The sequence below is a fragment of the Streptomyces hainanensis genome, assembly GCF_004348415.1.
GTDB classification, from domain to species: Bacteria; Actinomycetota; Actinomycetes; order Streptomycetales; family Streptomycetaceae; genus Streptomyces; species Streptomyces hainanensis.
The window spans coordinates 1-55,703 of sequence record NZ_SMKI01000002.1 but is presented as its reverse complement, the minus strand read 5'-3'; the positions used below and the strand labels follow the sequence as shown (position 1 = coordinate 55,703).

54 protein-coding genes and 1 pseudogene (1 of these 55 running past the window's edge) are annotated in these 55,703 nt (G+C 72.9%); 25 read left to right on the top strand and 30 right to left on the bottom strand.

Translation table 11 applies throughout. The features are described 5' to 3' along the window. The 5 genes from E1283_RS00500 to glgB form a co-directional block, all read left to right on the top strand. On the top strand, positions 1-901 hold the 3' portion of the coding sequence (locus tag E1283_RS00500) for an ABC transporter substrate-binding protein (protein ID WP_243744511.1). The gene continues 104 nt to the left of window position 1, outside the view; only the last 901 of its 1,005 coding nucleotides appear in the window; its start codon lies beyond the left edge, outside the window; the stop codon is at positions 899-901. Between the two features lie 108 nt (positions 902-1,009). After that, complete coding sequence (locus E1283_RS00495) at positions 1,010-3,055, top strand: alpha-1,4-glucan--maltose-1-phosphate maltosyltransferase (RefSeq protein WP_132815338.1); 2,046 nt, start codon at positions 1,010-1,012, stop codon at positions 3,053-3,055. Beyond that, entirely contained in the window at positions 3,042-4,769 is a 1,728-nt protein-coding gene (gene treS, locus E1283_RS00490; protein WP_132815336.1) for a maltose alpha-D-glucosyltransferase, read from the top strand. The genes E1283_RS00495 and treS overlap by 14 nt, the downstream gene beginning before the upstream one ends. A gap of 196 nt (positions 4,770-4,965) precedes the next feature. Then, positions 4,966-6,429 (top strand): maltokinase N-terminal cap-like domain-containing protein, encoded by a 1,464-nt coding sequence (locus tag E1283_RS00485; RefSeq protein ID WP_132815334.1) that lies wholly within the window; start codon positions 4,966-4,968, stop codon positions 6,427-6,429. Between the two features lie 15 nt (positions 6,430-6,444). Continuing rightward, positions 6,445-8,301 carry a 1,4-alpha-glucan branching protein GlgB gene (gene glgB, locus E1283_RS00480; protein WP_132815332.1) on the top strand — a complete coding sequence of 619 codons (1,857 nt, stop codon included), beginning with the start codon at positions 6,445-6,447 and terminating at the stop codon, positions 8,299-8,301. Positions 8,302-8,305: 4 nt separating this feature from the next. On the opposite strand, the gene E1283_RS00475 is transcribed toward glgB, so the two are convergent. The 3 genes from E1283_RS00475 to E1283_RS00465 all read right to left on the bottom strand — a co-directional run bounded on the left by E1283_RS00475 (position 8,306) and on the right by E1283_RS00465 (position 11,904). Further along, a complete protein-coding gene (locus E1283_RS00475) occupies positions 8,306-9,853 on the bottom strand; it encodes an FAD-dependent monooxygenase (protein ID WP_132815330.1) in 1,548 nt (515 codons plus the stop codon). Between the two features lie 115 nt (positions 9,854-9,968). Then, positions 9,969-10,610, bottom strand: coding sequence for a TetR/AcrR family transcriptional regulator (locus tag E1283_RS00470; protein ID WP_132815328.1), 642 nt, complete (start codon positions 10,608-10,610; stop codon positions 9,969-9,971). A gap of 76 nt (positions 10,611-10,686) precedes the next feature. After that, complete coding sequence (locus E1283_RS00465) at positions 10,687-11,904, bottom strand: amidohydrolase (protein ID WP_132815326.1); 1,218 nt, start codon at positions 11,902-11,904, stop codon at positions 10,687-10,689. A 120-nt stretch (positions 11,905-12,024) separates the two neighbouring features. On the opposite strand from E1283_RS00465, the gene E1283_RS00460 reads away from it, so the two are divergent. After that, positions 12,025-12,969 (top strand): serine/threonine dehydratase, encoded by a 945-nt coding sequence (locus E1283_RS00460; protein WP_132815348.1) that lies wholly within the window; start codon positions 12,025-12,027, stop codon positions 12,967-12,969. On the opposite strand, the gene E1283_RS00455 is transcribed toward E1283_RS00460, so the two are convergent. Together E1283_RS00455 and E1283_RS00450 are read right to left on the bottom strand one after the other, a co-directional pair. After that, positions 12,935-13,120: a DUF6191 domain-containing protein gene (locus tag E1283_RS00455; protein ID WP_132815324.1), complete on the bottom strand. Its 186-nt coding sequence runs from the start codon at positions 13,118-13,120 to the stop codon at positions 12,935-12,937. The two genes, E1283_RS00460 and E1283_RS00455, sit on opposite strands and share 35 nt — an antisense overlap. Positions 13,121-13,209: 89 nt before the next feature. Beyond that, positions 13,210-13,395, bottom strand: coding sequence for a hypothetical protein (locus tag E1283_RS00450; RefSeq protein WP_132815322.1), 186 nt, complete (start codon positions 13,393-13,395; stop codon positions 13,210-13,212). A gap of 82 nt (positions 13,396-13,477) precedes the next feature. Here E1283_RS00450 and E1283_RS00445 point away from each other — a divergent pair, with 82 nt between their 5' ends. Beyond that, positions 13,478-14,074 carry a TetR/AcrR family transcriptional regulator gene (locus E1283_RS00445; RefSeq protein WP_132815320.1) on the top strand — a complete coding sequence of 199 codons (597 nt, stop codon included), beginning with the start codon at positions 13,478-13,480 and terminating at the stop codon, positions 14,072-14,074. A gap of 61 nt (positions 14,075-14,135) precedes the next feature. Here the strand turns inward: E1283_RS00445 and E1283_RS00440 are convergent, their stop codons facing one another. Continuing rightward, positions 14,136-15,338, bottom strand: a complete 1,203-nt coding sequence (locus tag E1283_RS00440; RefSeq protein WP_132815318.1) for a Cmx/CmrA family chloramphenicol efflux MFS transporter — start codon at positions 15,336-15,338, stop codon at positions 14,136-14,138. 244 nt (positions 15,339-15,582) lie between these two features. Between E1283_RS00440 and E1283_RS00435 the strand changes: the two genes are divergently transcribed. Next, positions 15,583-18,915, top strand: coding sequence for an AfsR/SARP family transcriptional regulator (locus E1283_RS00435; RefSeq protein ID WP_132815316.1), 3,333 nt, complete (start codon positions 15,583-15,585; stop codon positions 18,913-18,915). On the opposite strand, the gene E1283_RS00430 is transcribed toward E1283_RS00435, so the two are convergent. The 4 genes from E1283_RS00430 to E1283_RS00415 form a co-directional block, all read right to left on the bottom strand. Further along, positions 18,811-19,572, bottom strand: coding sequence for an ABC transporter permease (locus tag E1283_RS00430; RefSeq protein WP_132815314.1), 762 nt, complete (start codon positions 19,570-19,572; stop codon positions 18,811-18,813). The two genes, E1283_RS00435 and E1283_RS00430, sit on opposite strands and share 105 nt — an antisense overlap. Beyond that, entirely contained in the window at positions 19,569-20,549 is a 981-nt protein-coding gene (locus tag E1283_RS00425) for an ATP-binding cassette domain-containing protein (RefSeq protein ID WP_132815312.1), read from the bottom strand. Before E1283_RS00425 ends, E1283_RS00430 begins: the two co-directional genes overlap by 4 nt. Positions 20,550-20,667: 118 nt before the next feature. After that, on the bottom strand, positions 20,668-22,248 hold the full coding sequence (locus E1283_RS00420) for an alpha/beta hydrolase (RefSeq protein ID WP_132815310.1): 1,581 nt from the start codon (positions 22,246-22,248) through the stop codon (positions 20,668-20,670). 1,079 nt (positions 22,249-23,327) lie between these two features. Continuing rightward, positions 23,328-24,353, bottom strand: coding sequence for an ATP-dependent 6-phosphofructokinase (locus E1283_RS00415; protein ID WP_132815308.1), 1,026 nt, complete (start codon positions 24,351-24,353; stop codon positions 23,328-23,330). A gap of 250 nt (positions 24,354-24,603) precedes the next feature. Between E1283_RS00415 and pta the strand changes: the two genes are divergently transcribed. The 3 genes from pta to pyk are packed head-to-tail and all read left to right on the top strand — an operon-like array spanning position 24,604 to position 29,470. Next, a complete protein-coding gene (gene pta / locus E1283_RS00410) occupies positions 24,604-26,790 on the top strand; it encodes a phosphate acetyltransferase (protein ID WP_132815307.1) in 2,187 nt (728 codons plus the stop codon). Further along, on the top strand, positions 26,787-27,992 hold the full coding sequence (locus E1283_RS00405) for an acetate kinase (RefSeq protein WP_132815306.1): 1,206 nt from the start codon (positions 26,787-26,789) through the stop codon (positions 27,990-27,992). Before pta ends, E1283_RS00405 begins: the two co-directional genes overlap by 4 nt. Before the next feature lie 47 nt (positions 27,993-28,039). Continuing rightward, complete coding sequence (pyk, locus tag E1283_RS00400; RefSeq protein ID WP_132815305.1) at positions 28,040-29,470, top strand: pyruvate kinase; 1,431 nt, start codon at positions 28,040-28,042, stop codon at positions 29,468-29,470. 98 nt (positions 29,471-29,568) lie between these two features. Here the strand turns inward: pyk and E1283_RS00395 are convergent, their stop codons facing one another. From E1283_RS00395 to E1283_RS00365, 7 genes are all read right to left on the bottom strand, one after another. Further along, a complete protein-coding gene (locus tag E1283_RS00395; protein ID WP_132815303.1) occupies positions 29,569-30,882 on the bottom strand; it encodes an eL24 family ribosomal protein in 1,314 nt (437 codons plus the stop codon). Between the two features lie 40 nt (positions 30,883-30,922). Further along, positions 30,923-31,447 (bottom strand): DUF6114 domain-containing protein, encoded by a 525-nt coding sequence (locus E1283_RS00390; protein ID WP_132815346.1) that lies wholly within the window; start codon positions 31,445-31,447, stop codon positions 30,923-30,925. Between the two features lie 132 nt (positions 31,448-31,579). Beyond that, entirely contained in the window at positions 31,580-32,194 is a 615-nt protein-coding gene (locus tag E1283_RS00385) for a DUF6230 family protein (RefSeq protein ID WP_132815301.1), read from the bottom strand. 478 nt (positions 32,195-32,672) lie between these two features. Further along, a complete protein-coding gene (locus tag E1283_RS00380) occupies positions 32,673-33,650 on the bottom strand; it encodes a tetratricopeptide repeat protein (RefSeq protein WP_132815299.1) in 978 nt (325 codons plus the stop codon). Positions 33,651-33,731: 81 nt separating this feature from the next. Beyond that, positions 33,732-34,133 carry a hypothetical protein gene (locus E1283_RS00375; RefSeq protein WP_132815297.1) on the bottom strand — a complete coding sequence of 134 codons (402 nt, stop codon included), beginning with the start codon at positions 34,131-34,133 and terminating at the stop codon, positions 33,732-33,734. Positions 34,134-34,519: 386 nt separating this feature from the next. Further along, positions 34,520-34,789 (bottom strand): DUF7848 domain-containing protein, encoded by a 270-nt coding sequence (locus E1283_RS00370; RefSeq protein ID WP_132815295.1) that lies wholly within the window; start codon positions 34,787-34,789, stop codon positions 34,520-34,522. Then, positions 34,786-35,007 (bottom strand): hypothetical protein, encoded by a 222-nt coding sequence (locus tag E1283_RS00365; protein ID WP_132815293.1) that lies wholly within the window; start codon positions 35,005-35,007, stop codon positions 34,786-34,788. The genes E1283_RS00370 and E1283_RS00365 overlap by 4 nt, the downstream gene beginning before the upstream one ends. Positions 35,008-35,267: 260 nt before the next feature. Here E1283_RS00365 and E1283_RS40115 point away from each other — a divergent pair. Next, positions 35,268-36,338: pseudogene (locus tag E1283_RS40115) on the top strand (helix-turn-helix domain-containing protein); the annotation flags it as partial. On the opposite strand, the gene E1283_RS36930 reads toward E1283_RS40115, so the two are convergent. Then, positions 36,299-36,475, bottom strand: a complete 177-nt coding sequence (locus E1283_RS36930) for a hypothetical protein (RefSeq protein ID WP_165955959.1) — start codon at positions 36,473-36,475, stop codon at positions 36,299-36,301. The pseudogene E1283_RS40115 and the gene E1283_RS36930 overlap by 40 nt on opposite strands. A 17-nt stretch (positions 36,476-36,492) precedes the next feature. Between E1283_RS36930 and E1283_RS00355 the strand changes: the two genes are divergently transcribed. The 3 genes from E1283_RS00355 (at position 36,493) to E1283_RS00345 (ending at position 38,011) form a co-directional block, all read left to right on the top strand. Further along, positions 36,493-37,008, top strand: a complete 516-nt coding sequence (locus E1283_RS00355) for an NUDIX domain-containing protein (protein ID WP_132815291.1) — start codon at positions 36,493-36,495, stop codon at positions 37,006-37,008. Between the two features lie 112 nt (positions 37,009-37,120). Continuing rightward, positions 37,121-37,249 (top strand): hypothetical protein, encoded by a 129-nt coding sequence (locus tag E1283_RS39385; protein ID WP_279571230.1) that lies wholly within the window; start codon positions 37,121-37,123, stop codon positions 37,247-37,249. 63 nt (positions 37,250-37,312) lie between these two features. Next, positions 37,313-38,011 carry a class I SAM-dependent methyltransferase gene (locus E1283_RS00345; protein ID WP_341829895.1) on the top strand — a complete coding sequence of 233 codons (699 nt, stop codon included), beginning with the start codon at positions 37,313-37,315 and terminating at the stop codon, positions 38,009-38,011. Between the two features lie 51 nt (positions 38,012-38,062). Here the strand turns inward: E1283_RS00345 and E1283_RS00340 are convergent, their stop codons facing one another. From E1283_RS00340 to E1283_RS00310, 7 genes are all read right to left on the bottom strand, one after another. Beyond that, positions 38,063-38,410 carry a helix-turn-helix domain-containing protein gene (locus E1283_RS00340; protein WP_132815289.1) on the bottom strand — a complete coding sequence of 116 codons (348 nt, stop codon included), beginning with the start codon at positions 38,408-38,410 and terminating at the stop codon, positions 38,063-38,065. Next, a complete protein-coding gene (locus tag E1283_RS00335; RefSeq protein WP_243744509.1) occupies positions 38,407-38,757 on the bottom strand; it encodes a type II toxin-antitoxin system RelE/ParE family toxin in 351 nt (116 codons plus the stop codon). The genes E1283_RS00340 and E1283_RS00335 overlap by 4 nt, the downstream gene beginning before the upstream one ends. A 170-nt stretch (positions 38,758-38,927) precedes the next feature. Further along, a complete protein-coding gene (locus E1283_RS00330) occupies positions 38,928-39,659 on the bottom strand; it encodes an SGNH/GDSL hydrolase family protein (protein ID WP_132815285.1) in 732 nt (243 codons plus the stop codon). 131 nt (positions 39,660-39,790) lie between these two features. After that, complete coding sequence (gene icmA, locus E1283_RS00325; protein ID WP_132815283.1) at positions 39,791-41,491, bottom strand: coenzyme B12-dependent isobutyryl-CoA mutase large subunit; 1,701 nt, start codon at positions 41,489-41,491, stop codon at positions 39,791-39,793. 101 nt (positions 41,492-41,592) lie between these two features. Then, positions 41,593-41,925, bottom strand: coding sequence for a DUF3817 domain-containing protein (locus E1283_RS00320; RefSeq protein ID WP_132815281.1), 333 nt, complete (start codon positions 41,923-41,925; stop codon positions 41,593-41,595). Between the two features lie 19 nt (positions 41,926-41,944). Continuing rightward, positions 41,945-42,526, bottom strand: coding sequence for a MarR family winged helix-turn-helix transcriptional regulator (locus E1283_RS00315; protein WP_243744508.1), 582 nt, complete (start codon positions 42,524-42,526; stop codon positions 41,945-41,947). 42 nt (positions 42,527-42,568) lie between these two features. Next, positions 42,569-42,913, bottom strand: coding sequence for a DUF3817 domain-containing protein (locus tag E1283_RS00310; protein WP_132815279.1), 345 nt, complete (start codon positions 42,911-42,913; stop codon positions 42,569-42,571). A 69-nt stretch (positions 42,914-42,982) separates the two neighbouring features. Between E1283_RS00310 and E1283_RS00305 the strand changes: the two genes are divergently transcribed. After that, on the top strand, positions 42,983-43,474 hold the full coding sequence (locus E1283_RS00305) for a MarR family winged helix-turn-helix transcriptional regulator (RefSeq protein WP_132815277.1): 492 nt from the start codon (positions 42,983-42,985) through the stop codon (positions 43,472-43,474). Positions 43,475-43,567: 93 nt separating this feature from the next. Here E1283_RS00305 and E1283_RS00300 read toward each other — a convergent pair whose 3' ends face one another. The 4 genes from E1283_RS00300 to E1283_RS00285 form a co-directional block, all read right to left on the bottom strand. Next, positions 43,568-43,825, bottom strand: coding sequence for a Txe/YoeB family addiction module toxin (locus E1283_RS00300; protein ID WP_132815275.1), 258 nt, complete (start codon positions 43,823-43,825; stop codon positions 43,568-43,570). Further along, positions 43,822-44,097 carry a type II toxin-antitoxin system Phd/YefM family antitoxin gene (locus E1283_RS00295; protein WP_132815273.1) on the bottom strand — a complete coding sequence of 92 codons (276 nt, stop codon included), beginning with the start codon at positions 44,095-44,097 and terminating at the stop codon, positions 43,822-43,824. The genes E1283_RS00300 and E1283_RS00295 overlap by 4 nt, the downstream gene beginning before the upstream one ends. Positions 44,098-44,172: 75 nt before the next feature. After that, positions 44,173-45,612, bottom strand: a complete 1,440-nt coding sequence (locus E1283_RS00290) for a sensor histidine kinase (RefSeq protein WP_132815271.1) — start codon at positions 45,610-45,612, stop codon at positions 44,173-44,175. After that, the gene (locus E1283_RS00285; RefSeq protein WP_132815269.1) at positions 45,605-46,273 is read right to left on the bottom strand and encodes a response regulator transcription factor; all 669 of its coding nucleotides are present in this window, start codon (positions 46,271-46,273) and stop codon (positions 45,605-45,607) included. The genes E1283_RS00290 and E1283_RS00285 overlap by 8 nt, the downstream gene beginning before the upstream one ends. 119 nt (positions 46,274-46,392) lie before the next feature. Here E1283_RS00285 and E1283_RS00280 point away from each other — a divergent pair, with 119 nt between their 5' ends. The 3 genes from E1283_RS00280 (at position 46,393) to pknB (ending at position 49,774) form a co-directional block, all read left to right on the top strand. Further along, complete coding sequence (locus E1283_RS00280; RefSeq protein WP_132815267.1) at positions 46,393-47,151, top strand: PepSY domain-containing protein; 759 nt, start codon at positions 46,393-46,395, stop codon at positions 47,149-47,151. A gap of 86 nt (positions 47,152-47,237) precedes the next feature. Next, complete coding sequence (locus E1283_RS00275; protein ID WP_165955961.1) at positions 47,238-47,678, top strand: GNAT family N-acetyltransferase; 441 nt, start codon at positions 47,238-47,240, stop codon at positions 47,676-47,678. Positions 47,679-47,794: 116 nt separating this feature from the next. After that, complete coding sequence (gene pknB / locus E1283_RS00270; protein ID WP_132815263.1) at positions 47,795-49,774, top strand: Stk1 family PASTA domain-containing Ser/Thr kinase; 1,980 nt, start codon at positions 47,795-47,797, stop codon at positions 49,772-49,774. Positions 49,775-49,803: 29 nt separating this feature from the next. Here pknB and E1283_RS00265 read toward each other — a convergent pair whose 3' ends face one another. Next, positions 49,804-51,231 carry an ATP-binding protein gene (locus tag E1283_RS00265; RefSeq protein WP_132815261.1) on the bottom strand — a complete coding sequence of 476 codons (1,428 nt, stop codon included), beginning with the start codon at positions 51,229-51,231 and terminating at the stop codon, positions 49,804-49,806. Positions 51,232-51,396: 165 nt separating this feature from the next. Between E1283_RS00265 and E1283_RS00260 the strand changes: the two genes are divergently transcribed. From E1283_RS00260 to E1283_RS00235, 6 genes are all read left to right on the top strand, one after another. Continuing rightward, positions 51,397-51,858, top strand: a complete 462-nt coding sequence (locus E1283_RS00260) for a GNAT family N-acetyltransferase (RefSeq protein WP_207930241.1) — start codon at positions 51,397-51,399, stop codon at positions 51,856-51,858. A 10-nt stretch (positions 51,859-51,868) separates the two neighbouring features. Then, positions 51,869-52,453, top strand: a complete 585-nt coding sequence (locus E1283_RS00255; RefSeq protein WP_132815259.1) for a hypothetical protein — start codon at positions 51,869-51,871, stop codon at positions 52,451-52,453. Next, on the top strand, positions 52,450-53,796 hold the full coding sequence (locus tag E1283_RS36925) for a nucleotidyl transferase AbiEii/AbiGii toxin family protein (RefSeq protein WP_243744507.1): 1,347 nt from the start codon (positions 52,450-52,452) through the stop codon (positions 53,794-53,796). Before E1283_RS00255 ends, E1283_RS36925 begins: the two co-directional genes overlap by 4 nt. A 20-nt stretch (positions 53,797-53,816) precedes the next feature. Further along, positions 53,817-54,995: an RNA 2'-phosphotransferase family protein gene (locus E1283_RS00245; protein WP_132815257.1), complete on the top strand. Its 1,179-nt coding sequence runs from the start codon at positions 53,817-53,819 to the stop codon at positions 54,993-54,995. A 112-nt stretch (positions 54,996-55,107) separates the two neighbouring features. Next, complete coding sequence (locus E1283_RS00240) at positions 55,108-55,389, top strand: type II toxin-antitoxin system Phd/YefM family antitoxin (RefSeq protein WP_243744506.1); 282 nt, start codon at positions 55,108-55,110, stop codon at positions 55,387-55,389. A gap of 5 nt (positions 55,390-55,394) precedes the next feature. Then, positions 55,395-55,676, top strand: coding sequence for a type II toxin-antitoxin system RelE family toxin (locus E1283_RS00235; protein ID WP_132815255.1), 282 nt, complete (start codon positions 55,395-55,397; stop codon positions 55,674-55,676). Positions 55,677-55,703: the final 27 nt, after the last annotated feature.

Genomic DNA, 55,703 nt, shown 5'->3' with positions numbered 1-55,703 from the left:
CACCGACACGTCACAGGACGCGGCGCCCTCGGGCGGCTCGTCCGACGGCGCGTACCCGCGCACCGTCACGCACGACCAGGGCGAGACCGTCCTGGAGGCCAAGCCCCAGCGGATCGTCGCCCTGGACAACAGCCTGGTCGAGGCCGTGGTCGCGCTGGACGGCAACCTGGTCGGCGGCATCTCCTCCTACCGCGACCTCGGCGGCTTCCCCGAGTACCTGGGCGACGCCGTGGCCGAGACGGAGGAGGTCGGCCCGCTGGAGAGCCCGAACCTGGAGCTGATCGCCACCCTCGACCCGGACCTGATCATCTCGGCGACCGTCCGCCACGAGGACCTCTACGACCAGCTCTCGGCGATCGCGCCCACCGTCTTCGTCGCGACCACCGGGCCGACCTGGAAGGACAACATCGGCCTGATCGCCGAGGCGCTGGACGAGGAGGACGCCGCCGCCGAGCAGCTGGCCGCCTACGAGGCCAGGGCGACCGCCATCGGCACCGCGGTCAACGAGCAGTTGGGCGACCCGACGGTCTCCGTCGTCCGGTTCCTCGACGGCCCCACCCGCATCTACCTGCCCGCGACCTTCAGCGGGATCATCCTCACCGACATGGGCCTGGCGCGGCCGGAGAACCAGCGGGATCCGGAGGAGTTCAACATCGAGATCAGCGAGGAGCAGATCGAACAGGCCGACGCGGACGTCCTGTTCTACACCTCCTACTCGGGCGGCGAGGAGCGGCGGGAGAGATTCCTCGCCAATCCCCTCTGGGAACGCCTTACCGCCGTCCAGAACGGGCACGCGTACGACGTCCGGGACGAGATCTGGATGACCTCCGTGTCGCTCCAGGGCGCCAACCAGGTGCTGGACGACATGGCGGAGATCTTCGGCGTGGACGACGCGCGGTAGCCCGCGCGCACGCGCCACGCGAATCCGCCCACTCACCGACACTCAGGGACGAAACCGATACAAAGGACGAAGCCCATCAATCTCCCAGCCGGTTCAGGTGATTCTCAGATGATCGGTCGCATCCCCGTCCTCGACGTCCAGCCCCGCATCGACTGCGGACGACGCCCGGTGAAGGCCGTGCCGGGCGAGACGTTCCAGGTGACCGCCACCGTCTTCCGGGAGGGGGCGGACGCGGTGGGCGCCAACGTGGTGCTCCGCGACCCCAACGGCCGCGGCGGTCCCTGGACTCCGATGCGCGAGCTGGCCCCCGGCACCGACCGCTGGGGCGCCGAGGTGACGCCCAACAGCGAGGGCCGCTGGACCTACGCCGTGGAGGCGTGGGGCGACCCGGTGACCAGCTGGCGGGAGCGGGCGCTGATCAAGGTCCCGGCCGGCGCCGACGTCGAACTCACCTTCGCCGAGGGCGCCGAGGTGCTGCGCCAGGCGGCCGCCGGAATCCCCAGGAACGGCGGCCGGGACGCCCTGCTGGCCGCCGTCGCGGCGCTGCTCGACACCGGCAGCCCGGACGACGAGCGGCTGGCCGCCGCCACGGACTCGGCGGTGCTGGAGCCCCTGACCCGCCACCCGCTGCGCGAACTGCTCACCACCTCGCGCCCGATGCCACTGGTGGTGGAGCGGGAGCGCGCGTTGTTCGGCTCCTGGTACGAGCTGTTCCCGCGCTCCGAGGGCGCGGTGGTGCGCAGGGGCGCGCCCCCGATCTCCGGCACGCTCCGCACCGCCGCCGAACGGCTGCCGGCCGTCGCCGCGATGGGCTTCGACGTCGTCTACCTGCCGCCGGTGCACCCCGTCGGCACGTCCTTCAGAAAGGGCCGGGGCGGCGCGCTGACGGCCGACGCGGACGACGTCGGCTCGCCCTGGGCCATCGGCTCGCCGGCCGGCGGCCACGACGCCGTCCACCCGGACCTGGGCACCATCGAGGACTTCGACCACTTCGTCGCCTCGGCGTCCGGCGCCGGCCTCGAGGTGGCGCTCGACCTGGCCCTCCAGTGCAGCCCCGACCACCCCTGGCTCAAGGAACATCCCGAGTGGTTCAGGAGACGCGCCGACGGCACCGTCGCGCACGCCGAGAACCCGCCGAAGAAGTACCAGGACATCGTGCCGATCTCGTTCGACCAGGACTTCCGGGGGCTGGTGAACGAGACCCTGCGGCTGCTGCGCTTCTGGATGGCCCGCGGGGTGCGGATCTTCCGGGTCGACAACCCGCACACCAAGCCGGTGGTGTTCTGGGAGAAGGTGATCGCCGAGATCAACCGCACCGACCCGGACGTCATCTTCCTGGCCGAGGCGTTCACCAGACCGGCGATGATGCACACGCTGGCCCGGATCGGCTTCCAGCAGTCCTACACCTACTTCACCTGGCGCAACACCAAGCAGGAGCTCACCGAGTACCTCACCGAGCTCAGCGGCCCCGCCAGCGCCTACATGCGCCCCAACTTCTTCGTCAACACACCCGACATCCTGCACGCCTACCTCCAGCGCGGAGGGCGCGCGGCCTTCGAGACCCGCGCCGTGCTCGCCGCCACGCTCTCCCCCAGCTGGGGCATGTATGCCGGTTACGAGCTGTGCGAGGCCACCCCCGCGGGGCCGAACAGCGAGGAGTACGCCGACTCCGAGAAATACCAGCTCCGCCCCAGGGACTGGGACAAGGCGGACGCCCAGGGCCGTTCCCTCACCCCCCTGATCACCGCCCTCAACACCCTGCGCCGTCGTCACCCGGCGCTGCGCCGCCTACGCGACCTGCACTTTCACCGAACCAACAACGAGCACATCCTGGCCTACTCCAAGCGCACCCGGACACCGCACGCCGACTGCGTACTGATCGTGGTCAACCTCGATCCCCACCACACCCACGAAGCGACGATCTCGTTGGACCTTGCGCAACTCGAAGGGTGCGGTCTCACGCCCGCGCAAGAGGGTGGTGCCGAACCCTTCCCGGTGTGCGACGAGCTCACCGGAGCGACCTACCACTGGGGCAGGGACAACTATGTGCGGCTTGAGCCGGGCCGTGCGGATGCGTACGCCTCGTCGGCCCACATTCTGGCCCTGCGACCGTCCTCACAGACCGGAGGGTCACCCAACCATGAGCGTCAATGAGCCGGTCCTCGACATGTTCGAGGACACGCCAGCCCGCGAGCGCGACCCGGAGTGGTTCAAGCGAGCGGTCTTCTACGAGGTCCTCGTCCGCTCCTTCCAGGACAGCAACGGTGACGGTGTCGGTGATCTGAAGGGAATCACCGCCAGACTCGACTACCTCCAGTGGCTCGGCGTCGACTGCCTCTGGCTGCCGCCGTTCTTCAAGTCGCCGCTGCGCGACGGAGGCTACGACGTCGCGGACTACAACGACGTGCTCCCGCAGTTCGGCGACCTCGCCGACTTCGTCGAGTTCGTGGACGCCGCGCACCAGCGCGGCATGCGGGTCATCATCGACTTCGTCATGAACCACACGAGCGACCAGCACCGGTGGTTCCAGGAGTCCCGCCGCGACCCGGAGGGGCCCTACGGCGACTACTACATGTGGGCCGACGACGACAAGCAGTACGGGGACGCCCGGATCATCTTCGTCGACACCGAGTCGTCCAACTGGGCGTTCGACCCGGTCCGCAAGCAGTACTACTTCCACCGCTTCTTCTCCCACCAGCCGGACCTCAACTACGAGAACCCGGCGGTCCAGGAGGAGATCCTCTCCGCCCTCCGCTTCTGGCTCGACCTCGGCATCGACGGCTTCCGCCTCGACGCGGTCCCCTACCTGTTCGCGCAGGAGGGCACCAACTGCGAAAACCTTCCTGCCACCCACGACCTGCTCAAACGGGTGCGCGCCGAGATCGACGAGCACTACCCCGACACCGTGCTGCTGGCCGAGGCCAACCAGTGGCCGGAGGACGTCGTCGACTACTTCGGCGACTACGACAAGGGCGGGGACGAGTGCCACATGGCGTTCCACTTCCCCGTGATGCCGCGGATCTTCATGGCGGTCCGGCGCGAGTCCCGCTACCCGGTCTCCGAGATCCTGGCCAAGACCCCGCAGATCCCGTCCCACTGCCAGTGGGGGATCTTCCTGCGCAACCACGACGAGCTGACCCTGGAGATGGTCACCGACGAGGAGCGCGACTACATGTACTCCGAGTACGCCAAGGACCCGAGGATGCGGGCCAACATCGGCATCCGCCGCCGGCTCGCCCCCCTGCTCGACAACGACCGCAACCAGATCGAGCTCTTCACCGCGCTGCTGCTGTCGCTGCCCGGCTCGCCGATCCTCTACTACGGGGACGAGATCGGCATGGGCGACAACATCTGGCTCGGCGACCGGGACGCGGTGCGCACCCCGATGCAGTGGACGCCGGACCGCAACGCGGGCTTCTCCTCCTGCGACCCGGGCCGGCTCTCCCTGCCGACCATCATGGACCCGATCTACGGCTACCAGGTCACCAACGTCGAGGCGGCGATGAGCTCGCCGGCCTCGCTGCTGCACTGGACCCGCCGGATGATCGAGATCCGCAAGCAGAACCCGGCGTTCGGGCTCGGCTCCTACTGTGAGCTGCCGTCGTCCAACCCGTCCGTGCTCGCCTTCCTCCGCGAGCACGGGGACGACCTGGTGATGTGCGTGCACAACTTCTCGCGCTTCTCCCAGCCCACCGAACTCGACCTGCGCTCCTGGTCGGGCCGTGTCCCGGTGGAGCTGATCGGCGGCGTCCGCTTTCCGCCCATCGGCGAACTCCCCTACCTCCTGACGCTGGCCGGCCACGGCTTCTACTGGTTCCGGCTCCGCCAGGCACCCGAGGTGGGCCCCACGCCCACCGCCGTCCCCTGAGCGCACCAACGACCGTGGGCCGCAGCCACCCAGGCCGCGGCCCCGGGCCCCGTTCCACCGCGTCCCACCGCCATCCGGGCGCCTTTCGCCTCACCCGCACGGCCGTTCCTTCACGACACGTCCCGCACCGCCGGGCAACACCGGCCCCCATCCGGGACACTTCGGGACATATTTTGCCGCCCGGGGAAAGGACGCCATGCCGGAGAGTTCCTCGCCCCGAACGGTGCACGCCCGTCTCCCCCAGCTCTCCGCGCCGCACGGCAGCGCCCTGTTGCGCTCGCTGACCGGCCCGCTCGCCCGCTGGCTGCCCAGGCAGCGCTGGTTCGCCGGCAAGGGCCGCCCCCTCAGCTCGCTCTCCCTGGTGGCCGCCACCGAGTTGCTGTCCTGCTCCGGCTCGGGGCCCGGTCCCGGGCTGCTGCACCTGCTGGTCCGCGCCCGCCACGGCGGCGCCCGCGACACCACCCCGGACGACTGCTACCAACTGCTGCTCGGCGTCCGCCCGGTGCTGCCGCCCGCCCTCTCCCCCGCGCTCGTCGGCCGCCCCACCGAGGGGCCGCTGCGCGGCCGGGCCGTCTACGAGGCGCTGCACGACAACCGGCTCGCCACCCTGATGCTGGAGCGGCTGCGCGCCCCCGGGCGGCACGGCACCCTGAGCTTCGGCCGCGCGCCCGGCACCGCCATCCCCTCCGGGCTCTCCGCCCGGATGCTCACCGGCGAGCAGTCCAACTCCTCGGTGGTCTACGGCGAGGAACACATCCTCAAGCTGTTCCGCCGGGTCAGCCCGGGCGTCAACCCCGACCTGGAACTCCCGCTCGCGCTGGCCGAGGCCGGCTGCGCCCGGGTGCCGGCGCCCGCCGCCTGGTTCGAGGCGTCCTTCCCGGGCGCCGCGGCCCCCGAGCCGGACGCCGAGCCGCTGACCCTGGGCGTCCTCGTCCCCTACCTGGCCGGCTCGGCCGACGGCTGGCAGCTGGCGCTCGCCTCGCTCACCCAGCGCACCGACTTCTCCGGCGCCGCCCGCTCCCTCGGCCGCGCCACCGCCGAGGTGCACACCGCGCTGGCCACCGCCCTGCCCACCGACCGGCTCGGCCGGCCGGAGTTGGAGGAGGCGGCGGCCGCGATGACCGAGCGGCTGACCGACGCGGCCGCCGCGGTGCCGGCGCTGCGCCCCTACCAGTCGGGGCTGCGCCGCACCTACCGGGCCCTGGCCGACTACGCGGCGCGCGGCGGCGAGTGCCCGGTGCAGCGGCTCCACGGCGACCTGCACCTCGGCCAGGTGCTGCGCACCGCGGAGGGCGAGGGCTGGTCGCTGATCGACTTCGAGGGGGAACCGGCCCGCCCGCTCACCGACCGCCGCCGCCCGGGGCCGCCGGTGCGCGACATCGCCGGGATGCTGCGGTCGTTCGACTACGCGGCCTGCCAGCACGGCACCGGCGGCTCCTGGGCCGAGTCCTGGTCGCGCGCCAACCGCGCCGCCTACTGCCGGGGTTACGCCGAGACCTCGGGCCGGGACCCGCTCGACCAACTGGAGCTGCTGCGCGCCTACGAGACCGACAAGGCGGTCTACGAGGTGCTGTACGAGGCCAGACACCGCCCGCACTGGCTGCACGTCCCGATGACGGCGATCCGCCGCCTCGCGGCCGCCACCGTCACCGCCGACTGACCTGGAGACTCCGCCGTGCCCCTGACCCCGTCGGACCTCCGGCTCTTCGCCCGGGGCCGCCACCCCCGGCTCTGGGACGTCCTCGGCGCCCACCCCACCCGCCACCGCGGGGTGCGCGGCACCCACTTCGCCGTCTGGGCGCCGAACGCGCTCAGCGTCGGCCTCGCCGCCGAGCGCAACGGCTGGGACGGCGCCGGCACCCCGCTCGACCGGCTCGGCGACTCAGGCGTCTGGGAGGCGTTCGTGCCGGGAGTGGGCGCCGGCACGCGCTACAAGTTCGACGTGGTGGGCGCCGACGGCGGGCGCTCGCTGCGCGCCGACCCCATGGCCCGCCGCGCCGAACGGGCGCCGGGCACCGCCTCGGTCGTGCACGTCTCCCAGCACCGCTGGCGCGACGCGGCCTGGCTGGCCCGCCGCGCCGAGCGCGCCCCGCACGCCGGGCCGCTCTCCGTCTACGAGGTGCACGCCGGCTCGTGGCGGCCCGGCCTCGGCTACCGCGAACTCGCCGCCGAACTCCCGCCCTACCTGCGGGACCTGGGCTTCACCCACGTCGAGCTGATGCCGATCGCCGAGCACCCCTACGGCGGCTCCTGGGGCTACCAGGTCACCGGCTACTACGCGCCGACCGCCCGCCTCGGCTCCCCCGACGACCTGAAGTTCCTGGTCGACGCGCTGCACCGGGCCGGCATCGGCGTCATCGTGGACTGGGTCCCGGCGCACTTCCCCAAGGACGACTGGGCGCTGGCCGGCTTCGACGGCACCCCCTGCTACGAGCACCCGGACCCGCGGCGGGCCGAGCACCCCGACTGGGGCACCCTGGAGTTCGACTACGGGCGCCCCGAGGTGCGCAACTTCCTGATCTCCAACGCCGTCCACTGGTGCGAGGAGTACCACCTGGACGGCCTGCGGGTGGACGCCGTCGCCTCGATGCTCTACCTCGACTACTCGCGCGGCGAGGGCGAGTGGACCCCGAACGCGGACGGCGGCCGGGAGAACCCGGACGCCGTGTCGTTCCTCCGCGACCTCAACGCCACCCTGCGCGCCCGCTGTCCCGGGGTGCTCACGATGGCCGAGGAGTCGACCGCCTGGGAGGGCGTCACCCGGCCGGTGACGGCCGGCGGCCTCGGCTTCGACCTCAAGTGGAACATGGGCTGGATGCACGACTCGCTCGGCTACCTGTCCCGCGACCCGGTGCACCGCCGCTTCCACCACGGCGAGATCACCCGCTCCCTCTCCTACGCCTGGTCGGAGCGGTACGTCCTGCCCGTCTCGCACGACGAGGTGGTGCACGGCAAGCGCCCGCTGGCGGCGAAGCCACCGGGCGACTGGTGGCAGCGCCGCGCCACCCACCGCGCGTACCTGGCCTTCATGTGGGCCCACCCGGGCAAGCAACTGCTGTTCATGGGCCAGGAGTTCGCCCAGGGCACCGAGTGGTCGGACGTCACGGGCCCGCAGTGGTGGGTGCTGGACGACGAGTGGCCGGCCGCCGAGGACCACCGGGGTGTCCGGCGCCTGGTCGGCGACCTCAACCACCACTACCGCGCCACCCCGGCGCTCTGGGAGCTGGACCACACCCCGGCCGGCTTCTCCTGGTTGGCCGCCGACCGCGCGGACGACAACGTGCTCGCCTTCCTCCGCCACCCGGCCGCCGGCCCACCGCTGCTGGCCATCAGCAACTTCTGCCCCGTCGTCCGTGAGGACTACCCGATCCCGGCGCCGCCGGCCATCCCGGCCTGGGCCGAACTCCTCACCACGGACGCGGAGCGCTACGGCGGCGGCGGCCTCACCAACCCCGAGCCGATCAAGCACCACGACGACGGCATCACCCTGACCCTTCCGCCGCTCGCCACGGTGTGGCTGCTGCCCGCCTGACGGGCTACGGCGCGCCGAGCCAGCGGCGGGCGGTCTCGCGGAGCGACGCCAGCTCGGCGGGGTCCGGGTGGGGGGCGTCCGTCGCCCAGGCCACGTAGCAGTCCGGGCGCAGCAGCAGGGCCGTGAACGCGGGGGCGGGCGTGCCGGGTCGGGCGGTGACGAGGTCGACCCGGTCCTTCCACTCCGCCAACGCCGCCGCGACGGCGCCGTTCCCGGTCAGGTCGAGGAGCAGCGGGCGTGCGCCGCGGGTGAGTTCGGCGAGGCGCACGGTGCCGGTCGGGGTGTCGAGCTCCGCCTCTGGCGCGAACCGGCCGACCGCCGGGTGCGGTTCCGCCACGCCCATGTCGTAGCGGACGTCCGCGCCCGCGAGGAGCTCGGCGAGGTGGTGGACGACGTCCCGCTGACCGAGCAGTTCGGTGAACAGTTCGCGCAGCGCGGTGACGTCGCCGCCGGGGGCGGAGAGCGCGGACTGCGCCCGCGCGTTGGTGACCATCCGGTCGGCGGCCTGCCGGCGCTCGGTCTCGTAGCTGTCGAGGAGCCCGGCCGGCGCGTCGCCGCGGAGTGTCGCGGCGAGCTTCCAGCCGAGGTTGACCGCGTCCTGCAGCCCGAGGTTGAGGCCGGGGCCGCCGCCCTCGGCGTAGACGTGGGCGGCGTCGCCGACGAGGAAGACCCGGCCGTCCCGGAAGCGGTCGGCGACCCGGGTGTGGCCGCTGGTCAGCCGGCGCAGCACGGGGTGTTCCTCGCCGACGGGCGGGTCGAGCGGCAGGTCGGCGCCGAGCACGCGGCGTACGGAGGCCCGGAGTTCGTCGAGGCTCATGGGCCCGTCGGTCTCGGGCTGGTCCCACTCGGTGGTGCTGATCAGCGGCGGGTGGCCGGGGAACGGGGCGTAGGAGAAGCCGCCGTGGTCGGTGCGCAGCGGCAGGAAGGGCGGGACGGGGTCGCGTCCTGGCACGGTGAGGGCGCCGGTCGTGGGGTCCACCAGGTCCGCCGGGATCGTGACGTGCGCGGTCCTGTTGGTCCTGCGGTCGTAGCTGACGCCGGGGAAGCCGATCCCGGCGAGTTTGCGCGTGGCGCTGTGCGCGCCGTCGGCGCCGACGAGAGCGCGGGCCCCGAGCCGGTAGTCGCCGTCCGGCGCCGTGACGTCGACGGTGACGGCGTCGTCGTCCTGGGTCAGGCCGACGAGTCGGTGTCCGCGCCGGATCTCGACGCCGAGTTCGGCGGCGCGTTCCTCCAGGACCCGCACGACCTGCCGCTGCGGCACCGCCAGGCCGTACAGCGGGCTGGCGGGCAGCAGGCCGAGGTTCAGGCCCATGGCGGCGAACATGAAGTACCGGGTGTTGGGCAGCGGTGGCGCCTGGCCGCCGAGCCGCTCGTGCAGCCCGCGGTGGTCGACCATCCGCACCACCTGCCCGAGCAGGCCGTTGGCCTTGGGCTCCTCGCCGGGCTCCGGCAGGCGCTCCAGCACGACGGGGCGGACGCCGGCCAGGCTGAGTTCGCAGGCGAGCATCAGCCCGTTCGGGCCGCCGCCGGCTATGACGACATCGGTGATCATGGTTCGCACTCCTCGGGGGGATGTGTCCGATCGGAAAACGGCAGGGGGGACCGCCCGGGGAACAGCCGGGTGACTTCGGTCCTGACAGGGGGGCGTTCGAGGGGCGCGTTCGCGCCTACGGCGCGCGGAGGCCCATGGCCAGCCGCTCCAACACCTCGGCCAGGAGCGGGCCGACGGCGGTCGGGGGTTCGGCCGTCAGGCTGTGCTCGACGGCCACCGAGCTGGCGGCGCTGACGACGGCGGCCAGCAGTTTCGGATAGACGTCGTGGGCCGCGTCGCCGTCGGTGCGCTCGGCGACGGCCCTGGCCAACTCGCCCTGGGCGGCGGCGTTCGCCTTGACGATCTCGCCCTGCAGGGCCGGTTCGGCGAGCATCAGCCGGACGCCGTCGCGCCAGCGTCGGGCGTGGGGCGATTCGGCGACGGCCTGGTCGGCCTGGTCGCCCGGCGCGCCGAACTCGGCGAGGACGGCGGCGGTGACCGCGTCCCACAGCGGCTCGGCCGCCGGCCGGGCGCGCAGTTCGTCGGCGATCCGCAGCATGCGCTCCACGTGGCTGGCGGCGACCGCCTCGGCCTTGCCGGCGAAGTAGTTGCGGAAGGTGCGCACCGAGACGTTCGCGGCGGCGGCGATGTCCTCCACCGTCACGTTCTCCCAGCCGCGCTCGACGCACAGCCGGATGGTGGCGCGGCTCAGCGCGACGCGGGTCTCTCGCTTCTTGCGCTCCCGCAGGCCGAGGGGAGCGTCGCCGTCCGGTGTCATGCGGACCACCGTAGCTAATCTTGCCGTGGCGGCAAAGTTTCCGCCACGGCAAGATTTTGGCCGGGTGGGCCGAGGATCAGACGGTCTCGCGGAAGTAGGGGTCGAGCACCTGGCCGACCCGCTTCTCCTCGTCGTAGGTGTAGACCTCGCGCCCCTCGACGAAGACCCGCAGCGCGCGGCTCATCACGTCGAGCGGGTCGCCCGACCAGATCACCACGTCGCCGTCGAGGCCCGGCTTCAGCGAGCCGACGCGGTCGTCGAGGCCCATGATCTCGGCGGGGTTGGCGGTGATGGTGCGGATCGCCTCACCGCGGTCCAGGCCCTCCTTGACGCTCAGCGTGACCTGGTGCACCAGGAAGTTGATCGGCACCACGGGGTGGTCGGTGGTGATGGCCACCTTCACGCCGGCCCGGGCCAGGATGCCCGGGTTGGCCAGGGTGCGCTCCCGCAGCTCCACCTTGCTGCGGGTGGTGAAGAGCGGGCCGCTGATCACCGGGATCTCCCGGCGGGCGATCTCGTCGGCCATCAGGTGCGCCTCGGTGGCGTGGTTGATGATGACCCGGTAGCCGAACTCGTCGGCCAGCCGCAGCGCGGTGGCGATGTCGTCGGCGCGGTGGGTGTGCTGGCACCAGGGCAGTTCGCCGGCGAGCACCTTGACCAGCACCTCGAGGCTGGGGTCGCGCTCGAACGGCTTGCCCTCGGTGGCCGCGTACTCCCGCTTGGCCTGGTAGTCCTGGGCCCTGGTGAAGGCGTCCCTGATCACGGCGGCCACGCCCTGCCGGGTGGACGGCAGTTGCTTCTTCTCGCCGTAGACCCGCTTGGGGTTCTCGCCGAGCGCGCTCTTCACGCTGACCGGCTGCCGGACCAGCATGTCGTCGACGGTGCGGCCCCAGCACTTCACGGCGACGGTCTGACCGCCTATCGGGTTCCCGGAGCCCGGCTTGATCACGGCGCTGGTGACGCCGCCGGCGAGGGCGTCGGCGAAGCCGGTGTCGGCCGGGTTGATGGCGTCGAGCGCCCGCATCCGGGCGCCGTTGGGGTCGGTCATCTCGTTGGTGTCCTGGCCGGCCCAGCCCTCGGCCTCCTCGTGGACGCCGATGTGCCCGTGCGCCTCGACGAACCCGGGCAGCACCCACTTCCCGGCCGCGTCGACCGTGGGCACCCCCTCCGGCACGGTGACCTCGGCGTCCGGCCCCACGGCGGCGATCCTGCCGCCGAGGACGAGCACGGTCCCACCCTCGATGGGCTCGCCGTCCACCGGCACGACATGACCTGATCTGATCGCGATGTCCATGGCTGATGAACCTATCCCAGGGCCCGGTTGGTCCTGTCTTCACCCCGCCTGACCTGGCAGGACCGATTCCGGTGGCCGTTGTCCGCCTCTCCGCGGGTTCGGCGGCGCGCCCGAACTAGGCTGAGGAGCGTGATCAGCTATGACGACGTGAAGGCGGCGGGCGGTCGGATCGCGGGGCGGGTGCGGCCGGTGGTGGTGGCCCCGGTGGGCGCCGGGCGGTCGTTCGCGCTCGAACACCTCCAGCACACCGGCACGTTCAAGGCGCGCGGCGCGCTGAACTTCACCACCGCCCAGCTGGAGCGCGGCGAGATGCCGGCGGCCGGCATCACCATCGCCTCGGGCGGGAACGCGGGGTTGGCCTGCGCCTGGGCGGCCGGGCAGCGCGGGATCCGGGCCACGGTCTTCGTGCCGGAGACGGTGCCCGCGGTGAAGCTGGCCAGGCTGCGGGAGTTGGGCGCCGAGGTGCGGCGGGTGGGGCGGGAGTACGCCGAGGCGGCGGCCGCCTGCGCCGAGTTCGCGGCCGAAAGCGGGGCGTTGGCCTCGCACGCCTACGACCATCCGCTGATCGCCGCCGGCGCCGGCACGCTGCTGGACGAGATCGCCGCGGCCCGGCCCGCGGTCTCCACGGTGGTGGTCGCGGTGGGCGGTGGCGGCCTGTTCTCCGGGGTGGCGGCGGCCGCCGCCGCGCACGGGATCCGGGTGGTCGCCGTCGAACCCGAGAACTGCCGGTGCCTGAACGCGGCGCTGGCGGCCGGGGAGCCGGTGGACGTGCCCGTCGACTCGGTCGCGGCCGACTCGCTCGGCGCCCGCCGGGTCTCGGCGGAGGCGCTGCGCTGGGCCGGGGAACCGCACGTCGACTCGGTGCTGGTGTCGGACGCGGCCGTCGTGGAGACCCGACGGCGGCTGTGGCGGGACCACCGGCTCGCCGTCGAACACGCCGCCGCGGCGGCCGTGGCCGGGGCGCCGGAGCCGGCGCCCGGCGAGGAGGTGTGCGTGGTGCTGTGCGGCGCCAACACCGACCTGGGTTCGCTCAGCGGTGCGGCGGAGGCGCCGCGGGAAGGGTGATGAGGACGCGGCCGGAGTCGAGGTCTATCGGGCCGCGCCCCTGGTCGGCGTCGCCCTCCTCGTCCCGGGTGAGCTCCTGTCGCCGCCGCTCGTCGTGGGTGTGGCGGCTGCCCGGCAGGAACAGCGCCTCGATGACGTTCAGGACATACATGCCGCCTCCCACCGCGGCGACCTGTCCGGCCGCCGCCCCCGCTCACGATAACCGCGCCGGCCCGCGCCCGGCCCGCGCCCGGCGCGCACTCAGCCGCCGAGCAGCCGCCGGTTCCGCGGCGCCGGCGGCGACACCCGCGCGGCGGCCGGCGGCCGCGCGGTGGCGTCCCGGGTGGTCGGACCCAGGGGCCGGCCGTGCCGGATGGCGTTCCCCGCGTGGATTCCGAAGCCGACATCACGCACGAATCGGGCCAGTGGCCGCAGCATCCGCTCCATCGAAGCCTCCCGACTATACTGATCTGTGAAGTTCCGATCCCGACCTTAGGTATACCGACCTGTGAAGTCAAGGGGGAATCCGATGTCTCGGGCCACGAGTGGCGCCGCCCGCGCCGACCGACTGACCCCGGGCGCCCGGCGCATCCTGGCCGTCGCCTCCGAGCTGTTCTACCGGCGCGGGATCCACGCCGTCGGGGTCGACACCATCGCGGCCGAGTCCGGCGTCACCAAGCGCACCCTCTACGACCGGTTCGGCTCCAAGGACGGCCTGCTGGTCGCCTACCTGGAGACCCGCGACCAGCGCTGGCGCGACCTCCTCGGCGAGCACCTGGCGGCCGTCGGCGACGACCCGGCTCGCCGGGTCCTGGTGCCGTTCGAGGTGCTGCCCGAGTGGCTGGGCGAGTCCGACCGGGGATGCAGCTTCATCAACGCCTTCGCCGAGCTGCCGGAGCCCGAGCACCCGGGGCGGCAGGTGATCGTCGCCGAGAAGAAGTGGCTGCGGGACCTGTTCCACCGCGAGCTCACGGCGGCCGGCGCCGCCGACCCCGACCAGCTGGCCGTCCAGCTGCTCAGCCTGCACGAGGGCGCGGTCGTCAGCTTCGCCATCGCCGACGAGTCCCACGCCGCCGAGGCCGCCCACGCGGCGGCCGAGGCCCTCCTCACGGCGGCCATGCCCTGAGGCCGGGCCGGCCTGGGCGGCGCGGCTCCCCGTGCCGGTGGCACGAGGAGCCGCGGACGCCCTACTCCGCGGGCGCGGCGGCCCGTGCGGGCCGCGTCGCGGCCCGTGTCGACAGCCAGGCGGCCGCCGCCGTCGCGAGCGCCACGGCGGCGAGAGCCGCGCTCACCCAGGGCGCGGAGCGGTAGCCGTGGCCGGTGTCGATGGCCAGGCCGCCGGCCCAGGGGCCGAGGGCCGCGCCGACGTTGAGCGCGGCGGTGGCGAAGCCGCCGCCGAGGCGTGGCGCGTCGACCGCCTCGTAGAGGGCCCGCGCGATCAGCGTGGAGCCCACCGCGAACGACAGCGTGCCCTGGACCAGGACCAGCGGCACCACCGCCGCCGGCACGCCGGCCGTCAGGCCGAGCACCACCCAGCCGGCGAACAGCGCCACGCCGCCGCCCGCGAGCAGCGGCAGCGGCCGGCTGTCGGCGAACCGGCCGCCCAGCGTGACGCCCAGGAACGAGCCGATGCCGAAGAGCGCCAGCAGCGCCGGCACCCAGCCGTCGGCCAGACCGGTCACGTCGGTGGCCAGCGGCGCGAGATAGGTGAAGGTGCAGAACGTCGCGCCGTTCACCAGCGCGCCGAGCAGCAGCACGACCAGCAGCCGGGGCCGCCGCAGCGCCCGCAGCTCACCGCGAGCGCCGCCCGCTCCGCCCGCGCCACCGACGGCGGCGGCGGCGGGCACGTCGCCGGGCACGGACCGCACGATGGCCACCACCGCCGGCACCGAGATCAGCGCCACGGCCCAGAACGCCGAGCGCCAACCCCAGAGTTGGCCGAGCAGCGCGCCGCCCGGCACGCCGGCGACGCAGGCCAGCGTGACGCCGCCGAGCAGCACCGAGGTGGCCCGGCCCTTGGCGTCCGGCGCCACCAGCGCGGCGGCCGTGGCCAGGGCGACCGCCAGGAAGCCGGCGTTGGCCAGCGCCGCCACCACCCGGGTGGCGAGCAGCAGCGGATAACTGGTGGTCACCGCGCCGACGACGTGCACGGCGAGGAAGGTGACCAGGAAGGCCAGCAGCGCCCGGCGGCGCGGCCACCGCATCGACACCACCGCCATCAGCGGCGCGCCGACGATCATCCCGACCGCGAAGGCCGAGGTCAGCGCCCCGGCGGCCGGCACCGAGACACCGAGGTCGGCGGCGATGTCCGGCACCAGGCCGGCCAGCATGAACTCACTCGTTCCCTGGGCGAGGACCGCCAGGGAAAGGACATAAAGGAAGAACGGCACAGCGAACCCCACAACCACGAAGCGGCTGGAATCGACAGGAGACGGCTACGCCGGCCATCCGGTGACGGCAGAGGTGATCAGCGGACGGATCACGGCCCGGGACGCCCCGCGGCGGGGGCGGTGATGAGAACGCGGGCGGCCACCGGACAACCGGTGGCTAGCGTCTGTCGGCTTCGGGGGTGAACACGATCGCCGACCCTACGAACCCGGGCGCGGCCTGTCCAATCGTTTACCTTCCGGAGTCGTGGCCGGTGAGAGACTGACCGGTGTGCAGGTCGGCATCCTCGGGCCACTCCAGGTCACCTCGTCCCAGGGCGACGCCGTCGTCCTCGGCGGGGCGCGGCTGCGGGCGCTGCTGATCCGCCTCGCCCTGGACGCCGGTTCGCCGGTGCGCGGCGAGGCCCTGGCCGAGGCGCTGTGGGCGGACGGGGGCGCGGCGCCCGGCGACCGGGCCAACGCGCTCCAGTCCCTCGTCTCCCGGCTGCGCCGGGCCCTGCCGGAGCCCGGCCTGATCGTCTCCGAGCCCGGCGGCTACCGGCTGGCCGTGGCGCCGGACGCGGTGGACGCGGCCAGGTTCGAGCGGCTGGCCGCCGAGGGCCGGCGGGCGCTCGGTCGGGGCGAGCCCGGCGCGGCCGCCGGGCCGCTGCGCGCGGCGCTGGCGCTGTGGCGCGGCCCCGCGCTGGCCGACGCGGGAGACGCGCCGTACGCCGCGGCGCCCGTCGCCCGGCTCGACGAGCTGCGGCGGGCGGCGGTCGAGGACCTGGCCGAGGCCGAGTTGGCCGCCGGGCGGCCGGCGGCCGCGCTGGCCGTGGTGCTGGCCGATCTCGAGTCGCTGGTCGCCGAGCACCCGCTGCGCGAGCGGCCGCGCGGGCTGCTGATGCGCGCCCGCTACGCGGCCGGCCGGCAGGCCGAGGCGCTGGCCGGCTACGAGGAGTACCGGGCGCTGCTGGCCGACGAGTTGGGCACCGACCCGGCGCCCGAGCTGCGCGAGCTGCACCTGTCGGTGCTGCGCGCCGACCCGGCGCTGGCCCCGCTCGCGCCGGGTCACGCGCCGGGTCACGCGCCGGCGGGGAACCTGCGGGCGGCGCTGACCAGCTTCGTCGGCCGGGACGAGGAGCTGCGGCTGATCGGCAAGCGGCTCACGGAGGCGCGGCTCGTCACGCTGGTCGGCCCGGGCGGCGCCGGCAAGACCCGGCTCGCCACCACGGCCGCCGCCGAGCACGCCGACGGCTTCGCGGGTGGCACCTGGCTGGTGGAGCTGGCCTCGGTGACCGACCCGGAGGACGTGGCCCGCGCCGTGCTTGACACGCTGGGCGGCGGGCCGGCCGCCCTCCTCGAACCGCGCCGCGCGACCACCACCCCCAGGGGCACGCTCGACCTGCTGGTCGACTCGCTGTCCCGCGGCCCGACGCTGCTGCTGTTGGACAACTGCGAGCACCTGGTGGACGCGGCGGCCCGGCTCGCCGACCAACTCCTGGGCCGCTGCCCCCGGTTGCGGGTGCTGGCGACCAGTCGCGAACCGTTGGGCATCTTCGGCGAGGTGCTGTCGCCCGTGGAGCCGCTGCGGCTGCCGGCGCCCGCGGCGGGCGCCGAGGAGGCGGCCGCCAGCCCGGCCGTGCGGCTCCTCGCCGACCGGGCGGCCGCGGTCCGGCCCGGCTTCGCGGTGCACGAGGGGAACGTCGGCGCGGTGCGCGAGATCTGCCACCGGCTCGACGGGCTGCCGCTCGCCATCGAGTTGGCCGCGGCGCGGCTGCGCACCCTCGACCCCGACCATCTGGCGTCCCGGCTGGACGACCGGTTCCGGCTGCTGTCCGCGGGCAGCCGCACCGCCCTGCCCCGGCACCAGACGCTGCGCGCGGTGGTCGACTGGAGCTGGGAGCTGCTGACCGACGACGAGCGGCGGCTCGCCGAGCGGCTGGCGGTGTTCGCCGGCGGCGTCACCCCGGCGAGCGCCGAGGGGGTGTGCGGGGTGGCGGCCGGCGAGGCCCTGGAGGCGCTGACCTCGCTCGCCGACCGCTCGCTGCTCCAGCTCGCCGACGGCGGCGACCCGTCGGGACCACGGTTCCGGATGCTGGAGACGTTGCGCGAGTACGGCGCGGAGCGGCTGGCGGCGGCCGGGTTGACGCGCCGGGTGCGGGACGCGCACGCCGCGCACTTCCTGCGGCTCGCGGAGACGGCGGAGCCGCATCTGCGCGGCCACGACCAACTGGCGTGGCTGGCCACGCTGAACGCGGAGCGCGACAACCTGCTGGCCGCCCTGCACCACGCCGCGGCGGTGGGGGACGCGGACACCGCGGTCCGCCTCGTCGCGGCCCTCGGCCTGTACTGGACGATGCGCGGCAGCCACGCGGAGGCCGCCCACTGGCTGCGGTTCGCGCTCGACGTGCCGGGCGAGTCGCCGTGGGCGGCCAGGACGGTGGCCAGGGCCCTGTACGTGCTCAGCACCGCCTCGGCCGGCCGCCCGGCCGAGGCGTGGGCGGAGGCCGAGGGGCTGAGAACCGAACTGGTGGAGCCCGGCGGGGAGTCCCCGCACCCGGCGGTGCTCGCGCTGCTCCATCCGGCCCTCGCGATGTTCATGGACCGGACCGGGGAGGGGCTGCGGTCCTCCGACCTGGCGCTCGACCACCCGGACCCGTGGACCCGCGCGATGCTGCGGCTGATGCGGGCCACGATCCGGGAGAACGACGGCGATCCCGACGGGGTCTGGGAGGAACTGAAGCCGGCCCTGGCCGGGTTCCGGGAGGCCGGGGACCGCTGGGGGCTCGGCATGGCGTTGACCACGCTCGGCGTGCTGCACCGGCAGCGCGGCGAACTCGCCGCCGCCCGCGAGTCGTTGTCGGAGGCGCTGCGGCTGGCGGGTGAGCTGCGCGCCGAGACCGACCTGGACCAGCTGCGCGCCCTGCTCGCCCTCGTCCGGGCCGAGCAGGGCGAACACCTCGGAGTGCGTGAGGAGTTGGCAGACCTGGCCGAGGCCGCCGACCAGCGCGGCGCCGGCTACCAGGTGGCGCACGTGCGGCTCGCCCTCGGTGATCTGGCCCGTGAGGCCGGCGAGATGGCCGAGGCCAGGGCGCAGTACGAGAGCGCGCTACGGCACGTCGAGCGCCGCACCTTCGTCCAGCCCCAGCTGAGTTCACTGCTGCGGGCCGGCCTCGCCATGGTGGTGCTGTCCGAGGGCGACGCCGGCGCGGCCGGCGCCCTCCTCGGCCCGGCGCTCGAAGAGGTGAACGACGTCTGGGACATGCCGGTCCTGTCCAAGGTCGGCGTCGCCCTGGCCGAACTGTGCGAGCGGCGGGGCGAGCCGGCCCTGGCGGCCGAGGCGTTGGGCGCGGCGGAGCGGCTCCGTGGCATGCCCGACCTGAGCGGCCGGGACGCCGGCGTGCTCGCCGCCCGCCTCCGCGACACGCTCGCGGCGGACTACGCCGCCGCGTTCGAGCGCGGTGCCCGGCTCGACCGGGCCGCGGCCGTCGACCTGCTACGCGCTGCGGCGGTAGGCCCGGACGGCCAGGGGGAAGAACACCGCGAACAGGCCGGCCGACCACAGCAGCGTGCTGATGACCGGCCCGGCGACGGGGCCTGAGGTCAGCAGGCCGCGGGCCGCCGCCATCACGTCCGTCACCGGGTTGACCTCGACCCACCACTGGAGCCAGCCGGGCATGGTCCCGGTGGGCGAGATCATGTTGGTGCCGAAGGTGAGCGGGAACATCGCGAGGAACATGATCCCCTGCACGCTGCCCGGCTCCCTGGCCGTCAGCCCGAGCAGCACCGAGACCCAGATCAGCGAGAACGCGAACAGCATCATCAACAGGCAGGCCGCGAACGCGGACAGCGGGTCGGTGCCGATCCGGAAGCCGAGCGCGTAGCCGAAGCCGAGCAGCACGACGACGCAGACCACGAACCTGACCATGTCGCCGAGCACCGCGCCGAGCAGCGGCGCCGAGCGGGCGATCGGAAGGCTGCGGAAGCGGTCGAAGACGCCCTTCCTGATGTCGGTGTTGAGGTTGACCCCGGTGGGGACCGTGGCGAAGACCACCGTCTGCACCATGATCGCCGGCAGGAGGAACGTCAGGTACTCGCTGGTCGATCCGGAGATGGCGCCGCCGAGGAGGTACACGAACATCACCACGAAGATCACCGGCTGCATCGTCACGTCGACCAGCTGCTCCGGGGTGCGGACCATCTTGACCAGGCTGCGCCAGGCCAGCGTCGCGCTGTGCGCGAGAACGCGGGTGCTCATGCGGCCGCCCCCTCCCGGTCCTGCTCGGCCACCGGCTCGCCCGTGCGCGACCGGCCGCCGGTGAGGGTGTGGAAGACCTCGTCCAGGCTGGGCAGCCGGAGCGACAACTCGGTGACCGCGATGCCCCGTTCGGCGAGCGCGGCCACCACCGGGGCCAGCGCCGCGTCGCCGTCCACCGGGACGCCCAGCATCCCGCGTCCCGGCGAGTCGGGGCGCTGACCGGCGATCCGCTCCAGCAGGGTCGCCACCTCGGGCAGCCTGGCCGGGTCGAGCGGCCGCACCCGGAGGGTCTGTCCGCCGACCACGCCCTTCAGCTCGTGCGGGGTGCCGTGGGCGATGACGGCGCCGCGGTCGATGACGGCGATGTCGTCGGCGAGGGCGTCGGCCTCCTCCAGGTACTGGGTGGTCAGCAGCACCGTGACGCCCTGCGACACCTGCTGCCGGACCAGCGCCCAGACGTCGTCCCGCTTGGCGGGGTCGAGGCCGGTGGTGGGCTCGTCGAGGTAGACGACCTCGGGCCTGGCGACGAGGCTGGCCGCCAGGTCGAGCCGGCGGCGCATACCGCCGGAGTAGGTGCGGGCCCGCCGCCCGGCGGCCTCGGTGAGGTCGAACCGCTCCAGCAGTTCGGCCGCCCTGGCCCTGGCCTCGGCGCGGGGCAGGTCGAGCAGCCGGCCGATCATCACCAGGTTCTCGGTGCCGGTCAGGTCCTCGTCCACCGAGGCGTACTGACCGGTGAGCCCGATCCGCCGACGCACCTCCTCGGCCTGCCGCACCACGTCGTGGCCCGCCACCTCGGCCCGCCCCCCGTCGGGCCGAAGCAGCGTCGCGAGTATCCGCACCGCCGTCGTCTTGCCGGCGCCGTTCGGCCCCAGCACCCCGAGCACCGTGCCCGGCCGGGCGGCCAGATCGACCCCCGCCAGCGCCGTGGTCGCGCCGAAGCGCTTGACCAACCCCTCGGTCCGAAAGGCGTAAGTCACGACGCCTCCCTCCTGTTCGTCCTTCGATGACACGACCGAGGCTGCCGGGCGGCGCTGTCAGACCCCGCACACCGGGCTGTCAGCGCCGCACGGCGGACGACAGGTCCTCGCTACGCCCCTATGGCAGGCAGGTCACGTCGGCGGCCGGCAGCCGCCCGCTGGCCAGGTAGGCGTTGACCCGCTCGTCCACGCAGGCGCTGCCGTACTCGCCGTAGACGCCGTGGTGGGCGGCGCCGTCCAGGGTGACGAGCCGGGAGGACGGCCACAGCTCGCGCACCGCCTCGGTCCCCGAGTACGTCGTGCGGGGGTCACCGGTGGCGGCCACCAGCAGCGCCGGCACGTCGCCGCCCACCACCGTCGGCGCCTCGGCCGGGCGGCTCCAGAACTCGCAGGCGTTGACGTTGGAGACGACGGGCGCGGCGAACGGGTTCGTGCTCCTGCCGGCCTCGATGTCCCGCCAGTAGGTGCCGAGGCCGCGCCGCTCGGCGACGTCCCCGCAGAGGATCGCCAGCTGCGCGCTCGCGTACCGCGAGCCGACCTCGGTGGTCAGGAACGCCAGTTGCTCCGCCTGCGCCGGGGTGGGCTCGGCCGCCTCCCCCTCGACGACGCGCGCCAGCAGCGCCACGGTCTCGGCGAGCGAGGCCCGCGGCCCGTCCAGGTCGCTGCCGAGACCGCTGATCAGGATGATCGGCAGCAGGTGCGCGTCGAGCCGGTACTCCCCCACCCGCACCGGCGCCTCGGCCGCGGCGGCGTCGATCCGGTCCACGGTGGCCAGCACCGCCTCCCGGCTGCCGCCCAGGCCGTAGATGTCGTCCCGCTCGGCCGCCCACGCCGCCCAGCCGCGCAGCGCGCGCTCGTTGGCGACCTCCGAGTCCTGGAGCAGCGTCTGCCGGTAGCGCGCCGGGTCTATCACGCCGTCCAGCACCATCCGGTCGGTCCGGCCGGGGAAGAGCGTGGTGTAGACCTCGCCGAGGTAGGAGCCGTAGGAGTAGCCGAGGTAGGAGATCCGGTCCTCGCCCAGGGCGCCGCGCAGCACGTCCATGTCGCGGGCGGTGTTGCGGGTGGTGACGTACGGCAGCACGTCGCCGTTGGTCCGCCGGCACCGCCCGGCCAGGTCGTGGGCGCGGGCGGCGGCCCGGGCGAACGAGGCCCGGTCGGGGCCCGCGGAGTAGAGGCCGGTGCCGATGTCCCAGCCGCAGTCGAGCGGCGTGGAACGGCCGACGAACCGCGGGTCCATGCCGATCAGGTCGAAGCGCTCGGCGACGTCCCCCAGGTCGGCGGCGATGCGGAGCGGCATGTCGAGGCCCGCCCCGCCGGGACCCCCGTCGTTGAGGAACAGCGCGCCGACGCGGTGCTCGCGGTCGGTGGCGGGGAGCCGGGACAGCGCGACGGTGATGGTCCTGCCGCGCGGCGCGGCGTAGTCGAGCGGCACGGTGAGCTCCGCGCAACCGGCCCCCGCGTCGTCGAGCTCCCGCCCGGTCACGTCGTCGGGCCCGAGCGCGCAGCCGTGCCAGTCGAGGTCCTGCCCGTAGTACTGCCGGAGCGGGTCGCCGCGGTCGGCGCGGTCGGCGCCCACCGCCGGCGCCGCGGGCGCCGCGGGCGCCGCGGGCGCCGCGGGCGCCGCGGGCGCCGCCACGAGACACGCACCCAACACGGCGGCCGAGACGGCGGCACGTCGTAACCAACTGTGAGTTGCCATGCGGGCCACGTTATGCGGCCCGCGCCACCGGCCTCACTGGCGCCTGCCTCCCGCTTCCCACTGGTGCCAACCCCACCCTCCGGGGGTTTCCCGGATCGCGCGTCGGGGTCCCAACGGCCCTCGAACGCGCCCCCGGCGTGGCCGTCTCCCGGGCGCCCGGGAGACGGGCCTGCGGCCGCGCCACCCGGCCCAGCCGGGGGCTCGCGCCCGACCGGACGGCCCACTCGGCCCGGGCCTCCGGCCCGGGTCCCGCCGAACCCCGCCCCGAGGGCCGTCGCCGCCCAGCCGGCACGTAGGAAGGACCGGCGCCGTACCCAGGTCCGGGCCTACGGCCCGGGACCCACCAAACCCCGCCCCGGAGGGCCATCGACCACCAGACGGCCGGCACCACCCAGCCCACACGGACAAAGGACCCGCGCCGTACCCAGGTCCGGGCCTCCGGCCCAGGGAACCCACCACACCTCGACCCGAGGGCCTTAGGCCACCTAACGGCGGCGCCACCCGGCCCGTACGTACGGGAGCCCCGGCGCCCGACGAGCCCTGCCGGCCGCGTCACTCCGCCGGGCCGGGCCCGTAGCCCGTCGACCCACCCGGCTCTGCCCCGGCGACGATCACCCGCCGGATGGCCGACGCCTCGCCGAACGGCCCGGCTTCGGCCGCCCAGGGGGCCGGCCCGTGGCCCATTGGCCCACCCGGCTCCGGCCCAAGGACCATCGGCCCGCCGGTTGGCCGACGCCGCGCCGACGGATGCGGACCGCCGCGCCGAAAGGGCGGCCTCGACCCGGGGCAACGGCCCACTGAACTACCGCATCCATCCACGCCGGACCGGGCCCATGGCCCGAAGGCAGGCCGGCGCGCGGGGCAGCCCATGCTCGGAGCCGCTGGCCACCTTTCGGCTCGCCACGGCCCGAAGGGCCGTCGGCGACGGGCCGAGCAGCCGATGCCGGAAACCACACCGGCCCGGCCCGAAGGGCCACCGCACCGGGTGGGGCCCGCCGAGCCGCCAGGCTCGGGGCCGGGCGCCCGGCCCGGCAGGGCGAGTCGCGTCGGGCAAGGCCGTTCGCCAAGAACGCGGCGGCCTAGAACACGGCCTCGGTCTCGTCCATCCGGTACTGCGGCACCCGCTTCAGTTCCATCGTCGCGTTGGCCAGCGGCGTCATCACGATCTCCGTGCCGCGCAGCGCCGTCATCATGCCGAACTCGCCGCGGTGCGCGGCCTCCACCGCGTGCCAGCCGAAGCGGGTGGCCAGGACGCGGTCGTAGGCGGTGGGGGTGCCGCCGCGCTGGATGTGGCCCAGGATGACGGGCCTGGCCTCCTTGCCGAGCCGGTTCTCCAGCTCGGCGGCCAGCCGGTTGCCGATGCCGGCGAACCGCTCGTGGCCGTAGGGGTCGATCTCGCCGCGCTCGTACGGCATGGAGCCCTCGGCCGGGCGGGCGCCCTCGGCGACGCAGATCACCGCGAACTTCTTGCCGCGGTCGAACCGCTCCTCGACCATCTTGCAGAGGTCGTCCACCTGGAAGGGCCGCTCCGGGATGCAGATGCCGTGCGCGCCGCCGGCCATGCCGGCCTCCAGCGCGATCCAGCCCGCGTGCCGGCCCATGACCTCGACGACCATGACGCGCTGGTGCGACTCGGCGGTGGTCTTGAGCCGGTCGATGGCCTCGGTGGCGACGCCGACGGCGGTGTCGAAGCCGAAGGTGCGGTCGGTGGCGGAGATGTCGTTGTCGATGGTCTTGGGGACGCCGACCACCGGGATGCCCGCGTCCGCGAGCATCCGGGCCGCGGTCAGGGTGCCCTCGCCGCCGATGGGGATCAGCGCGTCCAGGCTGAGCTTGTGGCGGAAGGCCTCGGCGTTGTCGCACGCCTCCCGCAGCCGGGCCCGCTCCAGGCGGCTCGACCCGAGGATGGTGCCGCCGCGGGCCAGAATGCCGCTGACGGAGTCGATGTCGAGTTCGCGGTAGCGGCCGTCGAGCAGGCCCTTGAAGCCGTCCTCGAAGCCGATCACCGAGTCGCCGCGGTCCACCACCGCGCGATGCACGACCGACCTGATCACGGCGTTGAGGCCGGGGCAGTCACCGCCCGCGGTCAGTACTCCGATACGCATGATGGGGCGTTCTCCTGCTCGGTTGGACGTTGGTGCGTTTGCCCGATGGCACCGGGACGACTCGGGCGCGACACGGACGATTGGAATTGTTTCACGGGCCCGGAGCACCTCGGCAAGGCGCTCGGGCCCCACCGCGCGCCCCCTCCCGGCCCCCGGGTACGGTCGGGAGAAAGGCCCACGCGGGCATGCTGCCCGCACCTTGAGCTACGGCGCCAGAGGGGGACCATACAAAGCGACAGGGACGGCTGCTGTGACGCGCAGTGTGTACGTGACCGGTATCGGTCGGGGAGATGGCCGGCAGGTGATCGAGCTGGGCGTCATGGAGATGCTGACCCGGCAGGTGGACCGGGTCGGCCTCTTCCGGCCGCTGGACCACGACGCGCCCGACCCCGTCTTCGGGCTGCTGAAGGGCCGCTACCGGCTCTCCCAGCGGGCCGACGAGGCGCGCGGCATGAGCTATCGGGAGGCCGCCGCGCTCCAGGCCGAGCGCGGCACCGACGAGCTGGTCACCCGCCTGGTCGACCGCTTCCACGCGGTGGCCCGCGCCTACGAGGTGGTGCTGGTCCTCGGCAGCGACTACGCCGACACCCAGTTGCCGGCCGAGCTGGCGCTCAACGCCCGGCTGGCCAACGAGTTCGGCGCCGCCCTGCTGCCGGTGGTCGCCGGCACCGGGCAGAGCGCCGAGTCGATCACCGCCGAGGTCCGCAACGCGCACCACGCCTTCGCCTCGCTCGGCTGCGACGTGCTCGCCATGGTCGCCAACCGGGTGCGGGACGACGAGGCGGTGCGGGCGGCCCGCGACCTCGGCGCCGGCGGCCTGCCGGTGCCCGTCTACGTGCTGCCCGAGGACCCGGCGCTCTCCGCGCCCACGGTGAACCAGGTGGCGGCCGCGCTGGGCGCCGAGCCGCTGCTCGGCGACCCGACGGGGCTCGCCAGGGACGTGCGCGGCTTCGTCTTCGGCGGCGCGATGCTGCCGACGTTCCTGGCCGCGCTCACCGAGGGCTGCCTGGTGATCATGCCGGGGGACCGCGAGGACCTGGTGGTGGGCGCGCTGGCCGCGCACTCGGCCGGGGCGCCCCGCATCGCCGGCCTCCTGCTGACCCTGGGCGAACGCCCCGGCGCGCGCACCATGGCGCTCGCCGAGCGGCTCGCGCCGGGCATCCCGGTGCTCTCCGTGCCGGGCGACTCGTTCTCCACGGCGACCTCGCTCTCCGGTCTTGAGGGCAAGCTGACCGCGGCCACCCCCCGCAAGGCGGAGATCGCGCTCGGCCTGTTCGAGGCGCACGTGGACACCTCGGCCCTCACCCGGCACCTCTCGGTCGGCAGGAGCGACCGGGTGACCCCGATGATGTTCGAGCACGAGCTGATCGAGCGGTCCCGGGTGGACCGGCGGCACGTGGTGCTGCCCGAGGGCACCGAGGAGCGGGTGCTGCGCGCCGCCGAGGTGCTGCTGCGCCGCAACGTGTGCGACCTCACGCTGCTCGGCCCGGTGGCCGCGGTGCGCAAGCGGGTCGCCGACCTCGGCCTCGACGTGCGGCTGCTCGATCCGGACGAGCCGGCGGACGCCGCGGGACCGGTGCCGAGCGCCCGGGTGGTCGACCCGGAGACGTCGCCGCTGCGCGAGCGGTTCGCCGAGCGCTACGCCAGGCTCCGCGCCCACCGCGGCGTCTCCTACGAGCTGGCGCACGACGTGGTGGCGGACGTCTCCTACTTCGGCACGCTGATGGTCGAGGAGGGGCTGGCCGACGGCATGGTGTCCGGCGCCGCGCACTCCACGGCGGCGACGATCCGCCCGGCGTTCGAGGTGATCAAGACCAAGCCGGACGCGTCCATCGTCTCCTCGGTGTTCTTCATGTGCCTGGCCGACCGGGTGCTGGTCTACGGCGACTGCGCGGTCAACCCGGACCCGGACGCGACCCAACTGGCCGACATAGCCATCCAGTCGGCGGCCACCGCGGCCGGGTTCGGGGTGACGCCGCGGATCGCGATGCTGTCGTACTCGACGGGCACCTCGGGGTCCGGCGCGGACGTGGACAAGGTGCGGGAGGCCACCGGGCTGGTGCGGCGGCTGCGGCCCGACCTGCTGGTGGAGGGCCCGATCCAGTACGACGCGGCGGTCGAGCCCATCGTGGCGGCGGCCAAGCTGCCGGGCTCGCCGGTGGCCGGCCAGGCCACCGTGCTCGTCTTCCCGGATCTCAACACCGGCAACAACACCTACAAGGCGGTGCAGCGTTCGGCGGGCGCGGTGGCGGTCGGCCCGGTGCTCCAGGGGCTGCGCAAGCCGGTGAACGACCTGTCGCGCGGCGCGCTGGTGCAGGACATCGTCAACACGGTGGCGATCACCGCGATCCAGGCCCAACAGGCCCAAGGAGCCCAACAAGCCCAACCGGCCCAAGGGGCCCAACCGGCCCGAGACGGCAAGGAGTCCGCGGCATGACCGGGGCGACACGGGTGCTGGTGCTCAACTCCGGCTCCTCGTCGGTGAAGTACCAGCTGCTCGACATGCGGGACGAGGCCCGGCTGGCCGTCGGCCTGGTGGAGCGGATCGGCGAGCGCACCGCCCGGCTCACGCACACCCCGGCCGACGGCCGGCGCCGGGAGCGCGAGCTGCCGGTGCCCGACCACGGCGCCGCGCTCCGCCTCGCCGCCGAGGAACTGGCCGCGGACGGGCGGGGGTTGGACTCCCCGGAACTGGCCGTGGTGGGCCACCGGGTGGTGCACGGCGGGCAGTCCTTCACCGAGCCCACGCTGGTGGACGACGCGGTGCTCGCCGAGATCGAACGTCTTGTGCCGCTGGCCCCGCTGCACAACCCGGCCAACCTGGCCGGCATCCGCACGGCCCGGGCGCTCAACCCCGACGTGCCGCAGGTCGCCGTCTTCGACACCGCGTTCCACACCACCATGCCGGAGCACGCGGCCCGTTACGCGATCGACGTGGCGACCGCGGACCGGCACCGGATCCGCCGCTACGGCTTCCACGGCACCTCGCACGCCTATGTGTCGCGCCGCGCCGCCGCGTTGCTGGGCCGCGACCCGTCCGAGGTCAACGTGATCGTGCTGCACCTCGGCAACGGCGCCTCCGCCTCGGCGGTGGCGGGCGGCCGGTGCGTGGACACCTCGATGGGCCTGACGCCGCTGGAGGGCCTGGTGATGGGCACCCGCTCCGGCGACCTCGACCCGGCGGTGGTCTTCCACCTGGCGCGGGTGGCCGGCATGCCGGTCGACGAGATCGACGCGCTGCTCAACAAGCGCTCGGGGCTCCTCGGCCTGTGCGGGGACAACGACATGCGGGAGATCGCGCGCCGGATGGCGGCGGGCGACCCGGCGGCCCGGCTGGCGTTCGACGTCTACGCGTACCGACTGCGGAAGTACCTGGGCGCCTACGTGGCGGTGCTCGGCCGGGTGGACGCGGTGGCGTTCACGGCCGGCGTCGGGGAGAACTCGACCGAGGTGCGAGCGGCGGCCGTCGCGGGGCTTTCGGGACTGGGAATCGAGATCGACGAACGGTTGAACTCGGCGGCGGCGAAGGGGCCCCGGCTCATCTCCCCGGAGTACGCTCGGGTGGCGGTCGCCGTGGTGCCCACGGACGAGGAACTGGAGATCGCCACCCAGGCTTTCGCCCTGGCCCGGCCCCGGTAAGACACCACATTATTCCGGCACGGAACAAAACGAGTAGGATCGCCAGCATGCGCCGTTCCAAAATCGTCTGCACCCTGGGCCCAGCCGTCGACTCCTTCGAGAAGCTGAAGGCGCTGATCGAGGCAGGCATGAACGTGGCCCGGTTCAACTTCAGCCACGGCTCGCACGAGGAGCACGAGGAGCGGTACCACCGGGTCCGCAAGGCGAGCGAGGAGACCGGCGTCGCCGTGGGCGTGCTGGCCGACCTCCAGGGCCCCAAGATCCGCCTTGAGACCTTCGCCAACGGCCCCGTGGAGCTCCAGCGGGGCGACGAGTTCACCATCACCACCGAGGACGTGCCGGGCGACCGGTCCATCTGCGGCACCACCTACAAGGGGCTGCCGGGTGACGTCGCCAAGGGCGAGGCCATCCTGATCAACGACGGCAACGTCTCGCTCCAGGTCACCGAGGTGGACGGCCCTCGGGTGAAGACCATCGTGATCGAGGGCGGCGTGATCTCCGACCACAAGGGGATCAACCTGCCGGGCGTCGCGGTGAACGTGCCGGCGCTCTCCGAGAAGGACGTCGAGGACCTGGAGTTCGCGCTGCGGCTCGGCGCCGACATGGTGGCCCTCTCCTTCGTGCGCAACGCGGAGGACGTGCGGGACGTGCACCGGGTGATGGACCGGGTCGGCCGCCGGGTGCCGGTGATCGCCAAGGTCGAGAAGCCGCAGGCGGTCGACAACATGGAGGAGGTCGTCCTGGCCTTCGACGGTGTGATGGTGGCCCGCGGCGACCTGGCGGTGGAGTACCCGCTGGAGAAGGTCCCGATGGTGCAGAAGCGGCTCATCGAGCTGTGCCGCCGGAACGCCAAGCCGGTGATCGTGGCGACCCAGATGATGGAGTCGATGATCACCAACTCCCGCCCCACCCGCGCCGAGGCGTCCGACGTGGCCAACGCCATCCTGGACGGCGCGGACGCGGTGATGCTCTCCGCCGAGTCGTCGGTCGGCCGCTACCCGGTCGAGACGGTCAAGACCATGTCCAAGATCGTGGTGGCCGCCGAGGGCGAGCTGCTCTCCCGCGGCCTCCAACCGCTGGTGCCGGGCAAGAAGCCGCGCACCCAGGGCGGTTCCGTGGCCCGCGCCGCCTGCGAGATCGCCGACTTCCTGGATGCCAGGGCGCTGGTGGCCTTCACCAAGTCCGGTGACACGGCCCGCCGGCTCTCCCGCTACCGCGCGATCCAGCCGATCCTGGCCTTCACCTCGGAGCCGGCCACCCGCAACCAGCTCACGCTGAGCTGGGGCGTGGAGACCACGGTCGTCCCGCACGTCAACCACACGGACGAGATGGTGGAGCTCTGCGACGCCGAGCTGTCCCGCCTCAACCGCTACGAGGCGGGCGACACCATGATCATCACCGCCGGCTCGCCTCCCGGCGTGGCCGGCACCACCAACATGGTCCGCGTTCACCACATCGGCGGCCAGCAGGGCGTCTGAGGGTCCCCTGGCGCTCCCGGCGCTCTCCCGGCGGGGCGGCACCGCGCCGCCCCGCCTTCGCGCGCCCCGCGTTCGCGCCCGCCTTCTCGCAATGCGGATCAACCCACCGTGGTCGGCCCGTCGTTGGTGGTGTAGCTCGTCATCCCCCGCATGGTGAGCGTGCCGCCCATCTGGCCGGCCTGGGTGATGAGGACGTCGGTGAAGTTCGCGATGGGAAGGTCGAGCGGCGGCTCGTGCTCGGGGTCGAAGACCACCGGGATGATGCCGAAGAGATTGCCCTCCAAGCGCTCGGTGTACATCGTCACCGTGCCGTTCCTGAAGGTGGAGTTGGAGCCCGGGTCCGTGCCCACGTGGTACCGGACCCCGCCTGGCGCGTCCACGATCTGGTGCAGGTCGCCGATGTCGATCAGGTCAGCGGTGAACTTCAGCACCTGCTTCACGCCGCCGTTGGCGGTGGTGACGTTGACGACGCCGTGGTAGTCGAGGCCGCGCAGCGTCAGGTAGCTGGCTTCCAGATACCAGGGCTGGTCAGGCAGGACGAGCGGCGTCTGTTCGTCGATGCCGGGCACGCGGCGCTCCTCGGGACAGGGGAACGGCAGCCGGCCCAACTCGTCGCGGGCGAACGGGTCGACGGTCTCCACCTCGACCTCGTCCTGCTCCTCGGCGTCGGCCTCGTCCCGCTCGTCGGCCTCCGCCTCGGCCTCGTCCGTCTGCTCCGCGTCCGGCTCCCCGGCGGCGTCCTCGTCCGCTGACGCCTCGTCGGTCCCCGTCTCGGTCCGGTCCGACTCGTCCTGCTCCGCGGGCGGCGTCGTCGGCTCCGGCTCCGGCTCGTCCTCCGGCTCCTCCGCCGGTTCCTCAGGCTCTGCGGGCGGCTCCTCGTCGCGGCCGGGGTTGAGGACGTCGCCGATGGCGTTGCCGAGCTCCTCGAGGCCGCGCCCGACGCCCAGCGGGTCCCAGGGGTTCGGCTCCTCGGCCGTGGGCTCCTCGGCCTCCTCGGTGGGCTCCTGGGCCGCGTCCTGGCCCTCCGCACGCTCCTGCTCGGTGGCCGCGGCGTCTTCCGCCGGCTCGGACTCTGTCTCGGACTCCGTCGGCTGCGCGTCCGGCTCCGCTTCCTCGTCGGGCTCCGGTTCTGGCTCGGGTTCCGGTTCTGGCTCGGGTTCCGGCTCGGGCTCCGGCGTCTCCTCGGCCGTCGGTTCCTCGGTCGGCTCCTCAGCCGTGTCCTCGGCCTCCGCCTCGTCCGGCATCTCGACGCACGGCGCGTCCTGGAAGGGGTTCTCCGGCTGGCTCGGGTCCGCCTTGGCCAGCGGAGAGGTGAAGCCCATGCCCATCAGCGCGGCGGACGGCATGGCCGCGAGCGCGATCGCCTTCCCCACCGGCATGTGGAGGCGGCGCAGCAGTGGCCTGCGCGGCACCGCGTGCCGTGACCCATCGCCGTCCGCGGTGGTTATCTCTTCACTCGGCACCTTGGTTTCCCTTCCCCGGATCTTTCCCCCGCTCCGGTGCGGCTCCTTGGAAGGCCTCCAGCGCGCTGCCTGTCCCGGGGACCGGGACCGACGGCTCGCCATCCGCCGCGGCGTCCCTTGCCGCGGTCGGCCGCGCTTCGCCCGGCATCCAGGCGATGCTCATGGCCCCGCCGACCATGCCGAACAGGAAACCCAGCAGGAAGCCACCAACGTTGGAGACCACCAGGGAGACCAGTGCCAACATGATCGCGGCGACGCCCGCGAATATCCGCACATGCGGCTGGAACCATATGGTCAGGCCGAGAACGATCAGCAGGACGCCGATGACAAGCGACCCGGCGCCGGCCGTGGTGGCCATGCGAACGGTGAGCTGACCGAACGTCATGTTGGCATACGGGAAGTAGGCGATGGGCAGTCCTCCTATGAGGACAAAGAGGCCCGCCCAGAACGGCCGCCGCCACCTGAAGTGCCGGAAGGCGACGCGCGCCCGGGTGAACAGCGAGATTCTGGGCATTTCCTCAGTCTTGGTGCTCACGGCACGTACTCCCCTGGTGGCGCGTTTCAGTGGCGGGATGCACGATACGGCGGTGCGCCCTGGGGCAGAGAGGCGCGTCTCCGCTCCCTGCCCCAGGCGTGGATCAGCCGATCAGAAACACTCGTTGCTACCCCTGTGCAACCTCAGGCTGAGATCGTTCAGGGTGAACGTGCCGGCCTGGGTCCCCCAGGCCGTCTGCTCCACTTGCGAGAGCGTCACTGATTCGGCTTGCTGAGCGAACGAGCCGGGCAGCGTGTTCCTGACCGGGTCGGGCCCGCGAGTGAGCTCGTCCACGCTGACACCGATGTCGATGTTCCTGAATTCCGCGTCGGCGTCGAGTTGCGTCAGGTCAATGAACAGGTTCTGCGCATCGACGGGGTTGTTGGGGTCGGACCCGGCGTTGATCTTGACGGTGACGTCTCCGAACAACGGAACGGGGATGACCACCGACTGGCAGAGCTCGTTGAGCTCGGCGTGATCGAAGGCCGAGACCGCGACGGGCCTGTCCCGACCGTCGGGCGGTGTGACGAACGAGCCGTACTGATTGAACCCCTCTCCCACGAGCTGGCGCACGCTCACCTTGAACTGCTGGCCGGACACGGAGAACGAGGCGGCCAGCGCCCCCTGGGCGAGGGCGATACCTATGGCAGCGGTAGCGGCCACGCCGGGCACCATGACGAGGCCGAACCGCCGCCATCTCGTGCCGCCGCGAGCCTGTGACTCCATTGACTTTCCTCCTTCTCGGACGAACAACTCCACGGACTCCGCAAGCCCGTGGTCTGCCAAGCCGTCCGGGGCCCTGGAGAGAAGAAGTGCGTTATCCCCGGGCGTGCACCCCGGCGACAGCCACTGACCGTCGCTTGGACGCGGCTGACAGCGAAACAGGTCCCTCCGCCCCTCGCGGGCCGGCGGGAACCCCCCTGCTCCGAGGCCGATGGGTGGCCCCATCGGCTTGGCCGATCGTGGTGCATCTCACGTCCCGGCACAAGGGGTTCGTTACTTGCGAGTAATAACGATGTGGCAAATGAGTGATCACCGCGTGCCGGTCGACACGAAGACGCGACCGCGCGAAAGCCGCACCCTCCCTTCAACCAGGCGTAACTCCCCAGTAGCCCCCTGCCCTTGTGACCGAGTGTAATGACGGCCGCGATTACCAAGTTTTGGTAAAGCGCGGCCGCCATGAAGTGTAGAAGAGCCGATTCCCTCAGAAGAGCGCGCGGGAGAGCGCCGCACGCGAGCTGATGACGCGCGGGTCGTCCGGGCCGACGACCTCGAAGAGTTCGAGCAGCCGCACCCGCGCGGCGTCCCGGTCCTCCCCGGCCGTGCGCTGCACCAGGGACACCAACCGGCCGAAGGCGTCCTCGACATGGCCGCCCACCAGGTCCAGGTCGGCGGCGGCGAGCTGCGCGGCGACGTCGGTCGGCTTGTCGGCCGCGGCCTTGCGGACCTTCGCCGGGTCGGCCTCCTGCACCCGCTTGAGCAACCGCGCCTGGCCGAGGCCGATGGAGGCCTCCAGGTTGCCCGGCTCGTCGGCCAGCACGTTCTCGTACGCCTGGATCGCGCCGGCCAGGTCCCCGCCGTCCAGCGCGGCGTGCGCCGCGGCCAGCGTCGGGTTGGCCGGCGGCTGCGGCGGGCCGGCCGCCTCCTCGCCGGCGGCCGCCGCCTGCTCCGGGTCGACCGGCGCGCCGACGATGCCGAACCGCTCCTCGGCGGCCTGGATCAACTGGTCGAGCACCTGCCGCACCTGCGGCTCCGGCGCCGCGCCCTGGAACAGCGGCAGGGCCTGCCCGGCGATCACCGCGAACACCGCGGGGATGCCCTGCACGCCGAACTGCTGGAAGAGCATCTGGTTCTGGTCGACGTCGATCTTGGCGAGCACGAACCGGCCGGCGTACGCCTCGGCCAGCCGCTCCAGGATGGGGCTGAGCTGCTTGCACGGCTCGCACCACTCGGCCCAGAAGTCGATGACCACGGGCACCTCGGCGCTGCGCTGCAGCACCTCCTGCTCGAACCCGGCCTCGTCGACGTCGATCACCAGTCGCGTGGCGGCAGCCGCCTGCTGCCCGCCCGGTTGGGCCGCCCGCTGGGACCGGGCCCGCTCGGCCTTCTGCTTGGCCTCGGCGGCCGCCTTCACCGCGGAGAGGTCAACGGCTCCGCTCATGGACATGTTGCGTGGCTGCATGGCACCAGTCTCCCCCCTTCCGGAACCGTTCGGACACGCACCCGGCACGCGGCGCCCGACGAGCCGCCGCGGGGGCGTCGCTCAGTCCCAGCGGTTGAAGGCAATCTCCCCGATCACCCGCGGCTTCCCGTACCCGACCTGCTCGCGCTCCACACGGCCCAGGGCCGACAGATCGGCCCCGGCGACGGGCGCGAGCAGGAAGCCGAGGTCGAGCACCGTGAAGCCGCACCAGGTGAAGTGCTCGGCCCACGGCGGCGGTTGGACGAACCAGGGGGTGAACGCCTGGTGCCGTCCCGGGTCAGCGAACGCAACCCACGGCAGGTGCCGGTGACAGAGCACCGTCACCTCCCGAGCAGCGCAGGAGGAGACCGTGACCGAGTGGTAGGTCTGGTGCAACCCAGCCTCGACGACATCGGACACGGTCACGGTGGCTGCCCTGGCCACCTCGTGTTGGGCCGTCCGGAGCGGCCGTGGATCCGTCATCGGCAGCTCCGGCTCACCGCGGCGACTGACACTCGTCACCCCCCGTGGCAGTGGCGGCAGAATGTCACGCACTGTGTTCACCTCGTCCTGCCCGGCGGGCCGAGCCAGGCACGCGGGAAGCTGTTGCGGGGGAGAACCGACAGGTCCTGGCGAGGGACCGCCCGGTCGGCCGAGCCCCCCGATGACCAGCAACGCCAACACCACCCCGGGCAGAGATCGATCAAAACCAGGCCGAATCGATCTGACTCGGAGCGAGTGGAGCGCGCGCCTTCACGTGCCGCCGGGGGCACGTGAAGGCGCGCGGACCGTCAGGCTCCGACGTCAGGCACAATCTCCTTCTCCGCCACCCGCGTTCCGTTCTGCCGACGGGCCGGGGGCCTCACGGTTCATCCCCCGCTCTCCAAGGCGCGGTAGGGGTTACCGGGCGAGGGGACGACGCGCCAGAACCACTCGGTGGTGAGCTTGAACTGCCGATGAGAGGTGTTCAGCCCGGTGTGTCGCAGCGCCCACGTCTCCACCGGGTCCGGCTGGTTGTCGACCGCTTCGGACTCAGCCCCGCAGGTGAGGCAGGCGACGTGGAAGATCGCCCGAGGCGCACCCTCGGCCGCCTCCTCCGTCAGAGTCCACTCAGCCGCCTTGATGATCAAGCGCGTCACCGCGCCTCCCCGGAACGGCGGTTGGCCTCGGCAACGGCCGGACCCGGCAGCTCCCTCGTGCCGACCGCCGCCACCTCTTCCGCACGCACGTCCCACTCCCGGCCACCACCCACCGGCCGGAGCCAGACCCGACCGGCTTCGCGATCCATGACCCGGCCGACCACCCCGCGCGCGTCACGCGCCAGTTCGCCGACCTCGGGTGTGTCCCGTTCAGCCATGGGACCGCCTCCCTCCCGCAGAGGCCCGGTGACGACCGGACGCGGGCAGCAACAGTGCAAGCGATCGCGCCGCGACGCGGGCGATACCCTTCCTCATCGTTGACGCTCCTGTTCAGCGTTGGCCACGCCCCCGGGCCGCCTGCCAGCGGTCGCGGGGGTCCCCTGTCGGGGGAGTTCCCATCGAACTCCGCCCGCCGCGCGGAAGGGGGAGCCAGACTGGGGGCCAGGAAGAGGCCAGCCTTGAGGGGACAGGGGGCCAGGTGACGACGCGACGCCAGGAGTTCGGCGCGTATCTCGCGCGCCTACGCCGTGCGGGCAGAAGGAGCCAACGGCAGCTCGCCGAACGGCTGTGCGCGCTGTCCGGAGTCACGTCGCTGACCCGCAACGAGGTATCCCGCTGGGAGCGTGGCGAACGGATCCCCGACTCCTGGCTCCCTTTCCTCGCGCAGGCAGTGGGCGTACCCCTGGACGAACTGGAGCGAGCGGCGGCACGGGCACGCGGCGAGCCGGATGCGCCGGCCACGTTGCCCGGCCCACCACACACGGGCCGGCATGCCGACCGGGCGGCTGTGGACTCCTTCCGCATGGCGGATCGCCAACTCGGCGGCGGTCATCTCTACGGTGCCGTGCTCCACTACCTGACCGCCGAAGTGGCACCAAGACTCTTCGGGGCCGCCAGTGTGAGCAGCACGCCGGAGACGTTTCGCGCCGCCGCCGCGCTCACGGAGATGGCCGGGTGGATGGCGCACGACTCGGGTCGGGACGACCGAGCTCAGCAGCATTTCGCCCATGCCCTGCCGCTCGCCCGAGCCGGTTCGGACGGCGCGCTCACGGCCAACATCCTGGCCAGCATGAGCCACCTCGCGCTGCAACAGCGCCAGCCGGAGCAGGCGGCGAGGCTCGCGCGCGCTGGACGAAGTGAAGTCGACACCGGCCCTTTCCTCCCGACGCTGATGGCCCGCCTGCACACGATGGAAGGTCGCGCCCTGGCGCGGGCAGGGGAGGAAACTACGGCCAGCCGGGCCATCGAGACTGCGGCGGAGTGTTTGAGTCGTGACGCCGACGGGCCGCCCTCCGTGTGGATCAGCCACTTCGACGAGGCGTCTCTCGCCAGCGAAACAGCCCTGTGTCTGCGCGACCTCGGACAGCTTCCAGCGGCGGCGGAGAGCGCAGAGCGAGCCGTGAGCCTCCGCACCGGAGATCGGGCGCGCAGCCGGGTGTTCGGGCAGATCTCGCTGGCCGTCATTCGCACGGAGATGGGCGAGCTGGAGGCCGCCTGCCAGGTCGGCGGTCAGCTCATCGCATCCTGCCGCACACTGGGCTCGCTGCGGATCAACCAGCAACTCGACGAGCTGTCACGGGCGTTGCGGCCGTTCGGGCAGAACGCCGGGTGGCTCAGCTTCTCGAATCGCTCACCGTGGTCACCCAACAGAGGAATCTGCTGCTGGCCGGAATCCAGTCCTCTCATGTCGGGGGAGTTTCGTCGTGACCTCTCGCCCACAGCCGGGAACCGCCGAGTGGGACGCCTACCTCGCGGAGGGCAATGCCAGGCAGGCCCGCAAGCGTGTCGCCGCGGACGTGATCCTGCGCGACGTCACGGGAAGGGTGCTCCTCGTCAAGCCGACCTACAAGGAGGGGTGGGATCTTCCGGGAGGGATGGTCGAGGCGAACGAGTCCCCGCTTGACGGTGCCATGCGCGAGTTGTGGGAAGAGCTGCGCATTCGGCCACACATCCGCGGCGTCCTCACGATGGACTGGGACCCCGCGCACGGGCCCTGGGACGACCAGATCGTGTTGATCTTCGACGGCGGGGAGTTGGCGCCGGAAGTGGCGGCGGCCCTGGCTCCCCGCGATGAGGAGCTGTCCGCCTGCGTGTTCTTCACCCAGGAAGACGCGATAGCCGCCCTGCGCCCCCGCATCCGGCGCCGACTCGTCCAGGCCCTCGAGGCGCTGAAGGCGAACGAGGCCCGCTACCTGGAGTCAGGGCACCAACCATGGTGACCCACCCAGGACCCCGCACTACGCCGAGTTCTGTGAGGCGCTCGGCTCCGGATTCATCCACCACGTCCCCGACCGCGGCAACAGCCACAACCCCGCCGAGGGACGGGCCGCGATGCGTCGGACAGCCGAGATGATCCGATCGGCCGGCTTCGACGTGGACCCGGAGTTCTGGCCGGTCAACGGCGCGGCCGACTGCACCCAGAGCTACGCGGGCTGCTCCGACAGCCCCGTTGTCAAGTAGCTCCGCCGCAAGCGGGACGACTACAGCCTCAGCCGCCCGGTATCGTGCCGGGCGGCTGTCGCCGTGAACGAGAACGGACAGGTAGTGACTGACCCTCGCAGCACCGCATGGGACACCTATTCACAGAGCAAGCCCCACCGGCGGAAGACCAACGCCGAGGGCGACACCACGTGGTTCAACTGGACCCAGTACCCCGACCACGGCCCGGGGGCCGACGTGCTCAGCCTCAACCCCGGAGACAGCGTGCTCGACCTCGGGTGCGGGTCCGGTGGGAACGCCGCTCACCTCGCGACGCTCGGCACCAAGGCCGTAGGGGTCGACCTCTCCGCCCAGCAGCTCGACAAGTCACACGAACGGTGGCCGGGCGTGGACGGGATGGAACTCCACCAGGCCGATGCCCTCACCTACCTCGAAGGCACGGTCACGATCTTCGATGCGATCTACAGCGTGTTCGGCGCTGCCTGGTTCACCGACCCCACCCTGCTGCTGCCGAACGTTCACGCGAAACTCAAGCCAGGTGGAGTGTTCGCCTTCTCCCAGCGGCCCCCGGTTGAAGGGTGCTACGGCTGCCAGGCGTCATACATCCCGCGCGGGCCCGAAGAGGACCCCGCCGTCGTCAAGCGGTGGGACTACGAACCCGATGTGTGGATGCTGACGCTCAAGGAACACGGCTACGTGGACGTGTCGGCGTCCGTGCTCGCCCCGCCCTCGGGAAGTCGGCGCACGGGCACCCTGTTCGTCTGGGGAGTCCGAGGAGGCTGAACGTCGTCGCCAGCGACCTCACCCTCACTCCACCGCGGTGGCCGCAGGACGCTACGCGGCAGCGCCGTGTGGGGTCAGCGTGATCTTCGGCTCGTCGTCGACGACGTCGATGTCGATGCGCAGGGCCGCGTCGAGGCCCCTGGACAGCTTGTACAGCAGTGGGAGAGTGGGGACGGCGTCGCTGCCTTCGATACGGGAGATCTTCGCCTGATCCAGGCCGCACCTCTCGGCGGCCTCGGCCTGGGTCCGGCCGAGCTCCTTCCGGCGGTTGTAGACGACGACGGCGAGTGCCATGGCCAGCGGATTCTCCCGCCGCTCCTGCGCACGCTCCTCGGAGTCGGGGTAATCGCCCCGGATGCGCTTCCCGCGCCGGGCCTTCGTCCTGGTGTGACCACTCATGGTGTCCCTCCTTCGAGTCTGCTCCGATGGAAGTCGGCGTCGGCCGGGTCGTGTTCGGCCTCGCACTGCTTACGGGCGAGGACCGCGCGGGTGATCTGCTTCTCCTCGTGCTGACGGGTCTTGCGAAACCACGTCAGGAAAACAATCCGGCGGTCCGGCGCCATCCAGTAGGTGATGCGCGCGTCGACGTCGCCGAGCGTCAGCCGCAGCTCCCAGACCCCGTCCCGCAGAGGCCGGGCGAGGGCCATGGGTATCGCCGGGCCGAGCTGAGCCAGCAGGCCCGAGGCATCGTCGACCTTTCCGACGTGCTTGTCGGACAGCCCGTCGAGCCACTGGGCGACATACACCAGCCTCGACGCGGACGCGAGACCGCTGGGGCGTCCACACCCCCATGGCGATAGCGGCACCCGCCAACGGACCCGGCGCCGGGTGACCCCGACTCTCGCGGCCATGCGGGCGAACGAGGCCCGCTGCCTGGAGTCGGGGCACCAACCGTGGTGACCCGCCCAGGACCCGGCTACGCCGCGTTCGTCAGCGCGCCGGCGCCGGTGGCGCCGGGTACGGATCGCAGCGCGTTGTACCAGGCGGCGGCCATCTTGTTGTAGCCGGTGGCGTTGGGGTGCACGCCGTCGGCGATGTCGGCGTTGGTCAACGCCGCGTACATGTCGACCAGATGGACCCGGCGGCCGGCGTTGGCCTGGTCCCGGACGATGCCGGGGACGGCCGCGTTGAACGCCCGCACGCCGGCGTCGAAGGCCGGCAGCGGGGTGATGGTGGCCAGGAACAGGTACGCCTGGGGCAGCTGGCTGGTGATGCGGTTGACGAGGGTGCGGAGCCTGGCCGGGGCGCCGCCCGGGTCGGAGCCGTAGATGTCGTTGGTGCCGATGTGCAGCAGGATCGTCTGCGGCTGGTAGGTGGTGAGCCAGCGGGACACGTTGGCGTCGATCCCGGCGATCGTCCAGCCGGAGTGGCCCTCGTGGTCGCGGTCGCCGAGGTTGCCCGGGCCGTTGGACATCGAGCCGACGAAGTCGACCGTCTGGCCGCCGGCCACCAGCCGCTCCCACAGCCCGATGCGGTAGCCGCCCGGCACGTTGAAGCCGTCGGTGATCGAGTCGCCGAGCGGCATCACCCGCACGCCTGCGGCGGCCCCGGTGTCGGACGACGCGGCGTGGGCGGTGGTGGCGCCGATCGCGGTGGGGGCGACGGCGAGGGCGATGGCGCCGGCGAGTAACTGTCTCCTGCTTGCCATGTGGGGGTCCCTTCATCGGGAGTGGCATGGATGGGAGCGAGCGATGGGAGCGCTCCCAGAATGGGCCCGCCGAAACCCGCGCGCAATAACTCGCGCGCGGGCTCCTCCGGAAACCGTCGGAAGGGAAACCGTCAGAAGCCGGCCGGCTCCACGTACACGCCCCACTCGGCCCGCAGCGCGTCGCAGATCTCGCCCAGGGTGGCCTCCGCGCGGACGGCGGTCAGCATGGGTTCGATCATGTTGCGGTCGCTCCGCGCCGCGTCCACGAGGGCGGCGAGGCCGGCGCGGACCGCCGCCTCGTCGCGGGCGGCGCGGCGCTCGCCCAGCACGCGGGACTGCTCGCGCTCCACCTCGTGGCTGACCCGCAGGATCTCCAGGTCGCCGGTGACGGAACCGGGGTGGCAGTTGACGCCGACGACCTTCTTCTCGCCCTTCTCCAGCGACTGCTGGTAGCGGAAGGCGGCGTCGGCGGTGAGCCCGGTGAACCAGCCGTCCTCGATGCCGGCCAGCAGCCCCGAGGTGATCGGCCCGATCGGGTGCTGCCCGTCCGGCACGGCGCGGGCGCCGAGCTCCCTGATCCGGTCGAAGATCTTCTCCGCGTCGGCCTCGATCCGGTCGGTCAGCTGCTCGACGTACCAGGAGCCGCCCAGCGGGTCGGCGACGTTGGCGACGCCCGTCTCCTCCATCAGCACCTGCTGGGTGCGCAACGCGATCTCGGCGGCCTGCTCGCTCGGCAGGGCGAGGGTCTCGTCCAGCGCGTTGGTGTGCAGCGAGTTGGTGCCGCCGAGCACGGCGGACAGCGCCTCGACGGCGGTGCGCACCACGTTGTTGTACGGCTGCTGCGCGGTCAGCGAGACGCCGGCGGTCTGGGTGTGGAAGCGCAGCCACTGGGCGCGCTCGCTGGTGGCGTCGTAGACGTCGCGCATCCAGCGGGCCCAGATCCGGCGCGCGGCGCGGAACTTGGCGATCTCCTCGAAGAAGTCGACGTGCGCGTCGAAGAAGAACGAGAGCCCGGGCGCGAAGGTGTTGACGTCCAGGCCGCGGGAGAGCCCGAGCTCGACGTAGCCGAAGCCGTCGGCGAGGGTGAAGGCCAGCTCCTGCGCCGCCGTGGAGCCGGCCTCCCGGATGTGGTAGCCGGAGACGGAGAGCGGCTTGTAGGCCGGGATGTGCCGGACGCAGTACTCCATCAGGTCGCCGATGAGCCGCAGGTGCGGCTCGGGCTCGAAGAGCCACTCCTTCTGGGCGATGTACTCCTTGAAGATGTCGGTCTGGAGCGTGCCGTTGAGCGTGCCGGGGTCGACGCCCTGGCGCTCGGCCGCGACGACGTACATGCAGAAGAGGGGCACGGCGGGGCCGCTGATGGTCATGGAGGTGGTGGTCTCGCCCAGCGGGATGCCGCCGAACAGTATGTCCATGTCGGCGGCCGAGTCGATGGCGACGCCGCAGTGGCCGACCTCGCCGAGCGAGCGCGGGTCGTCGGAGTCCCGGCCCATCAGCGTCGGCATGTCGAAGGCCACGGAGAGCCCACCGCCGCCGTTGGCGAGGATGGAGCGGTAGCGCTCGTTGGTCTGCGCCGCGTTCCCGAAGCCGGCGAACTGGCGGATCGTCCAGGCCCTGCCCCGGTAGCCGGAGGCGTACAGGCCGCGGGTGTAGGGGAACTCGCCAGGCCAGCCGATGCGCTCGAAACCCTCGTAGGTGTCGCCCGGGCGAGGGCCGTACACGGGCTCGACGGGGTCCCCGGAGAGCGTGGTGAAGTCGGCGTCCCGGATCCGGGACGCCTCGAAGCGGGCCTGCCAACGTGCGCGGCCCGCCGAGATGGCGTCAGCGTCCATGGAGCCAATTTACTTGGACGCCCAACTAAATGTCGACCAATCGGCCCCCGGACTCACCGGGGGCCTGGGCCGGCCGAGGGCCCGGGGGTGGCCGGCGCGGGTCAGACCTTGACCGGCTCCGCCTCGTCGGACTCGATCAGGGGCTCCGTCTCGGCCGCGATCCGCCGCTCCACGAAGAACGCGGCGAACGGGATGGTGCCGGAGAGCAGGACCCACAGCAGCTTGCCGAACGGCCAGCGGGCCTTCTGCCCGAGGTCGAAGGCGAAGACCAGGTAGACGATGTACAGCAGCCCGTGCACCTGGGACACCACCAGGGTGACGTCCTCACCGGTGTCGAAGCCGTACTTGAACACCATGCAGGTGGACAGGACCAGCAGCATCACCGCGGTGACATACGCCATGGTCCGATACCGGGTGAGCACACTCCGCTTCATGGCTCCAGAGCCTAACGGGTCATTCGGGGCGATCTTCCCGGGGGGCCGGGTCCGACGCCGGGCCGCGAGGGGCCCCGGCCGCGGGCGCGGGCTCGCCGTCGGCGAAGTCCTGGGCGGCCACCCGCAGCGGGCGCAGCAGCGCGAAGATCTCCTGGCACTCCTCGCCGTCGTAGACGCCGAGGCCGAAGTCCATGGCCATCAGGTCGCGGGTGGCGGCGTCGCACACGGCGCGGCCCTCGTCGGTGATGGAGGCGAGGGTGCCGCGGCCGTCGTTGGGGTTGGGGCGCTTGGTCACCAGGCCCGAGCGGACCAGCCGGTCGACGGTGTTGGTGACCGAGGTCGGATGCACCATCAGCCGCTCGCCGATCTTGGACATGGGCAGTTCACCCTTTTTGCTGAAGGTGAGCAGCACCAGTGCCTCGTAGCGCGCGAAGGTCAGCCCGTAGGGCTTGACCACGGCGTCCACCTCGGCCAGCAGGATCTGGTGCGCCCGCATGATCGAGGTGATGGCGCCCATCGCCGGCACGGCTCCCCAGCGCCGCTGCCAGAGTTCGTCGGCGCGCGCGATCGGGTCGAAGGGAAGGCTGAGCGGTTTCGACACGCCTGTGACCCTACCGGCTGGTCACCTGACGCCGCCGGGGCGTCAGGCGTTGACGACGCCCTCGCGACGGGCGCGGGCCGCGATCACCGCGTCGTCCTGCGCCCGGCGCAGCCGACGCTCGGCGAAGAAGCCGCCGATGGGCAGCACCGACATCAGGAAGAACCAGGCGGCGGTCGGCAGCGGCCACTTCGTGCGGTTCCAGGCGTCCAGCCAGAACAGCACGTAGCCGACGAACAGCACGCCGTGGATCATGCCCATCACGGGGACGGCGTCGAAGTCGGTGGTGCGCCTGAGCACGGAGCACACCAGCAGCACCAGGAAGGAGACCGCCTCGGGGGCGGACACCAGCCGGAGCCGACGCAGGGAGCTAGCGGTCTTGAGGTCCATGCCGGCCATTCTCGCAGGGGTGCCGCCGACCCCTCCGGGCCGGGGTGGCCGGTTGGTTAGAGTCGGAGCATGGACACCGAAGCCGCCCCCGCCGCCCAGGAGACCCGCTGGCTGAGCGAGGCGGAACAGCGCGCCTGGCGCACCCATCTGGAGGTGACCAAGCTGCTGACCCACCAGCTGGAGCGTGACCTCCAGCCGTTCGGGCTGACCATGAACGACTACGAGATCCTGGTCAACCTCTCGGAGTCGGACGAACGCCGGATGCGGATGAGCGACCTCGCCGCCGCCACCCTCCAGTCCAAGAGCCGGCTCTCCCACCAGATCACCCGCATGGAACGGGCCGGTCTCGTCCGCCGCGAGAACTGCGACTCCGACAAGCGCGGCCTCTTCGCGGTGCTCACCGACGAGGGCTGGGAGACGATGCGGGACGTCGCCCCCCACCACGTGGCCTCGGTCCGCCGCCACTTCGTCGACCTGCTCTCCCCCGAGGACCTGAAGGCCCTCCTCCACGCGCTCGGCCCGGTGGCCGCCCACCTGCACGAGGAGCGGGGCCGCGGCTGACCGTCCTCGGCGCGGAGGCGCGGGCGGGCCGAGGCGCGGCAGCGCGCCGGAGGCGCGCGCGACGGGCCGTCGCACCGCGGCGGTCGCCCGCCGTCAGTAGTGGTAGCGGGCCTTGATGATCTTCACTTCCTTGACGTCGGCGCGGTAGACGAGTCGGTGTTCGTCGTCGATCCGACGCGACCAGTAACCCGTGAGGTCGCCCTTCAGCGGCTCGGGCTTGCCGATGCCCTCGAAGGGGGTGCGCTGGATTTCCGCGATCAGGCGCGTGATCCGGCGGGCCATCTTCCGGTCGGACGCGAGCCAGAACAGGAAGTCGTCCCAGCCGGCGGGGTCGAAGGTGACGCTCCTCACGCCTCACCCCCGGCCATGTCCCGGAGTTCGTCGATCGTCCTGGCGACTCCGGGCTCACCCGCCCTGTCCCGGGCGACCGCTTCCATGAGTCGCTGGGCGTTGGCAGGGGAACGCAGCAGGTAGATGGTCTCCTGCCAGGAGTCGTAGTCGTCGGCCGACATGAGAACGGCGTCGCCGGCCTTGGAGGTGATCCGCACCGGATCGTGGTCCGTGTTCACCCGCTCGATGAGCGGGAACAGGCTCCTCCTGGCCTCGCTGGCACTGATGCTCATACGCTGCTCTCCCTTCGCGCGGCCCCTCCTGAACGGTACGAGGCCACCGTACCGCAGCGGTACGAGATTCCGGTACTACACGTCGGTGCCGCCTGCGGCGTCGCCCGTCGGTAGGCGGAGGGTGAAGAGGGCGCCGCCCTCCGGGGCCCGGGAGACGGTCAGGGTGCCGCCGTGCCGGACGGCCACGTCGCGGGCGATGGCCAGGCCGAGGCCGGCGCCGCCCTCGTCGCGGCCGCGGGCGTCGTCGAGCCGGACGAAGCGTTCGAAGATCCGCTCGCGGTCCTCTTCCGGGACCCCGGCGCCGTCGTCCGCGACCTCGAGCACCGCCTGGTCGCCCTCGCCGCGCAGCGTCACCCGAACCCGTCCCGCCGCGTGCCGCTGCCCGTTGTCCAGCAGGTTGCCGAGCACCCTGGCCAGTTGGCCGCGCGAGCCGTCGACGGTCAGCTCCGGCAGGTCGCCGACGTCGATCGGGAGCCGGTCGCCGGTGCGCTGCCCCGTCTCGTCGGCGACCAGCCGGTCGAGTCTGACCGCCCCGGCCACCGGCCGCTCCCCCGCGTCGAGCCTGGCCAGCAGCAGCAGGTCGGCGGCGAGTACCTGGAGCCGGACGGTGTCCTGGACCGCGCCCGACACGTCGAGCAGTTCCGGGTGGGCCTCGCCCACCTCGAGTTGGGTGCGGAGCGAGGCGATCGGGCTGCGCAGTTCGTGCGAGGCGTCGGCGACGAAGCGGCGCTGCCGTTCCACGGAGCTCTCCAGGGCGGCGAGCGTCTCGTTGGTGGTCCTGGCGAGCCGCCCGATCTCGTCCCGGCTGGCCGGCTCGGGCACCCGCCGGGACAGGTCCTCGGAGTGGGTGATGGCGGCCATCTCGCGGCGGATCCCCTCGACCGGGCCGAGCGCCCGCCGGGTCACCAGCCAGGTGACGACGGCCACCAGGGCCAGCACGAGCGGGAAGCCGACCAGCATGGAGCCGCGGGCGCCGGACACGGCGGCCTGCTCGACGTCGAGCGGCGCGCCGGCGAAGACGACGGCCTCCACGCCCGTGTCACCGACCACCTCGACGCGGGCGAAACGGTAGTCGTCGGTGTCGCCGTCGATGGTGGCCGTGCCGGTGGACATGGTGGCGTGCTCCGACACCTCGCCCCGCTCCGCCTCGCCGGGGGCGTCGTCATCGTCATCGTCGTCGTCATCGAGGTCGTGCGTGCTCAGCCCGGCGCCGCGTGACGTCACGTCGGGCTGGCCGGTGCCGGTGATGGCCTCCAGGTCGTCGCTGACGGCACGTACCCTGCCGTCGCCGTCGAGTACCTGGACAGGGGTGTCGGAGTCCAGATTGAGGTCCTCGAACGTGGTACCCGCGGCCAGTTCCGTGGCCACGCCCCGGGCCGAGACCTCCGCCTCGACACCGATCTGCTGGGTGACGTTGGCGCGCAGCGTGTTGAGGAGCAGCAGGCCGGCGGCGAGCAGTGCCACCGCCACCACGGCCGTGGCCCCCAGCGTGGCGCGGGCGCGGACGCTAGCCACGGGTTCCGACCAGCCGGTAGCCGGCGCCGCGCACCGTGACGATCAGGCCGGGGCCCAGCTTGCGGCGCAGGGCGCTGATGTAGACCTCGACGATGTTGGGGTCGCCGTCGTAGGCGAAGTCCCAGCCGTGTTCCAGGATCTCGGCCTTGGAGACGATCTCCCCCGCCCTGGTGGCCAGGTGTTCCAGCACGCCGAACTCCTTGGCGGTGAGGGTGACGTCGGTGTCGCCCCTGGTGACCCGGCGGGTGACGCGGTCGACGGTGAGGTCGCCGACCCGCAGCTCGGGCGCGGCGCCCCGGCCGCCCCGGCGGCGCAGCAGCGCGCGCACCCTGGCCACGAGGACGACGTAGGAGAACGGTTTGGTGAGGTAGTCGTCGGCGCCGGTGTCCAGGCCCTCGGCCTCGTCGTACTCGCCGTCCTTGGCGGTGAGCATCAGGATCGGGGTCTCGTCGCCGGCGGCGCGGAGCGCCGCGCACACCCGGTAGCCGTTGAGGCCGGGCAGCATGATGTCGAGGATGATCAGGTCGTAGGCGTTCTGGGTGGCCTGGTGCAGGCCGTCGGTGCCGGTGTGCACCACGTCCACGGCGAAGCCCTCGGCGGTCAGTCCCTGGGCGAGGGAGCGGGCGAGACGTCGCTCGTCCTCCACGATCAGCACGCGCATGCGCTACAGCTTGGCAAATCTTTCCTGAAGACGTCTTCAGGCGGCTTCAGCTCTCCTTCAGCAACGATCAGCGAGGGTCGAGACCGTTCGCGCAAGCCAACCGGGGAGGAATCCCGCACATGAAGCGCAAGGTCATTCTCACCACCGTGGTTGCCAGTGCCGTGATCGGCGGTGGCGCCCTCACCGCCGCAGCGGCGAGTGGCTCGTCCAGCCCGTCCGACACCGCCGGCTCCGGCGGCGCCTCGACTTCGGTCGCGGACTCCTCGGCCGCGTCGTCGGGCGACGACACCCGGGACAGCGGTCCGGAGGGCGGCTCCGGGTCCGCGGCCCGGCAGGCCGTGAGCACGGCGCTCAACGAGCAGGCCGGCGCGGTCGCCGAGGTCGACTTCAACGACGACGACGGCGGCAACGCGGGCGGCTGGGAGATCGAGATCATCGGCGAGGACGGCCAGTGGTACAAGGTCCAGGTCAACGCGGACGGTACCCAGGTCGTCGACAGCCAGGTCGAGAACGAGAGCGACACCGACGACGATGACGCCGCGGTGGCCGACGCCCTCCGGTCCGCCGACAACCAGGTGGACGCGGCGCAGGCTATCGACATCGCGCTGGGCCAGGTGTCCGGCAACCTGGACGGCGTCGACTTCGAGGACGGTCACTGGGACGTCGAGGTGAAGGCGGACGACGGCACCGAGCACGAACTGTCGATCGACCCGGCCTCCGGCGAGGTCACGGACGCCACCCAGGACGACCAGGGTGAGGACGCCTCCGACGACTCGGACGACCAGTCCGATGACGAGGCGGACGACGAGGCGGACGACGACGGCCAGAACCAGCACGACGACGACGGCGGCCAGCACGAGGACGGCGACGACGACTGAGTCGACCGGGTCGACTGACGCACCGCTCGGCGCGGGTCGGGGAAAGCCCCGACCCGCGCCGCTCTCATACCTATACAATGTTCGGCATGTTTATAGAGCAGCGCACCGCCGACGACCTCGACCTGATCCGGTTGCTCGACGCGGCCTTCGCCGAGCTGGTCGCCCGGTACGGCCTGGAGGGCCGCTCGGGCATCGGCCCCGGCGCCCACTACCTGGTGGCCGTCGTGGACGGCGAGACCGTCGGCTGTGTCGCCGTCCAGACCACCGGCGTCGCCGGCACCGGCGAGGTCAAGCGGATGTACGTCGCCCCGGCCGCCCGTGGCCAGGGCATCGCCCGGGCGCTGCTCAAGGAGGTCGAGCGGCAGGCGGCGGAGCTGGGCCACACCCGCCTCCGCCTCGTCACCGGCCACCTCCAGCCGGCCGCCGTCGCCCTCTACGAGTCCGCCGGCTACGAGCCGACCGACCCGTGGGGCACGTACGCCACCCGGCCCGGCACCTTCTGCTACGCGAAGCCTCTCACCGCCTGAGCCCACCCCAAACCCCGATGCCCGGTTCTTAGCGGCTGCGACCGGAGTCGCGAACACTCGCCTCCAATTCCCGCTAGGCTCACGGGACTTCGCCTGCCCCGGGGAGACCAGACGACATGGACGCGCCGCCGCGCTTCGCCGATCGCTACGAGCTGCGCCAGGTGCTTGGCCGGGGCGGCATGGCCGAGGTGTATCTGGCCCACGACAGCCGTCTCGGCCGCACGGTGGCCGTCAAGACACTGCTCGGCGACCTCGCCCGCGACCCCGTCTTCCAGGCCAGGTTCCGCCGCGAGGCGCAGTCCGCCGGCTCGCTGAACCACCCGGCGATCACCGCCATCTACGACACCGGCGAGGACCAGGTCAACGGCGTCCCGATGCCGTACATCGTGATGGAGTACGTCGAGGGCTCCACGCTGCGCGACCTGCTGCACACCGGCCGGGGCCTGCTGCCGGAGCGCGTGATGGAGATCTGCGTCGGCGTGCTGCAGGCGCTGGACTACTCGCACGGCGCCGGGATCGTCCACCGGGACATCAAACCGGCCAACGTCATGCTCACCCCCGCCGGCCAGGTCAAGGTGATGGACTTCGGCATCGCCCGCGCCTCGGGCGACTCCGGTATGACGATGACGCAGACGGCGGCCGTCATCGGCACGGCGCACTACATGTCGCCCGAGCAGGCCAGGGGCGAGAAGGTCGACGCCCGCTCCGACCTGTACTCGACCGGCTGCATGCTCTACGAGCTCCTCACCGGCCGGCCGCCGTTCGTCGGTGACAGCCCGGTCGCCGTCGCCTACCAGCACGTCAGCGAGGAGCCGACGCCGCCCAGCGTCCTCGCCGAGGGGATCTCGCCCGGCGTCGACGCCGTCGTGCTCCGGTCCCTGGCCAAGGACCGCGAGTGGCGGTACCAGTCGGCCGCCGAGATGCGGGCCGATCTGGAGGCCGTGCTCGAAGGGCGCGGCATGGCGGTGTTCGCCCCGCCGCCCGAGCCGTCCGCCTCCCGCGCCTCGGGCGCCGCGACCGCCTCGATGCCCGCGATGTCCGCTGCCAGGACCGGCGTGGCGCCCGCCGTCCCCGACGGCGGTGGCCGGCGGGCCAACCGCCGTCCGCCGCAGCGGCGTTCGTCCCAGCGGTCGACGGTCCTGCTCGCCGTGGGCGCCGTGCTGGTGCTGATCGGGGCCGTCGCCATCGGCCGGCTCCTCTTCCCGGACGAGGGCGACGGCGGGGGCGGGACCACGCTGACCGTGCCCGACCTGACCGGCCTGTCCTTCGAGGACGCCAGGGCACGCGCGGCCAACCAGAGCCTGGTGGTCGCGGAGGGCACGAGCAGGCCCTGCGTCGAGGAGGCGGACACGGTCTGCGAGACCAGCCCGGCCGCGGACGAGGAGATCGAGCGGGGCGAGACCGTCACCCTGATCATGTCCTCGGGCCCCGAGCCGGTCGAGGTCCCGAACGTCGTCGGCGACCCGTTCCAGGAAGCGCTGGCCGAGCTCCAGGACTCGGGCTTCCGGGTGGCGCAGGAGTCGCAGGAGGACGGGAGCGCCGAGCCGGGCACGGTGCTGACGCAGGACCCGGAGGCCGGCGAGGAGGCCGAACCCGGCGAGACCGTCACGCTCGTCGTGGCGGACGCGCCGGAGTCGGACTCCGACGAGGAGCCGGACCCGGGCGACTCGGAGAACCAGTCGACCGTGGCCGTCCCGAGCGTCGTCGGGCAGGAGTTCAACGCCGCGGCCCAGGCGCTGCGGAACACCGGCTTCGAGCCCGTGCTGTCGGAGGAGCAGAACCCGTCGATCGCGGCGGGCACCGTCATCCGGCAGTCCCCGGAGGGCGGCGCGCAGGTGGCGCCCGGCACGCCCGTCGAGATCGTCTACGCCGTCGGGGCGGGCGGGCAGGACCAGAATCCGGACCAGCCGGACACCCCGGAGGAGACCCCGAACGTCCTCGGCCAGCAGTTCGACCAGGCCCGCCAGGGGTTGGAGGCCCAGGGCTTCTCCGTCTCCCGCGAGGACCGGGCCGACGGCCGTTTCCAGCAGGGCACGGTCATCGAGCAGCGGCGCTCCGGCGACTCCATGACCCTGGTGGTGGCCGTCCCGGGGTGACGGCCGCCGCGTCGAGGACGGCGACCGGGTCAGCCCGGGCGCCGCCAGGCGGCGACGAGTTCGTCGGGCCCGTAGGTCGCGGTCAGCCCCTGGCACTTCACGCCACTCCGGGAGACCGCGACCAGCGGCACGGGGTCGTCGGTGAGCGCGGCCCGGTGCCGGTGCAGCGCGGCCAGGTCGTGGGCGTCGAACGGCGACCGCTCCAGCCACTTGATCGAGCCGAGGAACAGGAGACGCTTGGCGACCGGCTCCCGGTCCGCGCCCACCAGGTCGATCTCGACGTCGTTGCCCCGCGTCCAGTAGCCGCCGATGACGGGGGCCGCCGGGAGGTCGCCGTCCGGCAGGAGCCGGGCCAGCGCCTCCCGGACCAGCGGCTCGACCGCCCGGCCCCGCCACGCGGTCCACCGCTCCCTGATCCGTTCGAGCGTCAGGTCGCCGCGCATCCGCTCGATCTCCGCCATGTGCGGCTCGACGAACGCCAGCCAGAAGCGGAGGTAGGGGTCGGCGACGCGGTAGCGGCGCTCCTTCGAGGGACGCATCGAGACGGGCAGCTCGGCGGCGACCACGCCCTTCTCGATCAGCAGCTCCGTCGCCCGGCTGAGCGTGGTGTGGGCGATGCCGCCGGCGGCGCGCGCGATGTTGGTGAAGGTCCGCTCCCCCGAGCCGATGGCGCGCAGCACCTCCCGGCCCATCGCCTGGGGCGGGAACTCGGCCGCCAGCGAGCGCTCGGCGGAGACGAGGAGCGCGGAGACGGGGCTCTCCAGCGACGTCCGGAGGAAGTCCCACATGCCCTGCCCGGCGCCCCACTCGCGGCAGATCAGCGGCAGGCCGCCCGTGACGAGCGCCGCGTCGAAGGCCGCCGCCGGCGGGAGGCCGAGCATGTCGGCGATGTCGGCGGGGTTGAGCGGGCCCACCACCATCTCGCGCCCGCGCTGGTGGAAGGGGCGGGCGTAGTCGTTGAGCGCCTCCATCATGGACAGGTCGGAGCCGATGAGCAGGAGGAGCACCGGCTTGCGGCTGAGCTGACGGTCCCAGGCCCGCTGGAGCATGCCCTCGAAGGCGTCGACGCGGTTCATGAGGTACGGCACCTCGTCCATCACGACGACGCTCGGGGCGTCGTCCGGCAGCACCTCCGCCAGCAGCCGGAACGCCGCGTTCCACTGGCCGGGGGCCTCCTCGACGAACAGCTCCCCGCCCGGCAGGGTGGATCCCGCGACGGCCTCGACGAGCTCGGCCAGCTCCTGCTCGGCCGACTGACCGGCCGCGGTGTAGAAGACGGCCGGCACCTCGGCCTGTCGCAGGAACTCCTCGACCAGGCTCGACTTGCCGACCCGCCGGCGCCCCCGGATGAGCACGCACTGCCCGGGCGCGCCCCCCGCCCCCATGGCGGCGCGCACCTGGTCGAGAACGCCCCGCAGCACACCCAGCTCGTGCTGCCGTCCGATGAAGCGACGCATGGACACCTCCCTGGTAGTCCCGACGATACTATCGCAAGCGATACTATCGCCGCCGCTACCATTCGCCCGCCGGCCTGGGCTCACCGGACTCGCGGGGGCGCGGAGCCCCGGCGTCAGCCGCTGACCGCCCGCGGGAGTGTCAGTGGCGCGTGGCAGGCTGTTGGCATGAGTGACCAGGTGGAGTTGAGAGATGTCGGGCCGGCCGATCTGGAGGTGTTCTTCGCGCAGGAGCAGGACCCGGAGGCCGCACGGCGGTCGAGGTTCTCGCCCCGGGAGCGGGATACCTTCATGACGCACTGGACGACGAAGGTCCTCGGCGAGCCGACCGTCTTCGTGCAGGCGGTCACCGTCGACGGCGAGCTGGCGGGCAACTTCGTGGCGTGGTGGGCCGAGGGCCGCCGCTTCATCGGGTACTGGCTCGGTCGGCAGTTCTGGGGCAGAGGCATCGGCACGCGCGCGCTGGCGCTCTTCCTGGAGCGCGAGAAGGCCCGCCCGCTGCACGCCGATCCCTATCTCGGGAACACCGGCTCGGTGCGGCTGCTGGAGAAGCACGGCTTCCGGCGCACCGAAACAGTCTGGTACGCCGAGAACGAGCACGTCATGCTGGTGCTCGACGAAGACCGCTGACGGATCGCGGATGGCCGACGTGTTGGAGACGCACATCACCGTGAGCTGCCCGCCCGGCGGGATTCCCCGGTTGGCGGCGTGGGCCGCCGCGCGGGGGCTGGGGTTCACGCACATCGAGCTGGCCAGGGGGCTGGCCCGCTCGCAGCCGATGGTCAACGTCCGTGGCGACGCCACCGTCGCGGTGCGCGATCTCGTGGCGGACGGGTTCGCGGTCGTGCGCGTCAAGACGGAGGCCGCTCCGTGGGCGGCCTCCGTCCCGCAGCGGGACGACGATCCACGGGAGGCCGGCCAGTACTTCGAGCACCACGTCAAGCTGCTGCTGCCCGCCGACCACGAGCGGCCCGCCCTGGAGCGGCTGGCGACTCCGCACGGCGCCCACCTCTCGTGGAACGCCCGCCGGGTCCGACCGGACGGCCGGCAGGAGCGGTTCGTCACCCAGCGCTGCCACGACGCGGGCCGGGACACGGCCGAGCGCCGACTGACCGCGCTGCTCGACGCGTTACGCGCGGCCGGCCACCACATCCTGGAGGTCGAGCGGGAGTTCGTCCTCCACGACTCCAACCTGGCCCTCGACGACGGATGGATAGCCCGGTGACGGAACACGAAGCCTGGCGGCGGCTCTGGCGCGGGCCCCGCGACGTCCCGTCCGCCCCGCTCGACGAGGAGACGCGGCGCAGCCAGTCGCTGCCCAGGACGATCGCGCCGGCGCGCGACGGGCTGCGGCAGCCGCTGATCTTCGAGCCCGCCCTCAAGCAGTTCCACAACGCCTACCGCGCCGGCGAGCCCCGCTTCGCGGACGACGAGTCGGCCACCGCCTGGTGGCGGGCCCGCCGCACCGCGCTCGACACCGTGCTCACCGCCGTCGCCGACGGCCCGTACGCACCGCATCTGGTGCTGCGCGGCGGCGTGTTGATGACCCAGTGGTTCGGGTCGCAGGCCCGCGAGCCCGGCGACATCGACCTCGTCGTGACACCGGCGGAGTGGGCGGCGGACGGCCCGGAGACGGCCCGCCTCCTCCGGGAGATCGCCGACGCCGCGGCGGCAGCGAGCGGCCCGGCGGCGATCGACGCGGCCGGTGCGGTGGTCGAGGAGATCTGGACCTACGACCGGGTCCCCGGCCGCCGGATGCTGCTGCCCTGGACCGCACCCGGCACCCCCGGCGGCACCGTCCAGATCGACGTCGTCTTCAACGAACCGTTGCCGGAGCCACCCACCTGGACCGACCTGCGCCCACTCGGCCAGGGACCCGGCTGCCGCCTCCAGACCGTCTCCCCCGGCCTCTCACTCGCCTGGAAGCTGATGTGGCTGCTCACCGACCGGCACCCCATGGGCAAGGACCTCTACGACGCCGTGCTCCTCGCCGAACGCGAGCCGCCGAACCATCCGCTGATCCGCGACGCCTTCCTCACTCAACCCGAGGCGGACACCCTGCGCCCGCCCGGGCGTTGGTGGCTCCACGCACTCGGCCCGGTCGAGATGGAGGTCGAGTGGGAGCACTTCGCCGCCGAGTACCCGCGGCTCGCCGGTGACGGCTTCGATCCGGGGCCGCGGCACGACCTGACGAGCCGGCTGGCGACGGCGCTCGAAGCGTTCCTCGCCACGGCCGAGCCGCCGGGCGAGGCCGCGCACCGGCGCTGGGCGCGGTGGCTGGCCGGGCCGGTGGCCGAGGCCCGTGCCGCGGCCGGGCCCGTCGAAGCGGCCCTCGGGCACTGGGCGGCGCACGGCCCATGCGGCGCGGCGGCCGCCGTCGTCATCCTGCGTGAGCTGGCCGGCCCCGAGCGCCTCGGGCCGGAGGACGCGCTACGCGCCGTGGTGGCCGGGGACGAGGACGCGTGGACGTTCCTGCGGGTCCGCCCCGAGCGGTGGGCCCCGGTGTTGGCGATGGTGGCGGACGACGACGGCCCGGCCGGCGGGGCCGGCCGAGGGTACGGCGGGTAAACGGCTCAGGGGGGTTCGTGATGGTGCTGCTGTTCCATGGGACGAGCGAGGAGAACGTGGCCGGGATCCTCCGGGAGGGGCTGCGGCCCGCCGAGGGCGATCCGGAGCGCGGGGTGTTCCTCAGCACCGAGCCGGTGGCGGGCAGGGGCGGGGATCCGGTCGCCTTCGCCTTCGGCTGGCCGGAGCGGCACCTCCGCAATCCCCACCGGCGGCCGGGGCACCTGGTGGTCGTCGAGCTGCCGCCCGAGGAACTCGGCCTGGTCAGGAGCGTCGTCACCAACACCGAGTTCGACATCGCGTGGCAGGCCAGGCGGATCCGCCGCGAGTCGGAGCGTCGGCTGCCGGACGGCCTCTCCGTGTGGTGCCTGCTCTACTGGCTGGCCGACAGCCTCGCGGAGCGGCACGTCCCGCTGGAGCCACGGCGGGTGGCGGACACGCTCCGGCTCCGCGTCCACCGGCGCGACCCGGCGCTCCGGGACGACCTCACACCGGAGCAGTGGACCCGCTTCCTCGACGAGTACCTGCACCTCATGGACGTCCGCTACCCGGACTACCCGACTGAGGCGGCGCTGGAGCGCGAACGTGCCAGGATCCTCGCCGCCCACCGCGTCACGCTCCCGGAGGAGATCGACCGGGACCGCGACTCCCGCACCTGTCTCCACTGCCTCAGCGGCGCCTTCCAGTACGAGTACGAGCTGACGACGCTCGCGGACCACCGCCCCTACCGCCGCTTCCGCGCGGCGCTGCGGCCCGGCGACGACCAGCCGCCGCCCCGGCTGTGGGGCGGCCCGATGGAGCGGCCGCTGATCGACGACCTCGCCTTCGTGCTGCGCGTGGTGGAGGCCCATGTCCGGCCGCACGGCCGGGAGGTGGTCGAGCGGTTCCTCCGGCGGCGCGAGGGCGGCACGTCGCCGTGGACCTGGCGGGACTGGTACGCGGCCTTCCCCGAGCAGACTCCCGGGTTGCCGCGCGCCTGGACCGCCGACCACGACCGGCCGGCGCCGGTGACGCCCGAGGCGCTGCGCGCGCCCGACAGCCAGGTGAACACCACGCACGTTCCGGCCCGGCTCGTCGTCGGCACGATCCAGGTCACGGACGGCCGCCGCCTGGTGCCCGGCCTCCGCCCCGACCGGCGGCGCGGCGAGACGCTGTCCTCGCTGCTCCGGCGCCGGGCACGCGCGTTGCGCGCGGGCGGCTGACGGCTGGGCGGCCCCGACCTCGGCATCGGCTCGGCCCGGGTGGCGCCGGTCGTCGCGGTTCGGCCCGGCCCGAACCTGGAAGTCACAGATGTACATCTACTACACTGGTGACATGAGTGATCCGGTGATCGAGTCCATGGCCATGGTGCGCAGTCATCTCGCGGACGTCGTCGACCGCGCTCGTCGGGACGAGATTCCGACGATCATCACGCGGCGCGGGCGCCAGGAGGCCGTGGTCATCGACATCGAGGAGTACCAGCGCCTGCGGCGGCTCGCCGAGGACGCCGAGGACGCGTGGCTGAACCGACTGGCCGACGAGGCGGAGACGGAGGGCTTCGACGGCTCCGTGTCGCTCGAGGAGATGGCCGCCATGCTCCGTGCCCACCACGGCTGACGCCGATGGGGTACACCACTCGCTTCAGCGCGTCCGCGCAGCGGGACCTCCTGAAGATCGACCGGTCGGACGCGATGCGCGTCCTCCGACGGCTCACCGAGTTGCAGCGCGCCCTGGACGCGGGCGACGTCTCCGCCCTCGACGTCAAACCGCTCCAGGGGCACGACGCCCGTTGGCGCCTGCGGGTCGGGGCCTACCGCGTCGTGTACACGGTCGAGGACGGCCAACTCCTCGTCTGGGTGCTGGCGGTCGGCAACCGGCGGGATGTCTACCGCCGCGTCCCGTGAGCCGGCCGGCTCACCCCTCCCCCGCCA

What these genes read in the sequence shown, in the direction of transcription:
- E1283_RS00495 (WP_132815338.1), top strand. Translation starts at nt 1,010, where the DNA reads ATGATCGGTCGCATCCCCGTCCTCGACGTCCAGCCCCGCATCGACTGC.
- treS (WP_132815336.1), top strand. Translation starts at nt 3,042, where the DNA reads ATGAGCGTCAATGAGCCGGTCCTCGACATGTTCGAGGACACGCCAGCC.
- E1283_RS00485 (WP_132815334.1), top strand. Translation starts at nt 4,966, where the DNA reads ATGCCGGAGAGTTCCTCGCCCCGAACGGTGCACGCCCGTCTCCCCCAG.
- E1283_RS00475 (WP_132815330.1), bottom strand. Translation starts at nt 9,853, where the DNA reads ATGATCACCGATGTCGTCATAGCCGGCGGCGGCCCGAACGGGCTGATG.
- E1283_RS00470 (WP_132815328.1), bottom strand. Translation starts at nt 10,610, where the DNA reads ATGACACCGGACGGCGACGCTCCCCTCGGCCTGCGGGAGCGCAAGAAG.
- E1283_RS00465 (WP_132815326.1), bottom strand. Translation starts at nt 11,904, where the DNA reads ATGGACATCGCGATCAGATCAGGTCATGTCGTGCCGGTGGACGGCGAG.
- E1283_RS00455 (WP_132815324.1), bottom strand. Translation starts at nt 13,120, where the DNA reads ATGTATGTCCTGAACGTCATCGAGGCGCTGTTCCTGCCGGGCAGCCGC.
- E1283_RS00450 (WP_132815322.1), bottom strand. Translation starts at nt 13,395, where the DNA reads ATGGAGCGGATGCTGCGGCCACTGGCCCGATTCGTGCGTGATGTCGGC.
- E1283_RS00445 (WP_132815320.1), top strand. Translation starts at nt 13,478, where the DNA reads ATGTCTCGGGCCACGAGTGGCGCCGCCCGCGCCGACCGACTGACCCCG.
- E1283_RS00430 (WP_132815314.1), bottom strand. Translation starts at nt 19,572, where the DNA reads ATGAGCACCCGCGTTCTCGCGCACAGCGCGACGCTGGCCTGGCGCAGC.
- E1283_RS00420 (WP_132815310.1), bottom strand. Translation starts at nt 22,248, where the DNA reads ATGGCAACTCACAGTTGGTTACGACGTGCCGCCGTCTCGGCCGCCGTG.
- E1283_RS00415 (WP_132815308.1), bottom strand. Translation starts at nt 24,353, where the DNA reads ATGCGTATCGGAGTACTGACCGCGGGCGGTGACTGCCCCGGCCTCAAC.
- E1283_RS00405 (WP_132815306.1), top strand. Translation starts at nt 26,787, where the DNA reads ATGACCGGGGCGACACGGGTGCTGGTGCTCAACTCCGGCTCCTCGTCG.
- pyk (WP_132815305.1), top strand. Translation starts at nt 28,040, where the DNA reads ATGCGCCGTTCCAAAATCGTCTGCACCCTGGGCCCAGCCGTCGACTCC.
- E1283_RS00390 (WP_132815346.1), bottom strand. Translation starts at nt 31,447, where the DNA reads ATGCCCAGAATCTCGCTGTTCACCCGGGCGCGCGTCGCCTTCCGGCAC.
- E1283_RS00385 (WP_132815301.1), bottom strand. Translation starts at nt 32,194, where the DNA reads ATGGAGTCACAGGCTCGCGGCGGCACGAGATGGCGGCGGTTCGGCCTC.
- E1283_RS00380 (WP_132815299.1), bottom strand. Translation starts at nt 33,650, where the DNA reads ATGCAGCCACGCAACATGTCCATGAGCGGAGCCGTTGACCTCTCCGCG.
- E1283_RS00375 (WP_132815297.1), bottom strand. Translation starts at nt 34,133, where the DNA reads ATGACGGATCCACGGCCGCTCCGGACGGCCCAACACGAGGTGGCCAGG.
- E1283_RS00365 (WP_132815293.1), bottom strand. Translation starts at nt 35,007, where the DNA reads ATGGCTGAACGGGACACACCCGAGGTCGGCGAACTGGCGCGTGACGCG.
- E1283_RS36930 (WP_165955959.1), bottom strand. Translation starts at nt 36,475, where the DNA reads ATGAGAGGACTGGATTCCGGCCAGCAGCAGATTCCTCTGTTGGGTGAC.
- E1283_RS39385 (WP_279571230.1), top strand. Translation starts at nt 37,121, where the DNA reads ATGCGTCGGACAGCCGAGATGATCCGATCGGCCGGCTTCGACGTGGAC.
- E1283_RS00340 (WP_132815289.1), bottom strand. Translation starts at nt 38,410, where the DNA reads ATGAGTGGTCACACCAGGACGAAGGCCCGGCGCGGGAAGCGCATCCGG.
- E1283_RS00330 (WP_132815285.1), bottom strand. Translation starts at nt 39,659, where the DNA reads ATGGCAAGCAGGAGACAGTTACTCGCCGGCGCCATCGCCCTCGCCGTC.
- icmA (WP_132815283.1), bottom strand. Translation starts at nt 41,491, where the DNA reads ATGGACGCTGACGCCATCTCGGCGGGCCGCGCACGTTGGCAGGCCCGC.
- E1283_RS00320 (WP_132815281.1), bottom strand. Translation starts at nt 41,925, where the DNA reads ATGAAGCGGAGTGTGCTCACCCGGTATCGGACCATGGCGTATGTCACC.
- E1283_RS00310 (WP_132815279.1), bottom strand. Translation starts at nt 42,913, where the DNA reads ATGGACCTCAAGACCGCTAGCTCCCTGCGTCGGCTCCGGCTGGTGTCC.
- E1283_RS00305 (WP_132815277.1), top strand. Translation starts at nt 42,983, where the DNA reads ATGGACACCGAAGCCGCCCCCGCCGCCCAGGAGACCCGCTGGCTGAGC.
- E1283_RS00295 (WP_132815273.1), bottom strand. Translation starts at nt 44,097, where the DNA reads ATGAGCATCAGTGCCAGCGAGGCCAGGAGGAGCCTGTTCCCGCTCATC.
- E1283_RS00285 (WP_132815269.1), bottom strand. Translation starts at nt 46,273, where the DNA reads ATGCGCGTGCTGATCGTGGAGGACGAGCGACGTCTCGCCCGCTCCCTC.
- E1283_RS00280 (WP_132815267.1), top strand. Translation starts at nt 46,393, where the DNA reads ATGAAGCGCAAGGTCATTCTCACCACCGTGGTTGCCAGTGCCGTGATC.
- E1283_RS00275 (WP_165955961.1), top strand. Translation starts at nt 47,238, where the DNA reads ATGTTTATAGAGCAGCGCACCGCCGACGACCTCGACCTGATCCGGTTG.
- pknB (WP_132815263.1), top strand. Translation starts at nt 47,795, where the DNA reads ATGGACGCGCCGCCGCGCTTCGCCGATCGCTACGAGCTGCGCCAGGTG.
- E1283_RS00265 (WP_132815261.1), bottom strand. Translation starts at nt 51,231, where the DNA reads ATGCGTCGCTTCATCGGACGGCAGCACGAGCTGGGTGTGCTGCGGGGC.
- E1283_RS00260 (WP_207930241.1), top strand. Translation starts at nt 51,397, where the DNA reads ATGAGTGACCAGGTGGAGTTGAGAGATGTCGGGCCGGCCGATCTGGAG.
- E1283_RS00255 (WP_132815259.1), top strand. Translation starts at nt 51,869, where the DNA reads ATGGCCGACGTGTTGGAGACGCACATCACCGTGAGCTGCCCGCCCGGC.
- E1283_RS00245 (WP_132815257.1), top strand. Translation starts at nt 53,817, where the DNA reads ATGGTGCTGCTGTTCCATGGGACGAGCGAGGAGAACGTGGCCGGGATC.
- E1283_RS00240 (WP_243744506.1), top strand. Translation starts at nt 55,108, where the DNA reads ATGAGTGATCCGGTGATCGAGTCCATGGCCATGGTGCGCAGTCATCTC.
- E1283_RS00235 (WP_132815255.1), top strand. Translation starts at nt 55,395, where the DNA reads ATGGGGTACACCACTCGCTTCAGCGCGTCCGCGCAGCGGGACCTCCTG.